Here is a 56,282-nt window from a genome sequence, read left to right on the forward strand (position 1 = left end):
CTCGGCCAGGGCCGACGCCACGCCGTGCAGCCGGTCGGTCGCCTCGGTCAGCCGGGAGGCCGCCTGGTGCTCGGTGCTGGGGCGGGCGTCCTCGGCGACGTAGCCGGCCGCCGCCGCTACCAGCCCCTCGTACGCGGCCACCCCGCTGTCGAGCTGGCCGATCAGCGTCCGGTGCGCCTCGGCGAGGCGGGGTCGGGCCTCGGCCGGGGCCAGCTTGAGGGCACGTTCCACGCTGGCCGCCCGGCCGGCCAGGTCCCGCAGCGAGCGGTCGGCCGCGGCGGCCTCCTGCACCGCCGGCTCGGCCAGCCCGGTCAGCCGGGGCGCCATCCCGGCGAGGGTGAGCGCCGCCCGGTCCAGCCGGGCCCACGCCTGCGCGGCGGTGGTGCCGCGCAGCGCCAACCGGGACCGGACCCGGCGCACCTCGGCCAGCACCCCCGGGCCGACGGGAAGGCGCTCCACGGCGGCGACCAGCCGGGCCCGGGACCGGGCGGCGGCCTCGGCCGGGTCGAGGGCGGGCGGCGCCGGCCGGGCGCCGAGGGCCCGCAGGTCGACCCAGCGCCAGGCGGCCAGCGCCACCGCGCTGCCCGCGGCGCCGGCCCAGGCCGCGTCGGGCAGCCCGAGCCCCGCGTACGGGGTCAGCACCGCCGCCGCGCCGCCGAGCCCACCGGCCAGGACGCTCCACCGTCGGGCCGAACGCCGCAACCGGCGCAGCCGACGGAAGTGTCGTGCTCGCTCGTCCGCCACCCGTACCTCCTCGTGCCGTCCGCTCAGCCGGCGGCGGTGGTGTCCCCGGTGCCGCGGTCGCGGGTCATGCTCGCCCGGATCTCGTCGAGCCGGGCGGCGGCGGCCGGGTCGGCCGCCGGGCCGGCCGGCTGGGTCTGCTGCTGCACGCCCGGTCGTTCTCGTTCCTGCCTGCCGAGCTGGTCACCGGCCATGCTGGCGCGGATCTGCTCCAGCCGGGACGAACCGGCGCTGTCCAGCGTCGACTTCTGGATCTCCAGCATCCGCCCCTCGACGGAGTTGCCGGCCAGCTCGGCACGGCCCATCGCGTTGGCGTAGCGGCGTTCGATGCGGTCGCGCACCTCGTCCAGCGAGGGGGTGTTGCCGGGGGCGGTGACCGCGGACATCGACTCCAGCGAGCGGGCCACGCTCTCCTGCATCTTGGCCTGCTCCAGCTGGCTGAGCAGCTTGGTGCGCTCGGCGAGCTTCTGCTGGAGGATCATCGAGTTGTTCTCGACGGCGCGGCGGGCCTGGGCGGCGGCGCCGAGCGCCTGGTCGTGCAGGGTCTTCAGGTCCTCGGTGGCCTGCTCGGCGGAGACCAGCTGGGTGGCCAGCACCTGGGCGGACTGCTCGTAGCGGCCGGCCTCGGTCTCGTCGCCCCGGGCGCGGGCCTGGTCGGCGAGGACCAGCGCCTGCCGGGCGTTGGCCTGGAGCCGTTCGACCTCGGACATCTGCCGGGAGAGCTTCATCTCCAGCTGGCGCTGGTTGCCGATCACCGCGGCCGCCTGCTGGACCAGCGCCTGGTGCTGGCGCTGCGCCTCCTCGATGGCCTGCTGGATCTGCACCTTCGGATCGGCGTGCTCGTCGATCTTGGCACCGAAGAGCGCCATCAGGTAGTGCCAGCCCTTGACGAACGGGTTCGCCATCTCCGCGGTATCCCCTCAGTAGCGTCGCTGCGCCTCGACCGGAGCCGGACCGGCCGACCGGCCACGCGGTTGCTCCCATCGTGGCAGCCGGACGCCAGTCGGGCATCCGCACCGCGGGAGTGCGCCGTACGGCCTGCGATCAACCCTACGCGGCGGGGGCGAACGCGGCCATGCGTCGCGGCGGGCGGGAGGTCAGGCGGCGCAGACCACGTCCCGCTCGGCGGGACGGACCCGGGTGCTGCGCAGGGTGGCCTTCAGCGGCGAGTCCTGACGGACCGAGACGGCCACCTTGCCGTCCGAGGTGAGCTGGCGGACGCCCCGGTTGGTGGCCTTGCCCACGGCCACCGGGGCCGGCGTCGGCTCGGCCGGCTCGTCCTGCATCGGCACCAGCACGCCCGGCAGCTGCTCGGCGAGGGCCACCGTGTCGCTGACCTCGCGCAGCAGCTCGGAGAGCCGGGCGCCGAGGGCGTCGCAGATCGCGGCCAGCAGCTCGCTGGAGGGCTCCTTCTGGCCGCGCTCGATCTCGGACAGGTAGCCGAGGCTGACGTTGGCGGCGGTCGAGACCTCACGCAGGGTGCGGTGCTGACCCTGTCGGCGCGCCCGCAGAGCGTCGCCGATCACGCGGCGTAGCAGGATCATCGCACCTCCCCCTGACGGGAATCCCTCTCGCCCGGGCATCCGCCCGCGCCGCACACGGTCGCCCGCGCCGTCGCCGGCGTCGCGCGCCGGAGCCTTCCCGCAACCGTACCCGTTGCCCGCCCCGCCGACATCCCACCCCGCCCGGCAAATCCGATCTCCGGTCACCGCCGGCCGGCCGCCGTGGCGGCGGCGTCGTCGTCCACGGCCGCCCCGGCCGGGTCGTCGGCGGCCTGGATCCGCTCGACCAGCAGCCGCAGCGCCTCGATCACCGCGGCGGAGCGGATGTGGTCCCGGCCACCGTCGAGGTCCAGTTGGCGGACGACCGTGCCGGCGGGCCCGGCCGCCGCGACGTAGACCAGCCCGACCGGTTTGCCGTCCTGCGGCTCCGGCCCGGCCACGCCGGTGGTGGCCAGCCCCCAGTCCGCCCCGCAGCGCCGCCGCCCGCCCTCGGCGAGCGCCCGCGCCACGTCCGGGTCGATCGGCCCGCGTTCCGCCAGCAGCTCCGCGGGTACGCCGGCGAGCTCCGACTTCAGCTCGGTGGCGTACGTGACCAGGCCGCCCCGGTAGACCCCGCTGACCCCGGCGATCTCCACGATCGAGGCGGAGAGCAGCCCACCGGTCAGGGACTCGACGGTGGCCAGCGTCTCGTGCCGCTCGTGCAGGCTGTGCACCACGGCCGCCGCCGGACTCCCGGCGAGCCGCTCGTTGTTCGCATCCGTCCCCATGTCCCGCATCCCTTCCCCGCCTGCCGACGCCTACTCATCCTGCGCCCGGCGGCGCCGGTCACGGCGCCGCTGCGGCGACCCGCCGGGGCGCGCCCCCTGCGGCCGCGGGGTCGACAGGGGTGCTCCTCAGCGGGCGGGGCGGCGCAGGCGCAGCGCCTGGGCGACGTAGTCGAAGCCGGTGACCACGGTGACCACCACGGCGGCGGCCATGATCCACGGGCCGACGGCGGCGAGGTCGGCCGGCAGCGGCCAGAGGTACCAGGTGATCGCGAGGATCTGGAGCGCCGTCTTGATCTTGCCGCCCCGGCTGGCCGCGATCACGCCGCGCCGGATCACCCAGAAGCGCAGCGCGGTGACGCCCCACTCCCGCACCAGGATCACCGCCGTCACCCACCAGGGCAGCCGGTCGTACCAGGAGAGCAGCACCAGGGCGGCGCCGGTGAGCGCCTTGTCGGCGATCGGGTCGGCGACCTTGCCGACCGAGGTGACGAGCTTGAACCGGCGGGCGATCCAGCCGTCGACCAGGTCGGTCGCCGAGGCGACCACGAAGATCAGACAGGCGGCCATCTGCCAGCCGGCGTTCGTCGTCCCGGAGACGATCACCGACGCCGCGAAGACCGGCACCAGCACCAGCCGCAGGGCGGTCAGCGCGTTGGCCGCGTTGAGCACCGGCACCCGGGCGACCACCGGCGCCGACTCCGTCGCCCCGGTCACGGCCGCACCCCGTTCGGGCCGCCGGGGCGTACCAGGCACCGCACCACGTGGCTCCCCCGCTTCCTCCGGACCCGCCGTCACCGTTCCGCGCCGGGCGCCGCCGAGATCATCTCATCCGGCACGGCGATCAGGTCGACACCCTCGGTCGCGGTGACCGTCGCCCGGACCAGGTCGCCGGGGCGCAGCGCGGCCAGGTCGACCCCGCCGTCGACCGGCGCGACCAGCGTGGTCGAGCCGTCGACCTCGGGAGCCTGGTGGGCGGCCCGCCCCTCGACCACGCCGCCGTCGACCGAGTCGATGAGCACCTCGACGGTCGAGGAGAGCCGATCCTCGGCCCGCTGCGAGCAGAGCTCATCGGCGAGCGCGCTGAGCTTGTCGTAGCGGCGCTTGACGGTGGCGGCGGAGACCTTGCCGGGCAGCCCGGCGGCCTCGGTGCCGTCCTCGTCGCTGTAGTCGAACATGCCGATCGCGTCGAGGCGCGCCTCGGTCAGGAACCGGACCAGCTCGTCGACGTCGGCGCGGGTCTCGCCGGGGAAGCCGACGATGAAGTTGCTCCGCGCGCCGGCCTCCGGCGCCAGGGCCCGGGCCCCCGCCAGCAGCTCCAGGAACCGGTCGGTGGAGCCGAAACGACGCATCCGGCGCAGCACCGGCTCGCTGGAGTGCTGGAAGGACAGGTCGAAGTAGGGCGCCACGCCGGGCGTGGTGGCGATCGCCTCGACCAGGCCGGGCCGGGTCTCGGCGGGCTGGAGGTAGCTCGCCCGCACCCGGACGATGCCGTCGATGGCGGCCAGCTGCGGCAGCAGCTTCTCCAGCGCCCGGGGATCGCCCAGGTCCTTGCCGTACGAGGTGGAGTTCTCGCTGACCAGCACCAGCTCACGGACGCCGGTCTTGGCCAGCCACTCCGCCTCGGCCAACAGCTCGTCCGGCGTACGCGAGACGAAGGCGCCGCGGAAGGCGGGGATGGCGCAGAACGCGCAGCGCCGGTCGCAGCCGCTGGCCAGCTTCAGCGAGGCGACCGGGCCGGTGTCGAGCCGGCGGCGCAGCACCTGGCGCAGGTGGGCCGGGGTGTGCTCGTCGGTCTCGGTGACGCCCCGGGCGGGGGTGCCGTGCCCGGGCAGCGAGACCGCGCTGTCCCGGCGGGAGACCGGGGTGAGCGGCAGCAGCTCGCGCCGGTCGCGCGGGGTGTGCGCGGCGACCGCCTCGCCGGCGACGACCGCGTTCAGCCGGGCGGAGATCTCCGGGTAGTCGTCGAAGCTGAGCACCGCCTGCGCCTCGGGGAGGCTGTCGGCCAGCTCACGCCCGTACCGCTCGGCCATGCAGCCGGCCGCGACCACCTTGGCGCCGGTGTCGGCGGCGGCGAGCAGGGTCTGGATGGAGTCCTGCTTCGCCTTCTCCACGAAGCCGCAGGTGTTGACGACCACCACGTCGGCGCCCTCGCCGTCGGTGGTGACCTGCCAGCCGTCGGCGTGCAGCCGGGCGGCCAGCTCCTCCGAGTCGACCTCGTTGCGGGCACAGCCCAGGGTCAGCAGGGCGACACGGCGGCCGTCAGGGGCGGAGGAGGTGGCAGACACCATCCGAGGGTACCGGGCGGCGGGGCGGGGGCCGGCAACGGCGGGCCGCCGCATCGGCCGGCTCACATCCGCGACCGGTCAGACCGCCGCCGCGCCCACCCGCACCAGCCGGTCGAGGAGGAAGACCTCCGTGCCGGCCAGGCCGGTGGAGCAGAAGAGGGAGACCTGGTCCGCGCCGGTCCGGCCGGGGACCGCGGCGGCCAGCACCGCGCCCAGGTCGCGCAGCCGGCCCGCGTACGGCTCGACGGCGGCGAGCATCGGCGGGGAGTAGGCGTCCGCCTGGGCCGGCGAGTCGGTCACCAGCAGATCGGCGCGGTCCAGCAGGTCGCAGCCGAACTCGTGCCGGTCGGCCTGCTTGAAGCCGACGGCGTTGACATGGGTGCCCGGGGCGAGGTCGGTGGCGTCCAGCACCGGCGTGGTGCTGGTGGTGGCGAGCACCACCACGTCCCGGTCCCGGACCGCCGACCGGGGCGAGTCGACCGCACGGGCCGGCACCCCCAGTTCGACGCGGACCCGGGCCGCGAACGCCTCCCGGCGGGCGGCCGAGCGGCTGTGCACCGTCACCTCGCGCAGCGGGCGTACCGCCGCGGCGGCCCAGACCTGGGTCCACGCCTGCCGGCCGGAGCCGATCACCCCGAGGGTGGCCGCGTCCGGGCGCGCCAGCGCGTCCACCGCGACCCCGCCCAATCCCCCGGTACGCCGGGAGCCCAGCTCCTCGCCGACCGCCACCGCCCGCACCGCCCCGGTACGCCCGTCGTGCAGCACGACCAGCTGCTCGGACTCCGGCAACCCGAAGGTGTCGTACGACCGGAAGCCGTACCACTCGCCGGTGAGGTGGCCGGCGGTGAGCACCATCCGCCCACCGTCCAGCGGGGCAGCCGCCCGGGGCGGGGCGACGAGCCGGCCGGCGTGGGCGGCCAGCAGCGCGTCCCGCATCGCCGCGACGGTCGCCGAAGCGTCCAGGGCGGCGGCGACCTCCCGGTCGGTGAAGATCAGCCTCATGCTTGCCATCCTGCAACCTGAAGTCAGGTTCAGCTCAACCGGTGGTGCGCGAGATCACCACCCGCCCGGACGGGGCGGTGTTAGCGTCGGCGGTGGCGGCCCCGGCCGTCCCGGACGAGTGGTGGGCGTACCCGGTCAGGCCAAGACGCCCCACGGCAGGCAGACCGACTCGTCCCGGGCCGCGAGGGTCCGGGCCCGCTTCCCGAGGTGATGACCCGTGGCCTGGATCGTGCTGGTGCTCTCCGGCCTGCTGGAGACCGCGTGGGCGGTGTCGCTCGACCGCAGCGCCGGCTTCAGCCGCCCCCTCCCCTCCGTCGTCTTCCTGATCACCCTGGTGCTCAGCATGCTCGGGCTGGCGTACGCGCTGCGCGAGATCCCGGTCGGCACCGGCTACGCGGTCTGGGTCGGCATCGGCGCGGTCGGCACCGCCGCGTACGGGATGGCGGCGCTCGGCGAGTCGGCCAGCCTCGCCCGGATCGCCTGCCTGCTGCTGGTGGTCGCCGGCGTGGTCGGGCTCAAGCTCTTCCACTGAACCCCCGAGGGGCGCGCCGGGACGAGCGGTATCGGCGCTGATGAGTAGTCCGAGGCCGGAGTGGGTAGACAGCGGCCGGACACCCAAGAGGCTCTCACCACGGAGGACGTCATGGCCGACATGCACGCTACCGCCCGCCCGCGCAGCAACGCCGCCCGGATCTGCACGATCCTGGCCTTCGTCTTCGCCGTCGTCGCCATCTTCGTGGCGCCGGTGATCTTCGGTATCGCCGGCCTGGTGCTCGGCATCGTCGGCGCGGTGCTCGGCGACAAGCCACTCGGCTGGTACGCCGCCGCCGCCAGCGTCGTGGGCGCCATCATCGGTGTCGCCCTCGTCGCCGCGATCATCAACAACTGACCTCACGGATTCCCCGACGAGGCCCGCCGGCCCACCGGCGGGCCTCCTCGCGTCCCGGCCCGCGTGCCGTCGCCATGACGCGGACGGTGGCGGTCTCCCGGCCCGCGTGCCGCCGCAATGACGCCGACGTGGCGGTGTCCCGGGCCGGAAAGCACCGCCACATCGCCGGAACGGAGTCGATCAGCCTGAGGCGGGGGGTCAGTCCTCGGCGCCGCGCAGGCCGGCCAGGACCTCTTCCAGCTCGTCCGGCTTGACCAGCACGTCGCGGGCCTTGGAACCCTCGGACGGGCCGACCACGCCCCGGGTCTCCATCAGGTCCATCAGCCGGCCCGCCTTGGCGAAGCCGACCCGCAGCTTGCGCTGGAGCATCGAGGTCGAGCCGAACTGCGAGGTGACCACCAGCTCGACCGCCTGCACCAGCAGGCCCAGGTCGTCGCCGATGTCCTCGTCGATCTTCTTCTTGCTGTCCTGCGCGGGGGCCAGCACGTCCGGGCGGAACTCCGGCTCGCGCTGGTCCTTGCAGAACTTCACCACGTCGGCGATCTCGCGCTCGGTCACCCAGGCGCCCTGGATCCGCACCGGCTTGGAGGCGCCCATCGGCAGGAAGAGCCCGTCGCCCCGGCCGAGCAGCTTCTCCGCGCCCGGCTGGTCGAGGATGACCCGCGAGTCGGCCAGCGAGGAGGTGGCGAACGCCAGCCGGGACGGGACGTTCGCCTTGATCAGGCCGGTGACCACGTCGACCGAGGGGCGCTGGGTGGCCAGCACCAGGTGGATGCCGGCCGCGCGGGCGAGCTGGGTGATCCGGACGACCGAGTCCTCCACGTCGCGCGGGGCGACCATCATCAGGTCGGCCAGCTCGTCGACGATCACCAGCAGGTACGGGTACGGGCGCATCTCCCGCTCGCTGCCCGGCGGGGCCTTGATCTCGCCGTTGCGCACCTTGCGGTTGAAGTCGTCGATGTGCCGGACCCCGTTGGCGGCAAGGTCGTCGTAGCGCATGTCCATCTCGCGGACGACCCAGTCCAGCGAGTCGGCCGCCTTCTTCGCGTTGGTCACGATCGGCGTGACCAGGTGCGGGATGCCCTCGTAGCCGGTCATCTCGACCCGCTTCGGGTCGATCAAGAGCAGCCGCACCTCGTCCGGCGTGGCCCGGGTGAGGATCGAGACCAGCAACGTATTGAGGCAGCTCGATTTCCCGGCGCCGGTGGCACCGGCGATCAAAATGTGCGGCATCTTGGCCAGGTTGGCCACCACGTAGCCGCCCTCGATGTCCTTGCCGAGCGCCACCACCATCGGGTGGTGGTCGCTGGTGGCGGCCCGCGAGCGCAGCACGTCGCCGAGGGCGACGTTCTCCGGGTCGGTGTTCGGGATCTCCACGCCGACCGCGCTCTTGCCCGGGATCGGGCTGAGGATCCGCACGTCCGGCGACTTCACCGCGTACGCGATGTTGCGGGAGAGCTGGGTGATCCGCTCGACCTTGACCCCGTGCCCGAGTTCCACCTCGTAGCGGGTGACCGTCGGGCCCCGGGTGAAGCCGGTGACCGCGGCGTCCACGTCGAACTGCTCGAAGACGCCGGTCAGCGCCGCGATCACCTCGTCGTTGGCCTTGCTGCGGGTCTTCGGCGCGGCGCCGCCGCTGAGCATGTTCGCCGGCGGCAGCGTGTAGTCGCCGGCCAGCCCGGTGAGCGCGAGCTGCTCGGCCCGGGTGGGCGCGGGCGAGTGCTCCGGCGGCTCGACCGGCTTCCGGCTGGCGGGCACCTTCGGCTTGCGCGGCAGCACCAGGGTGTCCTGGAGGTTGACCGCGTCCTCGTCGTCCAGGTCGTCCGGGTCCAGCGGCGGCGGCGCGGTCCGCTTCGCCGGCCGGCGGCGGGCCGGCTTCGCGGCCGGCTCCTCCTCCGCCTCCGGGTCGGCCGGCGGCGCGACCAGCGTGCCGGCGAGCAGGCCGAGTCGCTCGGGGATCTTGTTGATCGGGGTCGCGGTGACCACCAGCAGACCGAAGACGAGCAGCAGGATGAGCAGCGGCACCGCCACCCAGGCGGTGACCCCCGCCGCCAGCAGGTCGCCGACCCCGGCGCCGATCAGCCCGCCGGCGTAGTCGCGCTGCACCGGGTCGACCGGGTCCTGTCCGATGTGCAGCATCGCCGCTGTGGCCACCAGCATCGAACCCCAGCCCACCAGGCCACGGCCCCGGTGTTCCGGGTCGGCGGGCGTGCGCATCAGCCGCCAGGCGCCGATCATCAGCAGCACCGGCACCACGATCGCGATCGCGCCGAGGAAGAGCCGGACGGTGTCGGCCAGCCGGGCGCCGAGCGGGCCGGCGCCGGAGAACCAGATCCCCACCCCGCTCAGGATGGCCAGGCCGAACAGCAGCAGCCCGGCGCCGTCGCGGCGGTGCTCCGGGTCGAGGTCGCGGGCGGAGGCGGCCTGCCGGCCGGCGGCACGGACCGCCCAGCCCACGCCGTGCGCCAGCCCCATCCACAGTGCACCGACCGCGCGTCCGAGGTAGACCGCCGGGCCGGGCCGGGCCGCCGTTCGCCGCCGGGCGGTCGCCCGGGTGGCCTTCTTCGCCGGCTGGCGGGCACGGCTGTTCGTGGTACCGCGCGGCGACGCGCCGCGTCGCCGGCTCGCCTGAGAGGTACGGCCCGCCATACAGTCACCGTAACGGCGTGACCCGGGAGATCGCCGCTTTTCCGGGTCGTGTCCGCGCGTCGCAGCACGGACCACGCCCACAGACGTGTTATTTGCCTCAGGAAGGGATGCCCGATGGCGTCGCCTGCTTTCGAGGACGGTCCGGACGACCCCCTGGCCGGGCACCCGCAGGCTCTGCGGCCGCTGACCGGCGAACTGATCGCCGCGGTGCTCGGCCACCGCGGGTACGCCTTCTCCGCCGACGCCGACGGCGACCTGGTCGGCCGCTGGGACGACAACCTGATCTGGTTCCTGCGCCCCGGCGAGGCCGGCGAGCTGCTCCAGGTCCGCACGATGGCCGCCCCGGCCTTCGGCATCGAGTACGTCCCGACGCTCTACGCCTTCTGCAACTCCTGGAACCACGACCGGCTCTGGCCCAAGGCGTTCGTGCACGTCGACGACGAGGGGGTGGCCCGGGTCTGCGGCGAGGTGATCACCGACCTGGAACGGGGGGTGACCCCGCACCAGCTCGACCAGCTCCTCGACTGCGGCATCTCCACCGGCTGCCAACTGGCCGCCGCCGTCGCCCAGCTTCCCGGCGGGACGACCCGGTGACCGGCCGGGGCGAGCCCGTCGGGCGCGGACTGACCGGCCGCGTCCCGGAGCTGGTCGCGGCGCTGGCCGACGCCCGGGACATGCCCGACGGCGAGGCCCGCTTCACCGAGCTGGACCGGATCGCCGCCCGAGCCGACGCGCTGGGCGACGCGCACTCCGGGCTGGACGCCCGGTTCGCGCTGGTCGAGGCGTACCTGCTGCACGGGGAGCGGTGGCGGCTGGCCGAGCCGGTGCGGCGCTGCCTGGCCGCCGTCGACCGGTCCCCCGGCCTGCTGACCGAACGCCCCGGCGACGCCGAACTGCTGCGCCGGCACCAGCGCTACGCGGTCGAGGCGGCGATCGGCACCCCGCGGGTCGGCCTGGACCAGGCCCGGGCCCTCCTCGACGACCTGGCGCGGCGGGCCGGCGAGCGGACCGGGCTCGTCGCCCAGCTGCGCTGCCGGCTAGCCGACCACCTCGGCGACGAGCCCACCGCCCGCCGCCGGTACGACGACTGGGCCGCCGCCGAGCCCGACCCGACCGCCGGCTGCCCCGGCTGCCTGCCGGCCCGCCGCGCGGAGCTGCTCGCCGGGTGGGGCGACGACCAGGCGGCGCTGGCCACCTTGCGTCCCGTCCTCGACGGCGCGGTGGACTGCACCGACTCGCCCGAGCGGGCGCTGGCCGTGGCGCTGCTGCCGTGGCTGCGCACCGGCGAGGCGGAGCGGACCGGGCAGGCGCACCTGCGGGCGTACCGACGGCACCGGCGGGAGCGGGGGGCCTTCCCGTACCTCGCCGCGCACCTGCGGTTCTGCGCGCTGGCCGGGCACCCCGGCCGGGGGCTGGACATCCTCGCCGAGCAGCTGCCCCGGCTGGACCACCCGTACGACGACCTGTCCGCGATGGAGTTCGCCGCCGCCGGGGCGCTGGTCTGCGTCCTCGCCGCCGAGGCGGGACTGGCCGGGCGGCGGGTGCACCGCCCGGCGCACGGCAGCCGGCCGGCGGCCGAGGTGGATGTGGAGACCCTCGCCACCGACCTGCTGACGCTGGCCACCGGGCTGGCCGGCAGCTTCGACGCGCGCAACGGCACCGGGCACCAGTCCGGCCGGATCGCCTCCTGGCTGGCGGAGCGGCCGCTGGCCACGCCGGTGCCGCTGCCCGACGAGGAGACCGGCGACGACCCGGCGACGGACCCGCCGTTCGCCCCGGCAGCCGACGAGCTGGCCCCGCTGAGCCTGTCGATGATCATCGCGGTGCTGGACCGCCGGGGCGACGTCTACGCCGTGGACGCCGGCGGGGTGGTGGTCGGACGCTGGCACGAGGCGGTGATCCAGTTCCGGCAGGTCGGGCGGCGCGGCGAGATCCTGCACGCCCGGGTGGTGGCGGCCCGGCGACTCCCGGTGGCCCGGCTGACCGAGGCGTACGAGTTCTGCAACGCCTGGAACCACGACCGGCTGCTGCCGAAGGCGTACGTGCACGACCTGGGCGAGGGCGAGCTGGTGCTGGCCGGCGACGTGACCACCGACCTGGAGCACGGGGTGGCCCCGGCGCAGCTCGGCGTCCTGGTCGACGCGGCGGTCGCCACCGGCGTCGCGTACGCGGACGCGGTCGCCGCGCTGCCCTGACCGGCGCGGGTGGGGTCCGAAAGCCGCCGGACGCCGACGCGCCGCGCTGGTGGACTTGCGGCATGACGACCTCACAGCAGCGGGCCGCTCGCCTGCGCGCCCTGCACCGGCCCGGTACACCGCTCGTCCTGCCCAACGCGTGGGACGTGGCCAGCGCCCGCCTGGTCGAGGAGTGCGGGGCCGAGGCGTACGGCCTGGTCCGGCGGGCCGCCACCGAAACGCTGACCGGCGGCACCTACACCGCCCTCACCCCCGCCACCTCCTACGGCGACCTGAACGCCCTGCTCCGCTGACCACACGCCCCACCTCAGCGCGCACTTTCCGAGAAGGCGTGGCTGTTCCGCGCGCCATAGCCACCCTTTCTCGGAAAGAGCGGCCATCTCGGAGCACGGCGATACGCGCGGAGCCACCCGCCCGACCGCACCGTCCGGCCCCACCTCAGCGCGCTCTTTCCGAGAAAGCGTGGCTATTCCGCGCGCCATGGCCACTCTTTCTCGGAAAGAGCGGCCATGGGGGCGAGGGGTGGGGCGGGACGCGGAGCGGCCCCCGACCACCGGGCGGTGGGGGTCGGGGGCCGCGGTCGGGGTGGGTCAGCTCGCCGAGAAGGCGAGGGTGTAGCTGCCGGAGCCGCTCAGCGCGGTGACCCGGTAGCGGTAGGCGCCGGCCGAGCCCTCGGCCTCCAGGTTCGCCACGCCGTCGGCGGTGGCGGTGCGGGCCACGGTCCGGAAGCCGGTGCCGGTCCAGCGCTGGAGTTCCAGCACCAGCTGCGCGCCGTCGGGGGCGTCCAGGCAGGCGCTCTGCGCGCCGCCGTCGGCGACGAACCAGCGACCGTCGGGCTGCGCCTGGGAACGGCCGGCGGCGACGGCGCCGGAGCGGCTGACGTCGCCGGTGCAGACCGGGGAGTCGCCGGCCGGCGGGGCGATGGGGGCGTCGGTCGCCGGCGGGGCGGTGGCGTCGCCGCCGGCGGGCGGCTCGGCGGGGGCCGACCGGCTCTCCGCGGTGACCAGGGTCAGGTTGTTGCGCTGGAGGATCTCGTTGACCGGCTGGAAGAACGTGAGGCCGCCGGTGGTGCAGTCGCCCGACCCGCCGGAGGTGACGCCCTGCGCCTGGTCGCCGGAGAGCCACGCCCCGCCCGAGTCGCCGGGCTCGGCGCAGACGTTGGTCCGGGTGAGCCCGGTGACCGTGCCCTCCGGGTAGTTCACGGTGGCGTTCTTGGCCTGGACCACCCCGCAGCGGGTGCCGGTGGTGGAGCCGGAGCGGCAGATCGAGGCGCCGACCGGGGCCTCGGTGGAGCCGTTGACCGGCACGGTGCCGCCGTTGAAGTCGTTCACCACGCCCTGCGGCGTCCACTGGTTGTTGACCTCGACGAACGCCCAGTCGTCGCCGGGGAACGAGGACGCGGCGAAGGTGCCCTGGGCGACCCGGTTCGCGCCGGTGGTGCGGTCCCCCGGCTGGCCGCAGTGCCCGGCGGTGACGAAGCCGCCGACCACGGAGAAGCCGACCGAGCAGCGGCCGGCGTTGTTGATGAAGTACGCGTCACCGCCCCGCACGTCGAACAGCGGCCGGGGCGACTCGGTGGAGGCGTTCACCCGTACCGCCCCGGCCGGCGCGCCGGTCGCCGCGGCGAACCGCCGTCCGGCCTCCTCCGCGCCCGGCCGGGCGAGCACCACCACCGAGTTGGTGGCGACGTCGACGTACCAGCCGGCGATGTCCGGGGTGGCCCGGCCACCGGCCGAGTCGAGCCGGCCCTTGACCGCGTCCAGCTCCCGCACGCCCCGGTCGACCTCCTTCGGCACCGCACCGGCGGCGCGGACCCGGTCCGCCTGCGCCGGGTCGGCGACCGCCACGGTCAGCGTGGCACCGTCGGCGCTGAGCCAGCTGCCGCCGTACGCCGCGCCCAGCTCGGCGCGCAGCCGGTTGAGGGTGCCGGTGGCCCGCCGCTCGGCCGCCAACCGCCGTACCGCCTGCTCCCGGCTGAGCGAGAGGTCGCGGCTCATCGCGTCCAGCACCTCGGGGGCCACCCCGCTGGTGGCGCTCGCCCCGGCCGGTCCACCGGCTCGCGGGGCGTTCTCACCGGCGAACGACGGCAGGGTCACCGCCGCCGTCAATCCCGCCGCCGCCACCACGACACCGATGGCTGTCATCCGTCTGCGGTCCATCCGCCAAGCTCCTCCCGGCCGGCGCGGGGTACGCCTGCCGGAACGGAGTACGGAGACGACGGCCGATCGGTTGACCCGGAGCCGGACCTTTCAGCGCAGCGTGTCCAGGCGGTCACTCGCCGGGGCGTACCCGGACACGACGACGCCGGCCCACCGCGGACGGTGGACCGGCGTGCGGAGCCGGTGGGTCAGACCTCGACGACCGTCGGGACGATCATCGGGCGGCGCCGGTACTTGTCGTTGACCCAGCGCCCGACGGTGCGCCGGACGATCTGCTGAAGCTGGTGCGGGTCGGTGATGCCGTCCGCCGCGGCCCGGTTGAGCGCCTCGGTGACCAGCGGGACGACCGGGTTGAACGCCTCCGGGTCCTCGGAGAAGCCCTTCGCGGAGAGGGTGGGGCCGCCGACCACCTTGCCGGTGACCGAGTCGACCACCACGGTGGTGGCGATGAAGCCGCCGTCGCCGAGGATCCGCCGCTCGGTGAGCAGCGACTCGCTGACGTCGCCGACGGCGAGCCCGTCGACGTAGACGTAGCGGCTCTTCACGTGCCCGACCAGGCTGGCCCGGCCCTCGACCAGGTCGACCACGTCGCCGTCCTCGCAGAGCACCACCCGGTCGGGGGCGACGCCGGACTCGACGCCGAGGCGGGCGTGCGCCCGCAGGTGCCGCCACTCGCCGTGTACCGGCATCAGGTTGCTCGGGCGCACCATGTTGAGCAGGTAGAGCAGCTCGCCGGCGGGGGCGTGGCCGGAGACGTGCACCTTGGCCACGTCCTTGTGCACGACCACCGCGCCGGCGCGGGCCAGCCGGTTGATCACCCGGTAGACGGAGGTCTCGTTGCCCGGCACCAGCGAGCTGGCCAGCACCACCGTGTCGCCGGGGGCGATGGTGATGTGCCGGTGGTCGCCGCTGGCCATCCGGCCGAGCGCGCTCATCGGCTCGCCCTGGGAGCCGGTGGACATCAGCAGGATCTGCTCGGGTGGCAGCGTGGTGGCCTCCTCCAGCCCGACCACCAGGCCGGGCGGGATGTTGAGCAGGCCGAGGTCGCGGGCGATGCCCATGTTGCGCACCATCGACCGGCCGATCAGCGCCACCTTGCGGCCATGCTCGATCGCCGAGTCGAAGACCTGCTGCACCCGGTGCACGTGCGAGGCGAACGAGGCGACGATGATCCGCCCCCGCGCCTTGGCGAAGATCGAGTCGAGCACCGGCCCGATCTCGCGCTCGGGGGTGACGAAGCCGGGGATCTCCGCGTTGGTGGAGTCCGACAGCAGCAGGTCGACGCCCTCCGCGCCGAGCCGGGCGAAGCCGGCCAGGTCGGTGATCCGGCCGTCCAGCGGGAGCTGGTCCATCTTGAAGTCGCCGGTGTGCAGCACCAGCCCGGCCGGGGTGCGGATGGCCACGGCGAGGGCGTCCGGGATCGAGTGGTTGACCGCGAAGAACTCGCACTCGAACGGGCCCAGCCGCTCCCGGCCGCCCTCCCGCACGGTCAGCGTGTACGGCTGGATCCGCCGCTCGGCCAGCTTCGCCTCGACCAGGGCCAGGGTGAACTGGGAACCGACCAGCGGGATGTCCGGCTTGTGGGCGAGCAGGTACGGCACCGCGCCGATGTGGTCCTCGTGACCGTGGGTGAGCACGATCGCCTGGACGTCGTCCAGCCGGTCCAGGATCGGGCCGAAGTCCGGCAGGATCAGGTCGACGCCCGGCTGCTCGACGTCGGGGAAGAGCACCCCGCAGTCGACGATGAGCAGCTTGCCGTCGTACTCGAAAACGGTCATGTTCCGACCGATGGCGCCGAGCCCGCCGAGCGGGATGATCCGCAGGCCGCCCTCCGGCAGCGGCGGGGGCAGCTCACCCTCGATGTGCGCCTCGGTCACGCGTCCACCTCAATCTGCGACGCCGTTACCCGGCGTCCGTCGTGTCGTTCGATCATTCGGGCAGTTCCAGGCCCGCCGCGGCGCAGTCGGCGCGCAGCTGGGCGAGTTCGTCGGCGGTGGCGTCCGCCAGTGGCGGCCGCACCGGGCCGGCCGGCAGGCCCTTGGCCGCGAGGCCGGCCTTCACCAGGATCACGCCCTGGGTACGGAAGATTCCGGTGAACAGCGGCAGCAGCCGCCGGTGCAGAGCGAGCGCGGTCGCCGTGTCCCCCGCGTCGTACGCCTCGATCATCTGCTTGGCGGGTGCGCCGATGAAGTGCGTCGACGTGCCCACCAGGCCGACCCCGCCGACGGCCAGCGTCGGCAGGGTGAGCGCGTCCTCGCCGCTGTAGAAGGCGAGGTCGCTGCGGCTGAGCACCCAACTGGTGGCGGTCAGGTCGCCCTTGGCGTCCTTGACCGCGACGATCCGGCCGTGCTCGGCGAGGCGCACCAGCGTGTCGGTGGCGATGGCCACCCCGGCCCGGTGCGGGATGTCGTAGAGCATGATCGGCAGCCCGGTGGCGTCGGCGACCGCGGTGAAGTGGCGCAACAGCCCGCTCTGCGGCGGCTTGTTGTAGTACGGGGTCACCACCAGCAGGCCGTGCGCGCCCGCCTTCTCGGCCGACGCGGCCAGCTCGATGGTGTGCCGGGTGTCGTTGGTGCCCACCCCGGCGACGATCCTGGCCCGGTCGCCGACCGCCTCCACCACCGCCCGGATCAGGGTCTCCTTCTCCGCGTCCGTGGTGGTCGGCGACTCACCCGTGGTGCCGTTGAGCACCAGCGCGTCGTTGCCCTGCTCGTCGACGAGATGGGCGGCGAGCCGTACGGCGCCGTCCAGGTCCAGCGAGCCGTCGTCGGTGAACGGGGTCACCATGGCCGTGAGCAGTCGCCCGAATGGGCGGGACGCGCCCCGATCGGGGGCGGCAAGGTGGTCGTGCGTCATGTTCACAACCTAGCGGACGACCACCGGAGAGCCGGTGGGGAAGGGCTCAGGACAGCTCGGCGTGCGGGCTGGTCGCCACCTCGGTGCCGTCGGGCAGGGTGGCGATGACGAAGTCGGCGAAGACGTTCGGGGCGACCTGCTGGAGCTGGCGCAGGCACTGCACCGCCAGCTCGCGGATCTCCACGTCGGCGTGCTCGGTGGCGCGCATGGCGATGAAGTGCCGCCAGGCCCGGTAGTTGCCGGTGACCACGATCCGGGTCTCGGTGGCGTTGGGCAGCACCGCGCGGGCCGCCTGCCGGGCCTGCTTGCGCCGCAGCGTCGGGTTGGGCTCGTCGACGAAGCGCTGCTCCAGCCCCTCCAGCAGTTCGGTGTACGCCCGGACGCTCGCCTCGGCGGCCTCGACGAACTTCTTGTGCAGCTCCGGGTCCTCGGCGATCACCCGGGGCTCGACCATCGCCGCGTCCCGCTCCGGGACGTAGCGCTGGGACAGCTGGGAGTACGAGAAGTGCCGGTGCCGGATCAGCTCGTGGGTGAAGGAGCGGGAGACCCCGGTGAAGTAGAAGCTCACCGAGCCGTGCTCCAGCACGCTCAGGTGGCCCACCTCGAGAATGTGCGCCAGGTAGCCGGCGTTGGTGGCGGTCGCCGGGTTCGGCTTCTTCCAGCTCTGGTAGCAGGCCCGGCCGGCGAACTCCGCCAGGGCCTGACCGCCGTCGGCGTCGGTCGACCACGGCACGTCGTCCGGGGCCTGGAACTGGGTCCATGCGATCAGCTTGACCTGGGGCTGCACCATCTCCGGCATTCCTGGGACTGTAGTTGCCCCGCACCGGTGCGCGAAAGTTGACCTCCCGGCTTCGACACCGGCCGCGAGCTGCGAATCTTGGACAGTTTCCGTTCCGGGGGAACGACAAGTGTCCAAGATCTCGCAGATGGCACCGTGCGGCGGGGGCCGTCGGGTGCGGGGTGGTCAGACGTAGAGCGCGGTGAACGGGGCCCAGGGCAGGTTTCTCGCCACCGAGAAGGCCAGCCAGACGGCGAGGAACCCGGCGATCACCGGCGAGCTGATCCGCAGCTCGGGCAGGCGCCAGCCGAAGGCCTGCTTCCCGGCCCACGCCACGAAGAGGTACGCCAGGAAGGGCAGTGCGAACACGAAGACGAAGTGGTGCCGGGCGGCGGCGGGCAGGTCGCCGTGCAGGACGTACCAGAGGGCGCGGGTGCCGCCGCAGCCCGGGCAGTCCAGGCCGGTGGTCAGCTTGAGCAGGCAGCTCGGGGCGGCGTCCGGGTCGCTGCGGGTGGGGTCGCTGACCAGCGCGTACGCCATCCCGATGCCGACGCAGCCGAGCGCGGCCAGCGGCGCCGCCCAGCGCGGGGAGCGCGCGTGCACCCGGAGCACGAACCGGGTGAGCCGGTCCGGCTCGACCTGCTGGTAGGCGCCGGGCGGCCAGGCGCCTTCGGCGTGCCCGTGCGGGTTGCCGTCATCGTGCGCGGCACCCTCGCCGTCAAGTGGCTGGCCGTAAGGCGCGGCGCCGAGGTGCGGGGCGGCCACCGCGCCGGGCGGTGCGGCCTGCGGCGCGCTGATGTCGGGCACCTGCTGACCCGGCTGACCCGCCGAACCGTTCACGCTCGTCACGCGCTCACGGTACACCGGCCACGCCCTTCAACGCGGCGGCCAGCGGATCGGCGAGATCCCCGGCGACCGGCGGGGCCACCGCGTCCAGGCCGAGCCAGCCGGCGAGCCGGTACAGCTCGGCCGCCAGCGCGACGGCGGTCTCCCCCGGGTCGGCGCCCGGCTCGATCCAGGCGGCCGGCACCAGCAGCACGCCGGCCCGCCGGTCGGCCTTGAGGTCCACCCGCGCGGTGAACCGCTCCCCCTGCAGGAACGGCAGCACGTAGTAGCCGTACACCCGCTGCGGCGCGGGCACGTAGATCTCGATCCGGTAGCTGAAGTCGAAGAGCCGCTCGGTGCGGGCCCGCTCCCAGACCAGCGGGTCGAAGGGGCTGACCAGGGTGTTGCCGCGCACCCACCGGGGCAGCCGGGCGGTCGTGTGCAGCCACGCCGGCTGCCGCCAGCCCTGCACCGTCACCGGCCGCAGCTCACCGGCCTCGACCAGCTCGGCGATCGCCTGCCGGGCACCGGCCAGCGGGAGCCGGAAGTAGTCGCGCAGCTCCGGCTCGGCAGCCACCCCGAGCGACCGCGCGGCCAGCGACACCAGCGTGCGGTACGCCTCGGCGTCGGTCGGGGTGGGCGCGGCCAGGGAAGCCGCCGGCAGCACCCGCTCGGGCAGGTCGTAGCGGCGGGCGAAGGAGGTCGTCCGGTCGGCGGCGCTCACCTCGCCGGCCCAGAACAGGAACTCCAGGGCCCGCTTCACCGCCGACCAGTTCCACCCCCAGTTGCCGGTCTCCCGGGGCGCGTCGTGCTCGATCTCGGCCGCGGTCAGCGGCCCCCGGGCGGCCACCTCGTCGCGGACCCAGGCGACGAGTTCGGGCTGCTCCTGGGCGATGCGCCGCATGCCGCCCCAGGCGTCGGAGTGGGCCTTGGCCATCCGCCAGCGCAGCGCCGCGTGCAGCCCCACCGGCACCAGCGACGCCTCGTGGCCCCAGTATTCGAAGAGCTCGCGGGGGCGGCGGTAGGCGGCGGTGTCGAGCAGCGTCGTCGGGTAGGGCCCGAGCCGGCTGTAGAGCGGCAGGTAGTGCGCCCGTTGCAGCACGTTGACCGAGTCCATCTGGATCAACCCGACCCGGTCCAGCACCCGGCGCAGGTGTCGCCGGGTGGGCACACCGGTGGGCGCCGGGTCGGCGAAGCCCTGGGCGGCCAGCGCCACCCGACGGGCCTGGGCGAGGGAGAGTGCTTCCGGTGCGGCCATCGTCGGGCACCCTAAACCAGCGGTACGACGCCGGAGCGGACGCTGGACCGGACGCCCGGCGAGGAATAGAACGGACACATGCTCTCCATCCGCCGCGAAGAGCCCGAGGACGCCGAGGCGATCGCCCGGGTGCACATCCACGGCTGGCAGGCCGGGTACGCCGGGATCATGCCCGACGAGGTGCTGCGCCGACTCAACCCGGTGGCCTGGGCGCAACGGCGTCGGGACCTCGGCACCGCCGACCCGGAGCACCCGTTCACCACGCTGCTCGCCGAGGTCGACGGGGTGCCCGCCGGGTTCGTCACCTTCGGGCCGTACCGCAACAACCAGGACCGGGGCGACCTGGACCCGGCCTACGGCGAGGTGTTGGCGACGTACGTGGAGCCGGCGCACTGGGGTGACGGCACCGCGTGGGCGCTGCTGGCCGCGGCCCGCGACGGCCTGGCGGGCCGGGGCCGGCGGGAGTACCGGCTCTGGGTGCTGGCCGAGAACGTCCGGGCCCGCCGCTTCTACGAGCGGGCCGGGTTGTCAGCGGACGGCGAGCGGTCCACCTACCCGGTGCCGCTCGCCGGTGGGCGTCCCCCGGTCCGGCTCGACGAGCTGCGGTACGCCGGCCGGCTCGACGGCTGACCCGGCGGGTTCCGGACGCCCGGCGGCCGGACCGGTGGTGGCCGGGACGGCCCAGCGCCGGATCGGCAGCAGCACCAGCAGCGCCAGGCTGATCCAGACGTAGGTGTTGCTGCCCAGGAAGCCGTCCAGGCCGGTGAAGTCCTTCTCCCAGGCCCAGACGATCCGGCTGATCAGCAGCCCGTACGCGACGACCGCGAAGGCCAGCAGGGTGCGCCGCCGCGGACCGTGCGCGGGCGCCGCCATCGCGTTGTCGACCAGCAGGATCAGCGCCGGGATCAGCCAGACCAGGTGGTGCACCCAGGTGACCGGGCTGACCAGGCACATCAGCGCGCCGGTCAGCGCCAGCCCGGTGGCCTCGTCGCCGACGGCCACCGCCGCCCGGGACCGCCAGGCCCAGATCCCGAGGGTGGCCAGGACCAGCAGCAGCCAGGCCAGGGTGCTCGGGTGGTCGGGGTCCAGCCGGGCCACCACCCCGCGCAACGACTGGTTGGAGACGAACGCCAGCTCCCCCACCCGGCTGGTGTTCCACAGCGACGAGGTCCAGAACTCCCGGGAGGCGTCCGGGAAGAGCGCGGCGGCGAGCAGGGTCGCCACCGCCGCGGCGGCCATCGAGGTGAACGCGGCCCGCCAGCGCTGGGTGATCAACAGGTAGACGATGAAGACGCCCGGGGTCAGCTTGATCGCGGTGGCCAGCCCGATGCCCACGCCGGCCCACCGGTTGCCGGCCGGCAGCAGCCGCAGCAGGTCCAGTCCGACCAGGAAGAGCAGCAGCATGTTGACCTGGCCGAAGTTGATCGTCTCGCGCATCGGCTCGTACGCGGCGGCCAGGCAGAGCGCGACGGCCAGGGTGAACCAGCGGGACCAGCCGGCCCGGCGGGAGACCGGGTCGAGCAGCCACCAGATGAGCACCGCGCTGACCACCACGCTGGCGGCCACGCTGACGGTGATCGCCGCCGGCCAGGGCAGGTACGCCATCGGCAGCATCACCAGGGCGGCGAACGGCGGGTAGGTGAAGCCGTACTGGGTGCCGGGCTTGAGGTAGTCGTAGATCTCGCCGTGGTCGTGCACCCAGAAGGTGAGCGCGCCGTAGTAGACCTTGAGGTCGAAGAAGCCGTGCCGGACGGCCGCCACGGAGAGGAAGGCCGTCACCGCGACGGCGAGCGCGACCACCCCGGCGACCTGCGCGGCCGTCCGCCTGGCACCCTGCGCCACCATCGTCACTCCCGCCCTGCGTAGGCTTCCGTCCCATGGCCATGGGGTACGTCCGCCCGGCGCGTCCCGAGGACGCCGGCGAGATCGCACGCATCCAGCTCGCGACCTGGCGGGTCGCCTATCGCCGGATCCTGCCCCGGCACGTGCTCGACAACCTGGACGAGGCATGGCTCGCCCGGCGGTGGAGCGCGGCGGTGCAGGAGCCGCCCTCCGGCGCGCACCGCGTGCTGGTCGCCGTCGAACAGGCCGAGCAATCCTATCTGGTGGGGTTCGCCGCCTCCGGTCCGGCGGACGCCGAGGCGCTCGCCCCCGGTGAGCCGGCCGAGGCGCTGGCCGAGGGCGTGGCCGCGGTGACGGACCTGCTGGTCGAGCCCCGCTGGGGCCGGCGCGGGCACGGCAGCCGGCTGCTCGCGGCCACCGTGGACCTGTGGCGCACCGACGGCTTCGACCGGGCGGTGGCCTGGGCGTTCGACGGCGACGAGGCGACCCGGAAGTTCCTCACCTCCACCGGCTGGGAGCCGGACGGCGCGGCGCGGGCGCTGGACGTCGACGACATGCTCGTCCCCCAGGTCCGGCTGCACGTCGCGGTCCCGGCCGAGCCGGTCGCCACCGACTGAGCGGCGGCCGGCGCGCGCCGTCGGCCGCCGGTGTCGGGGGTCTCGCCTACGGTGGCCGCATGACCGCTGCGACGGCGGGACCCGACTCGGGCCCGAACCCGGCCGCCCCCGGCGCGCGCCCGGCGGCCGACCCCGCCGGCCTGGAGGGGTTCCGCGTCGAGCTGACCGGCTACGCCTACCGGATGCTCGGTTCGGTCTTCGACGCCGAGGACGCGGTGCAGGAGACGATGCTGCGGGCCTGGCGCGGCCTCGACCGCTTCGACGGGCGGTCCAGCCTGCGCACCTGGCTCTACCGGATCGCCACCAACGTCTGCCTGGACCTGCTGCGGGGCCGGGGCCGGCGGGCCCTGCCGATGGATCTCGGGGTGCCGTCCGCCCCGGTGGCGACGTCGCTCGGCGCGCCCGGGTCGGGCCGGGAGTGGCTGGAGCCGGCGCCGGACGCCGTCGTCCTTCCCGAGGACCCGGCCGAGCTGGCGGTGACCCGCGAGTCGGTCCGGCTGGCCTTCGTCGCGGCGTTGCAGCACCTGCCGCCGCGGCAGCGCGCGGTGCTGATCCTGCGGGACGTGCTGCGCTGGCGGGCCGGCGAGGTCGCCGAGCTGCTCGACACCACCGTCGCCGCGGTGACCAGCGCGGTGCAGCGGGCCCGGGCCACGCTGGCCGACCGGGAGGCGGCCGCGCCGCCCCCCGCGCTGGACCGGGAGCACCGGGAGCTGCTCGACCGCTACGTCCAGGTCTTCGAGCGGTACGACATCGACGCCCTGGTGGCGCTGCTACGCGAGGACGCGGTGCACGCCATGCCGCCGTATCCGGTGTGGCTGCGGGGGGCGGCCGACATCGGCCGGTGGCTGACCGGGCCGGGCGCCGGTTGCCGGGGTTCCCGGCTGCTGCCGGTGGCCGCCAACGGCGGGCCGGCCCTCGCGCAGTTCCGGCCCGACCCGGCCGGTGGCCACCGCGCGTTCTCGATCCAGCTGGTGGAGTCCGCCGGCGGCCGGATCACCCGGCTCACCCATTTCCTCCAGCCGCGGCTCTTCCCGCTGTTCGGCCTGCCCGACCGGCTGCCCTGAGCGGTACGGCGTGGCCCGGGTCCGAACCGATGAGTTCCGGCCGACGCCGGAGTCCATCCCAGGACAGCGCCCGGTCGGCGGAGGACCATGACCGGGACGGCAGCCATCCGGCGACGGTCATGCCGCCGGCCACGCAGGAACGGAGACCAGCATGTTCACGGACACCCAGGCGTTCAGTTCGTTCTCGGTGGACGACATCGGACGCGCCCAGCAGTTCTACGCCGACACCCTCGGTCTGCGGGTGTCGCGCGACGACAGGATGGGCGGCTTGCTGACCCTGCACCTCGCCGGGGACCGGCCGGTGCTGGTGTACCCGAAGGCGGACCACGAGCCGGCCCGGTACACCGTGCTGAACTTCCCGGTGCCGGACGTCGACCGGGCCGTGGACGAGCTGACCGCGCGGGGCGTGCGCTTCGCCCGCTACAAGGGGATGGGCCAGGACGAGAAGGGCGTGCTGCGCGGCAGAGGGCCGACGATCGCCTGGTTCACCGACCCGGCCGGCAACATCCTGTCGGTGCTCGCGCAGGACTGACCCGGTGTGGCGGCTCCCGGCGTCGGCCGGGAACCGCCGCCGGTGGTCAGCCCTTCTCGGCGCCCTCGTTGGCACCCCGCACGAAGTACCGCTGGAAGATCACGAAGAGGACCGCGACCGGGATGGTGGCCAGCAGCGCCGCCCCCAGCTTCAACGGATACTGGGTGCCCTTGCCGAGCGAGCCGCTGACCAGGTCGGCCAGGCCGCGTGGCAGGGTGAACAGGTCCGGGTCCTGCACCGAGACCAGGCTGTGTGGGAACTCGTTCCAGGACCCCTGGAAGGACAGGATGGTGAGGGTGATCAGCGCCGGCCTGGCCATCGGCAGCACCACCGACCAGTAGGTGCGGAAGACGCCGGCCCCGTCGATGCGGGCCGCCTCCTCCATGCTGACCGGGATCGACTCGAAGAACTGCTTCATGATGAACACGCCGGCCGCGTCGGCGAGCAGCGGCACCACCAGCCCGGCGTAGCTGTTGTAGATGCCGAGCTGGTTGAGCACCAGGAACTTCGGGATGAGCAGCACCACGCCGGGCACCGCCATCACCGCGATGACCGCGGCGAACAGCCCGGACCGTCCCCGGAACCGCAGCCGGGCCAGCGCGTACCCGGCGAGCGAGTCGAAGAAGACCCGGCCCAGGGTGACCAGGACGGTGACCAGCAACGAGTTGCCGAGCCAGAGCGGAAAGTTGGTGCCGGCGAAGATCCGCTCGAAGCCGCCGACGGTCAGCGGGTCCGGGATCGGCGAGAGCGGGTTCGCCGCCGCGTCCGGCTCGGTCTTGAACGAGTTGCCGAGCTGGATGACGAACGGGTAGAGGAAGACCAGCCCGAAGAAGACCAGCGTGGCGTACCCGAGGATCCGGGTGGCCAGGGTGCGGGCGACGCGGCGGTCGTGGTGGACGGGCGCCGCCGCGACCGGCGGGCGGTCGGTGAGTGCGGTCATGACGGCGACCCTTCCGGTACGCGCCGACGCCACCACCGGGCCCGCCGCGGCCGGTCGGTGTCCCGGTCGGCCATCACCCGGCGCTGCACCAGGGTGAGCACGATGATGATCAGGAACAGCACGAACGAGATGGCCGCGCCGGAGCCGTAGTCGAAGTCCCGGAACGCGGTCCGGTACGACAGGTAGGCCGGGGTGAGGGTGGTCTTGGCCGGGTCGCCCTGGCTCATCACGTACACCTGGTCGAAGACCTGCCAGGAGCCGATCAGGCCGAGGGTGAGCACCAGGAACATGGTCGGCTTGATCATCGGCAGGGTGACGTACCGGAACCGTTGCCAGCGGCTCGCGCCGTCCAGCGTGCTCGCCTCGTCCAGCGCCACCGGGACGCTCTGCAGCGCGGCCAGGAACATCAGCATGAACGTGCCGGAGGTGGTCCACACCACCAGCGTGATGATCGACATCATCGCGACGCTCGGCCCGGACAGCCACTCCCACCAGCTCAGCCCGAACGGGCCGCCGCCGGCCAGCGCGGCCGGCGCGCTGTCCATCCCGACGGCCCCGAGCAGCAGGTGCAGCACGCCGCGCGAGTCGGCGAACCACTGCGGCCCGTCGACGCCGAAGAGGCGCAGCAGCGCGTTGACCGCGCCGGAGTTGGCGAACAGGAACAGGAAGACCACGCTGATCGCCACCGAGCTGGTCACTGACGGGAAGTAGAAGGCGCTGCGGAAGAAGGCCTTGCCCCGGAGCATCCGGTTGTTGACGACCAGCGCGAGCCCGAGGGCGAGCGCGGTCTGCGCGGGCACCACGATCGCCACGTAGTAGCCGTTGTTGCGGATGCTGGTCATGAAGTCCCGGCGGGCCAGCCCGTCCTCGGTGAACAGCCGGGTGTAGTTGTCGGTGCCGACGAACGGCACCTTCGACGTGAACGGGCTGCCCTGACCGTTCCAGTCGGTGAGGCTGACCCAGAGCGCCATCAGGATCGGCAGCAGCAGGAACAGGCCGAGGATCACGATGACCGGGGCGACGAAGAGCCAGCCGGCGAGGTTCTCGTCACCGCGGACGCCCCGGCCGCGTCGGCGCTCCGGGCCGCCGGTCGCGGTGGCCGGCGCGGCGATTGCTTCGGTTGCCATCCACCCTCCTTCGACTCGCCGTGGGGCGCCACCGGTGCGGCGGCGCCCCCGGGCCCGTCAGCTGCCGCCGAGCGCCGCCTTGGCGTTCTTGTCGAAGTTGCTGAGGATGGTCTTCGGGTCGCCGTTGGCCAGCCCCTGCAGGCTGGCCTCCAGGTCCCGCAGGACGCTGTCCATCTTCGGCGCGTTCACCGGGCCCTGGCCGTACGCGGCGCCGTCGATGAACGGCTTGTCCGCGGGAAAGGCGCTGGTGTACTGGTCGCGGACCGACTGGCGGGACGGCATCACGCCGAACGCCGTCGCGAAGGCCATCTGCTGCTCGCCCGCGGTCATCGCCTCGACGAACTTGATCGCCTGCTCCTTGTGCTTCGACTTCGCCGCGATTCCCCAGCACTGGGTGAAGGAGAGCGTGCCCTTGCCCTTCGGGCCGGCCGGCAGCTCGACAACCTTGTACTTGACGTTCGGGAAGTCGTTCTTGAGGGCACCCTTGATCCAGTTGCCCTCGATCGTCATCACGGCCTTGCCCTTGCCGAACGCCTCACCGGACCAGCCCGCGTCGAGCTGCTTCGGGAAGCGGGCCAGTCCCTCGGTGACCAGCGACTTCACGTAGGTCAGCGCGGCCAGGTTCTCCGCCGTGTCCGCGGTGGGCTGCTTGCCGTCCTCGCTGAGCAGCCAGCCGCCGTTCTGCACCAGGAACGCGCCCATCCGGTCCCGGGTGTCGCCGAGGGCCAGCGGCACCTGGCCCTTCGCCTTGATCTTGCGGGCGGTGGCGGTGAGCTGGTCCCAGTTGGTGGGTACGTCGGCGTCGGTCAGGCCGGCCTTCGTCCACAGGTCGGTGTTGATCTGGAGGGCGAGGGTGGAGAAGTCCTTCGGCGCGCAGTACAGCTTGCCGTCGTAGGTGAACGTGGTGCGCAGGCTCTCGTAGAAGTCGTCCCTGTTGCTGATCTTGTCGCCGTACGGCTCCAGGGCGCCGACGCTGGCGTAGTCGGCGAACCGCGCCGCGTCGACGTAGAAGACGTCCGGCGGGGTGCCGCCGGCCAGGGCCTGGCCGAGCTGCTGGGTGAGGTCCTGGGCCGGGGTGACGGTGGCCTGGTTACCCGACGACGAGGCCCACTTCGCGGCGGCGTCCTGCACCGCCTTGGTCTCCGCGTCGCCGGAGGAGCCGATCAGGATCTGGAGGTTGGCCGGCCCGCTGGACTGCGCGGTGCCGGACTCGTCGTCGTCGAAGCCGCTGCCGCAGGCGGCGGAGCCGAGGAGCGCGACGGCGGCGAGGCCGGCCATCGCCGCGCGGGTGAGGGTTCGAGGTGCCATCGGTTCTCCTGGGTGGGGGACGGTGTCAGGCGGTGTGCCGCAGCACCAGCGAGGGCTGGAGCAGCACGGGGGCAGGGGTCCGCGGGGGCCCGTCGAGGACCGCGGTGAGCAGGTCGACGCAGCGGGCGGCGGCGTCGCCCAGGGGTTGGCTGACGCTGGTCAGGCCGACCGCCGCGGCGACCGGGGTGTCGTCGAAGCCGATCACCGGCACGGCCGGCGCGCCGGTGTGGGCGGCCGTTCCGGTGGTCGGCGCGGCGGCGCGGGCGGCCTGGAGTACGCCCAGGGCGAGCGAGTCGCTGGCGCAGACCAGGGCGGTCGGCGGCGACGTGGCGGCGAGCCGGTCGGCGGCGAGCCGCTCGCCCGCGGCGTTGCCGTCCACCGCCTCCCGGTCCAGCCCGGTCGGGTCCACGCCCGCCGCCCGCAGGGCCTCCCGCCAGCCCGCGCGGCGGTCGTCGCCGACGCCGGAGCCGGCGGGCCAGCCGATGAAGCCAATCCGGCGGTGACCGGCGGCGAGCAGATGGCCGGTGGCCTGGGCCGTGCCGGCGGCGCCGTCGACGTCCACCCAGGGGTGGGCGTCGGGGTCGTCCCAGGGCCGGCCGAAGGTCACGAACGGCACGCCCCGCTCGGCGAGCCAGGCGGTACGCGGGTCGCCGTGGTCGGTGCCGGTGAGCACGAAACCGTCCAGGTCGTACGCGCTGAGCAGGTCGTCGAAGGTGGCGATCTCGGCGGCGGCGTCGACGGCGGTGTAGAGCATCGCGCGGTAGCCGGCCGCCTCGGCGGTCTCGGTGAGGCCGTGCAGGAAGCGGTCGAGCACCGAGCCGTTGATCCCGTCGCGGGTGGGCTCGATCCGGACGGCGATCAGCCGGGACCGGCCGGTACGCATCTGCCGGGCGGCCTGGCTGGCCCGGTAACCGAGGCTGTCGATGGCCTCCTGCACGCGCCGGCGGGTCTCCTCCCGCACGACGTGCGGCGAGTTGAGCACATTGGACACCGTCTGCCGGCTGACCTGCGCGTGCCGGGCCACCGTCGCGATGGTCACCTTCTCAGACACTTCATGCCTCTCGCCGTCTTGAACGATCCAATTCGGATACGGCAGGATTAGATCGTTCAAGTTTCTGGAATGTTTCGCACTTTGCACCGCCCCGGACGGCTTGTCAAGAGTTCGTCCACCCCCTCAGGACCTGGAGCCGCAACCGTGACCGAACGCCAGCTGCAACCCCTGCTGCACGAGCTGGTCGGGGTGGTCCTCGCCCCGACCAGCGCGCTGGGCGACCGGGCCGGGCAGATCCGCCCGGCCGGCGTCCAGGGGGTCTTCCACGCCGACGCCCGGGTGCTGTCCCGGGCGGAGCTGCGGATCGACGACCAGGAACCGGAGGCGCTGGCCCACGGCCCCGACGGCCCGCACGGCGCGCGCTTCGTCGGCCTCGCCCGCTGGCTCGGCGACCCCGGCGCGGACCCCACCGTGCGGGTGGAACGGGCCCGCCGGGCCGGCCCGCACGGCGTCGACGAGGAGATCCACCTCGTCTCGACGGCCGCCGTGCCGGTGCGGGCCACGGTCAGCGTCGACCTCGGCTGCGACCTGGCCCCGATCGAGGTGGTCAAGTCCGGCGGCGCGGCCACGCCGATCGAGGCCCGGACCGGGCAGCCGGGTGGCGTGCGCTGGGCCGCCGACGGCATCACGGTGACCGTCACCGGCGAGGGCGCCCGGGTGGACACCGGCCGGGCCACCACGCCCCGGTTGTCCTGGCCGGTCGACCTCGGCCCCGGCGGGACCGCGACGCTGCGCTGGCGGCTGCGGGTCGCCGATCCCCGGGCCGTGGTGACCGCCCCGACCGGGGAGCCGAACTGGTCCCGGCCGGTGGTCCGGGCCGACGACCGGCGGCTGGTCCGCCTGCTCGACCGGTCCCTGGACGACCTGCGTGGGCTGCGCCTGGCCGAACCCGCCGCGCCCGCCGACGTCTTCCTCGGCGCCGGGGTGCCCTGGTTCCTCACCCTGTTCGGCCGGGACAGTCTCTGGGCGGCGCGGATGATGCTGCCGCTCGGCACCGAACTGGCCGCCGGGACGCTGCGGGTGCTCGCCCGCCGGCAGGGCGCCCGGCTCGACCCGGCCACCGGCGAGGCGCCCGGCAAGATCCTGCACGAGCTGCGCCGGCACGAGTTCGCCATGCTCGGCGAGGGGCTGCGGCTGCCGCCGGCCTACTACGGGACGGTCGACGCCACCATGCTCTGGGTGGCGCTGCTGCACGACGCCTGGCGCTGGGGACTGCCCGCCGACCAGATCGAGCCGCTGCTGCCGCACCTGGAGGCGGCGCTCGGCTGGCTCGACGGGCACGCCGACGCCGACGGCGACGGCCTGGTCGAGTACGTCGACACCACCGGGCACGGCCTGACCAACCAGGGTTGGAAGGACTCCGGGGACGCCGTCCGGTTCCGCGACGGCCGGCTCGCCACGCCGCCGATCGTGCTGGCCGAGGTGCAGGGGTACGCGTACCAGGCGGCCGTCGGCGGGGCGGACCTGCTCGACGCGTTCGGCCGCCCGGGCGCCGACCGCTGGCGCGGGTACGCCGACGCACTCGCCACCCGGTTCCGCGCCGCCTTCTGGGTGGACGGCCCGCACGGCCCGCACCCGGCGCTGGCGCTGGACCGGGACAAGCGCCCCGTCGACTCGCTGACCAGCAACATCGGCCACCTGCTCGGCACCGGCCTGCTCTCCGGCGAGGAGGAGGCGCAGGTCGCCCGCCTGCTCACCGGGGACGCGCTGGCCGGCGGGTTCGGGCTGCGCACCATGTCCACCGGCGACGCCGGGTTCAGCCCGCTGTCGTACCACTGCGGGTCGATCTGGGCGCACGACACAGCGATCGTGCTCGCCGGGCTGGCCCGGGCCGGTTTCCGGGAGGCCGCGCTGGGCCTGGCGGAAGGGCTGCTCGGTGCGGCGGAGGCGTTCGACCAAAGGCTGCCCGAGCTCTACGGCGGCGACGACCGTACGCTGCTCGGCCGGCCGGTCCCCTACCCGGCGGCCTGCCGCCCGCAGGCCTGGTCGGCGGCGGCCGCGGTGCTGCTGCTGCACGCCGCGACCGGGCTGCACCCGGACGTGCCGAACGGTCGGGTCGCCCTCCGCCCCCTGGCCGGCCCGGAGCTGGGCGCCGTCTCCGTCCAGGGCCTGCGCGTCGCCGGCGCCCGCGTCGACGTCCACGTCGACGCCACCGGCCAGGCCACCCTCGCCAACCTCCCGCCGACCCTCACCCTGACCCCCACCGTCCCGTCCCCCCGTCACGCGCCCGACTCCGCCGTCCAGGCGTGACCGGACCGGTCCTGAGGTCGGCGGCGCGCGCCGCCGACCTCGTGGCCGACGGGGTCAGGAGGTGAGCTCGGCGACCAGTTCGTCATCCTCCACCGCACCGGTCGGGGCGAAGCCGAGGGCGGTGTAGAGGCGGGCCGCCGGGGTGTTGTCGGGGTGGTACGAGAGGCGGACCACGCTGCCGCCGTCCTGCGCGGCGAGCCAGTCGGCCAGGGTGCGGACGGTGGCCCGCCCGACGCCCCGGTCCTGTTCGCCGGCGGCGATCACCATGCCGCCGATCCAGCGGGAGCCGTCGTCGTCGACACCCCACATGGCGTGTCCGACCACCGTCTCGTCGGCGTAGACGGCCAGCGAGGTCCACACGTCGGAGCGCATGGTCAGCACCAGGTAACGGGCGGCCAGGGCGGGTACCCAGGCGCGCTGGTCGTCGCGGGGCGCCACGTCGGCGACATCCCGCCAGTTGTGGTCGTCGACCGGCCGCAGCGTGATGTGACGTCCGGCCCGGTCGCGCAGCCCTGAATCGATCATGACGGTCAGCCTAGGTCCCGGCCGGACCCGGTGACGAGCCGTTTCGCCCCGTGCCGCACCAGCCGGTCGTGCTCACCCGGCCCGTCGCCCAGGCCACGGCCGGGCGAGCCTCGACCGGCATTCGAGGGTGGCCGGCGCGCTTGACCGCCGTTGCGCACCTGCCGGCGCGACGGCCGGCCCGCGGCGCGGGCCGGCCGGGAGGACGCTCAGTCGAGCAGCGAGTCCAGGCCGATGGTCAGGCCCGGGCGGGTACGCACCGCGCGGACGGCCAGCAGCACGCCGGGCATGAACGAGGCCCGGTCGTACGAGTCGTGCCGGATGGTCAGCGTCTCACCGGTGGTGCCGAAGAGCACCTCCTGGTGGGCGACCAGCCCGGTGGCCCGCACGGCGTGCACGCGTACCCCGTCGATGTCGGCGCCGCGCGCACCCGGCACCTCGTCGGAGGTGGCGTCCGGCGACGGGCCGAGGCCGGCGTCGGCGCGCGCCTGGGCGATCCGGCGGGCGGTGTGGGTGGCGGTGCCGCTGGGGGCGTCGAGCTTGCGCGGGTGGTGCTGCTCGATGATCTCGACGGACTCGAAGTGCCGGGCGGCCCGCGCGGCGAACTGCATCATCAGCACCGCGCCGATCCCGAAGTTCGGGGCGATCACCACGCCGACGCCCGGCTTGCGCTCCAGCCAACCGCGCACCCGCTCGATCCGCTGCTCGGTGAAGCCGGTGGTGCCGACCACCGCGCTGATGCCCTGGTCGATGCACCAGTGCAGGTTGTCCATGACGACGTCCGGCGTGGTGAAGTCGACGACCACCTCGGCGCCCGCGTCGGAGGCGTTGAACAGCCAGTCGCCCTGGTCGACCATCGCCACCAGGTCCATGTCGGAGGCCGCGTCGACCGCCTTGCACACCTCGACGCCCATCCGGCCCCGGGCACCCAGCACGCCGACCCGGATCGGCTCGTCCAGGCCCTTCTCCTGCTCGTCAGTCACGGGGCACAACCTATCCCAATCGGGACGCGGTCACCCGCCGGGACCACCCACGTCCCACGGGACGACGGTGACCCACGCGCGGCGGACCCGGCGCGCACGCCGGCACCGCCGGCCAGGCGGGTCAGGCGGAGAAGTCGTGCTCGCCGAACGGGCCGACCACAGCCAGGGACATCGGCCGGCTCAGCAGCTCGGCGGCGAGCGCGTTCACGTCCGCCAGGGTGACCGCGTCGACCCGGGTGAGCAGCTCGTCCACCGGCATCAGGTCGCCGTAGAGCAGCTCCCCCTTGGCCAGCCGGCTCATCCGCGAGCCGGTGTCCTCCAGGCCCAGCACGAACGATCCCTTGCTCATGCCCTTGCCCCGGGCCAGCTCGGCCTCGCTGATCCCCTCGGCGGCCACCCGGGCCAGCTCGGCGCGGGTCAGCGCCAGCACCTCGTCCACCTTGCCCGGCGCGCAGCCGGCGTAGACGGCGAAGAGGCCGCTGTCGGCGTACTGGCTGGCGTACGAGTAGACCGAGTAGGCCAGGCCACGCTGCTCGCGGATCTCCTGGAACAGCCGGCTGGACATGCCGCCGCCGAGGACGTTGTTGAGCACGCCGAGGGCGAAGCGCCGCTCGTCGAGGCGGTCGATGCCGGGGCAGCCGAGGATGACGTGCGCCTGCTCGGACTCCTTCGGCTCCACCAGGGTGGCGGCCGGCCTGGTGCGTACCGCCGGGGTGGCCGGCCGGTGCGGAGCCGGGGTCGCCGGGTCGGTGTCCAGCGGGGTGCCGCGCAGGGCCTGGCGGACCAGCTTGACCACGGTGGCGTGGTCCAGGTTGCCGGCGGCGGCGATGACGATCTGCGGCGCGGTGTACCGGCGCCGGTAGAAGCTGTGGATCTGCCGCCGGGTCATCGGGGTGACCGTCTCCTCGGTGCCGGAGATGAGCCGGCCCAGGGGGTGGTCGCCGTAGACGGCGCGGGCGAAGAGGTCGTGCACCTCGTCGCCGGGCTCGTCGTCGTGCATGGCGATCTCTTCGAGGATGACGCCGCGCTCGGTCTCCACGTCGGCCGCCTCGAGCACCGAGTCGGCCACCAGGTCGCACATGACGTCGATCGCCAGCGGCAGGTCCTCGTCCAGCACGCGGGCGTAGTAGCAGGTGTATTCCTTGGTGGTGAAGGCGTTGGTCTCGCCGCCCACCGCCTCGATCGCCGAGGAGATCTCCAGCGCGCCGCGCTTGTGGGTGCCCTTGAAGAGCAGGTGCTCCAGGAAGTGCGCCGCGCCGGCCTGCGGGCCGGTCTCGTCCCGCGAGCCGACCGCCACCCAGATGCCGAACGAGACGCTGCGCATCGCCGGGATCGCCTCGGTGAGCACACGCAACCCGCTGGGCAGCACGGTACGGCGTACCGTGCCGCCCAGCGGGTCGTCACTCAGCGTGCGGGTGACCGCCCGGCCCGACCCCGCGCGACCGGGTTGCGTCCCGGTGGCGTGCCGGACGGCTCCGGACTGCCCCACCCCCCGTCGAGCCGCAGGAAAAGACGAACGCTGGGCCCGACTCACGGAAACCTGCTCTCAGTTGACGAGGGGTGGGTGGTGCTGTGGCGCGGTGGGTCAGCTGTGCCGGGTCCGGCGACGCGGGCGCTCGCCGCCCTCGCCGCCCTCGCCACCCTCGCCGCCGCCCTGGGGCCGGTCGCCGCGCTCCGGGGCACGACCACCCCGGTCGCCACCCCGGTCGCCACGGTCGCGCGGGCCACGGTCACCGCCGCGGTCGCCGCCCCGGCCGGCCGGACGCTCGCCACCGGCGGCCTGGCCGGCGGCCGGCGCCTCGGCGCCCTCCGGGCGGACCTTGTCCAGGTAGATCTTGCCGCGGGCGTCGATGTCCGCGATCTCGACCTCGACCCTGTCGCCGACGTTGAGGAAGTCCTCGACCTTCTCGACCCGCTTGCCGTCGCCCACCTTGGAGATGTGCAGCAGGCCGTCGCGGCCCGGCAGCAGCGAGACGAACGCGCCGAACGCGGCCGTCTTGACCACCGTGCCGAGGAACCGCTCCCCCACCTTCGGCAGGGTCGGGTTGGCGATGCCGTTGATCCGGTCCACCGCGGCCTGGGCCGACGGGCCGTTGGTCGCGCCGACGTAGATCGTGCCGTCGTCCTCGATGGAGATCTCGGCGCCGGTCTCGTCCTGGATGGCGTTGATGGTCTGGCCCTTCGGGCCGATCACCATGCCGATCTTGTCGACCGGGATCTTGACCGTGGTGACCCGCGGCGCGTAGTCCGACATCTCGGCCGGAGCCTCGATCGCCGCCTGCATGACGTCGAGGATCGTCTGTCGGGCCTCGTGCGCCTGCTGGAGCGCGGCGGCCAGCACGTCCGACGGGATGCCGTCGAGCTTGGTGTCGAGCTGCAGCGCGGTGACGAAGTCCCGGGTGCCGGCGACCTTGAAGTCCATGTCACCGAACGCGTCCTCGGCGCCGAGGATGTCGGTCAGCGTCACGTACTGGGTCTTGCCCTCGACCTCGTCGGAGATGAGGCCCATGGCGATGCCGGCGACCGGCGCCTTCAGCGGCACACCGGCCGACAGCAGGCCCAGCGTCGAGGCGCAGACCGAACCCATCGAGGTGGAGCCGTTGGAGCCGAGCGCCTCGGAGACCTGCCGGATGGCGTACGGGAACTCCTCGCGCGCCGGCAGCACCGGGATCAGCGCCCGCTCGGCGAGCGCGCCGTGGCCGATCTCGCGCCGCTTCGGCGAACCGACCCGGCCGGTCTCACCGGTCGAGTACGGCGGGAAGTTGTAGTTGTGCATGTAGCGCTTGGACTTCTCCGGGGAGAGGGTGTCCAGCGACTGCTCCATGCGCAGCATGTTCAGCGTGGTGACGCCCAGGATCTGGGTCTCGCCCCGCTCGAACAGCGCCGAGCCGTGCACCCGGGGCAGCACGCCGACCTCGGCGGTCAGCGGGCGGATGTCGCGCGGGCCGCGGCCGTCGATGCGGATCTGCTCGCGCAGCACCCGGTTGCGGACCTCGGACTTGGTCAGCGACCGGAAGGCGGCGCTGAGCTCCTTCTCCCGGCCCTCGAAGCGACCGCCGAGCTCCTCGGCGACCCGGGCCTTGACCCGGTCCAGGGCCTCCTCACGGGCGGCCTTGCCGGCGATGGTGAGCGCCTCCGCCACGTCGGCGCGGGCCACCTCGGCCACCGCCGCGTACACGTCGTCCTGGTAGTCCAGGAAGACCGGGAACTCGGCGACCGGCTTGGCGGCCACCTCGGCCAGCTCGCTCTGCGCCCGGCACAGCTCGCGGATGGCCGGCTTGGCGGCCTCCAGGCCGCTGGCCACGACCTCCTCGGTCGGGGCCGGGGCACCGCCGGCGACCAGCGCCACGGTGTGCTCGGTGGCCTCGGCCTCGACCATCATGATCGCGACGTCGCCGTCGGGCAGCGCGCGGCCGGCCACCACCATGTCGAAGGTGGCCCGGGCCAGCTCGTCGATGGTCGGGAAGGCGACCCACTGGCCGTCGACGTGCGCCATCCGGGTGGCCCCGATCGGGCCGGAGAACGGCAGGCCGGAGAGCTTGGTCGACATCGAGGCGGCGTTGATCGCCACGACGTCGTACGGGTGCTGCGGGTCGAGCGCGAGGACGGTCTCGACGACCTGGACCTCGTTGCGCAGGCCCTTGACGAACGACGGGCGCAGCGGCCGGTCGATCAGCCGGCAGGTGAGGATCGCGTCCTCGCTGGGGCGTCCCTCGCGACGGAAGAACGAGCCGGGGATCCGGCCCGCGGCGTACATCCGCTCTTCGACGTCGACGGTCAGCGGGAAGAAGTCGAACTGCTCCTTCGGCTGCTTGCCGGCCGTGGTGGCGGAGAGGACCACGGTCTCGCCCAGCTGGGCGACGACCGAACCGGCGGCCTGACGGGCCAGCCGGCCGGTGGAGAAGGTGATCTCACGGGTGCCGAAGGACCCGTTGTCGATCACAGCGGTACGGGATTCGGTGCCGAGGTTGGTCTCGGTCATGGTGCTGTCGTGCTCCTTCGCGTCGGGGGCCCACGACACGGGAGCTGCTCAGACGGCCGGTCTTCGATCGAAGCGCCCGGGTGACCGGCGTGATGCCGGGATGCCCGGAGGCCACTACCGGAGACCGGTACGCTGACCGGCTCCCTCTCGGGTGGTCGCGCGGCCCTGTTCTTCAGTGGTACCGGAACGGGGGAGCGGCCTCAGGCCACTCCCCCGTCACGTCACCGGCGCAGACCGAGTCGCTCGATGAGCGACCGGTAGCGGTTGATGTCCTTCTTCTGGACGTAGTTGAGCAGCCGACGGCGCCGGCCGACCAGCAGCAGCAGCCCGCGGCGGCTGTGGTGGTCGTGCTTGTGCACCTTCAGGTGCTCGGTCAGCTCGGCGATCCGCTTGGTGAGGACCGCGACCTGCACCTCCGGCGAACCGGTGTCGCCCTCGGCGGTCGCGTACTCCGCACGGATCGTGGCCTTGGCTTCCTGGTCGAGCGCCATGTTCTCCCTGTTTCGGTGGGTTGATCACTGGTGTCCGTCGAACCGGTCAGGAGACCGGAACGGACCGGTACCTCGCACCCGCGGCGTCGTGCAGGCACGCGAGGCCCCACGTCGGTCAGCCGACGTCCCCGCCAGACTACCAGTCCGGCCCGGTCCCATCCGGTCAAGGTCGGCAAAGCCGCCCGCGGCGCGCTCAGCCGATCGCCCGGCGGGTCCGCTCGACGTCCTCGGCGATCTGCGCCACGAGGGGCTCGATGCCGTCGTACCGGCGCTGCTCCCGCAGGTGCGCGACGAAGTCCAGGGCCAGCCGCTCGCCGTACAGGTCGCCGGAGAAGTCCAGCGCGTACGCCTCCACCCGCCGCTCCCGGCCGGAGAAGGTCGGGTTGGTGCCGATCGACACCGCCGCCGCCAGGGGCTCCCGCTGTCCCCGACGCACCAGCCGGGCGGCGTACACCCCGTCGGCGGGGACCGCCGCGTACCGGTGGCGGAGCAGGTTGGCGGTGGGGTAACCCAGCTCACGTCCGCGCTGGTCGCCCCGGACCACCACCCCCTCCAGCCGGTGCGGGCGGCCCAGCGCGGCGGCCGCGGCGGCCACGTCGCCCGCGTCGACGCAGGAGCGGATGTACGTCGAGGAGAAGACGGTGCCCGCCTCGGCCACCAGCGGCGCGCCCTCCACCCCGAAGCCGAAGGTGCGGCCGAGCCGGGTCAGCAGCGCCACGTCGCCGGCCGCCCGGTGCCCGAACCGGAAGTTGTCCCCCACCACCACCAGCGCGGCGTGCAGGTGCTCGACCAGGACGTCGTGCACGAACGCCTCCGCCGGCAGCCGGGAGAACTCCGGGGTGAACGGCACCACGCAGAGCACGTCGACGCCGAGGGCCTCGATCAGTTCCGCCTTGCGGGCGGGCTCGGTGAGCACGGCGGGGTGCGAGCCCGGGCGGACCACCTCCGCCGGGTGCGGGTCGAAGGTGACCACCACCGACTTCAGGCCCAGCTCCCGGGCCCGGGCAACGGCGTGTCCGATGGTCGCCTGGTGCCCCTTGTGCACGCCGTCGAAGACGCCGATGGTGACGACCGAACGCCCCCAGCCACCGGGCGCCGCGTCGTACCCCCGCCACCGCTGCATGCCATTCCTGCTTCCTTTTCATAGCTCACCCGTGTGCAGGGGTGAGTGTGGTCGGATGGTTCGCTCTCCGCCGTTGACAGCCCGGCTGGAGTCCTGGATCGGCAGTCTGATCCGGTGGCGATCGGTCCGCGCCTGCAAGATCTCCTTCACCCGTTTGTGGGTGGTGTGGAGGGTGATGTCGGGGTCACCGTGTCTGCGCAGGACGTTGATCGCGGCGGCATGGTCCGCCTGCCACACGACCCCGCACCGGGTGCAGTGAAGCCGATCCCCGTCACGGCGGCCGAGGCCACCGCACCGGGGACAGGCTTGTGACGTGTAGGCGGCATTGACCAGCACGAGCGCAGAACCTCTGCGCTCCGACACGTTCTGCAGCGCCTCGGCGGTGACACCTTTCGTCCACGCGGCGAGGCGCCGGTTCATGTTCTTACCGAGCTTCCTGCGCCCGGCGAAGGTTGTGGTGAGATCTTCAGCCACGACGGCCTTGGCCTTGTCAAGCACGGCGTGGACGGCGGTGAAGATCTCCGTCCGGATCTGGGCACGGTGCCGGGCGGCCTGCCGGTCCCGCTTGCGGTTGCCGAGGTTGTTCGCCTTGATCCGGGCGGCTTTGGCGTGGTCGGCGCGTAGGGCGGCGTTGTTCGCGATCGAGCGAAGTTTCGCTCGACGCCGGTTGCGCTCCTTCAGTCGGTCCGACTCGGCGGTCAGGAACGCGCCGAGGTTGCTGCCGTGGCGGTCGCCGTCGGAATCGGTCAGCGCTTCGGTGTAGCCCTTGTCGACACCGATCTCCCGGTCACCGCACGGCCGCTGCGACGACGGCAGGTCCGCGGCGTCGACCTGGTAGTGGGCCTCGACCCGGCCGCCACGCAGGATCAGCCGCAGCGTTCCCGACGGGGCGATGGTCGTGGACAGCGGCACCATGATCGGCTTACGCGGTTCAAGGCCGGGGACGGCAAGCCACACCTTCCTACCGTCGACAAAGGTATGGGTACGGACTTTGTCGGCGCGGACGATGATCTGATCACGGGTGTGGTTCTTGCCCCGCCGCCAGTGCCTGCGCATCAGTCGGGACAGGTAGGGGTCCTCGGCCCACCGGTCGGCCTTCAACAGGCTGAACAACCGCTTCCGGTCGACCGGATCGGCAGTGCGTCGGGCGACCGCACGACGGACCTGGACCTTCGCGGCCTCCCGGTTCGCGGCGATGTCGGCCATCGCATCGCGGAGGGTTTCCTTCCACGCGTTCGCCGGCACCCCGAACCGCCGTGCGTCACCGTCGGCCAGCCACTGATCGCGGACCTGCCGGTCCCGCAGCCCCGCCCCGGCGACGGAGCCGAACCGCTGCCACACCTCGGACCTGACCCGACCAAGACGCCGCGCCTGCTCCAACAGAGCGACATACTTGCCCGGATTGAGGCGAGCCGAGTACGCGATCCGGGTAACCTTCACCGGCCACCGCCCGACAACTCGTCCCTGAGGGTCTTCTCGTAGCGGCGCAGGCCGTCAACGCGGCACGAGAACGTGCGCACAATCGCCAGTAGATCCTCAACAAGCTCCTGCCGCGGCGACAGCGACTCCTGGTTCGCCACGACGATCTCGCAGCCGTTGCGGTTCGCGACATGCTCCAGGAAGTCGAACCCGAACCTGGCCAGCCGGTCCCAGTGCGCCACCACGATCGTGCCGATTTCACCGCGGTCCACCGCGTCCATCAGCGCGACGAGCTTCTCGCGACGCAGGTTCATGCCGCCGCCGATCTCCGACACCCACTCATCCACCGCCAATCCACGGGCAAGGCAGAACTGCTCCATGGCCGCGACCTGCGAAGCGAGGTCGTTCTTCTGACCCGGTGACGACACCCGGCAATAGACGACGATCCGCCGGGCATGTTCAACAACGCCAGGTCGCAGGACCTTCCGAACGTCGCAGTCGTCGAAGTACCGCTGCCCAGACGGGCTGCGCTTGGCCACCAGGCGCCCCTCGGACTCCCAGCGGCGGACAGTGCTGACGGACCGCCCGATACGCTCCGCGAACTCACCAATCCGATACAGCCTGCCCATATCAGCTAGCTATACACAACTCTAGACAGGAAGTCACGCACTAGTCGGCCCCTCCCCTGCATTCCCGCCGCTCTGCCCGACCACCGCCGGCCGGCGGACCCACGCCCCGCCGTCAGGCCGGGGCGAGCACGATCTCCGCGCGGGCCCGGCCGTCCCGCTCGCTGACGATAGCGATCAGGCCGCCGTCGGGACCGAAGACCGCGTACGGCCCGACGATGCCGGCCGCGTCGAGCGGCCCGCCGTGGGAGAGCACCTTCGCCTCGTCGGCGCTGGCCTCCCGACGCGGGAAGAACCGGTCGGCGGCCGCGTCGAGCGGCAGGTTGACCACCTCGGGCGCGCGCTGCTCCAACTCTTCGAGGGTGGCGGCCTCGGTCAGGCGGAAGCCGCCCACCGCGGTACGCCGCAGCGCGGTGAGGTGCCCACCCACCCGGAGCGCCAGGCCCGCGTCCCGCGCGATGGCCCGGATGTACGTCCCGGACGAGCAGGTCACGTCGATGTCCACGTCCAGCACGTCGGGGGCGTCCCGGCGGACGGCCAGCACGTCGAGGCGGGAGATGGTGACCCGCCGGGCGGGCAGCTCGACGCTCTCGCCCTCGCGGACCCGCTTGTAGGCGCGCTGGCCGTTGACCTTGATGGCGCTGACCGCGCTGGGCACCTGGTCGACCTCGCCGGCGAGCGCGGCGAACGCCGCCCGGACCGCCTCGTCGGTGAGCTGGCCGGCCGGGGTGGTGGCGATCACGTCACCCTCGGCGTCGTCGGTGACGGTGGCCTGCCCGAGCCGCACCGTGGCGGTGTAGCTCTTGCCGGCGCCGATCACGTACGTCAGCAGCCGGGTCGCCCGGCCCACCCCGATCACCAGCACGCCGGTGGCCATCGGGTCGAGCGTGCCGCCGTGCCCCACCCGCCGGGTCCGCGCCAGCCGGCGGATCCGCGCCACCACGTCGTGCGACGTCATGCCGCCCGGCTTGTCCACCACGATCAGCCCGTCACCGCTCACGACCGCCAAGCCTGCCAGACGGGGTCACCGGCGCCGTCACCGCACGGCACAATGCCCCTCGCATCCCTACCGTCTCCGGAGTCCCGATAGCAACCCGCCCTCCCACGAGCACCGCGCCCGGGTCGACCTGCCGGAGTGGATGCGCAACCCCGAGCCGCCCCGCCGCACCCCGGGCCGGCTGCTCTCCGAGCTGGTCGACCGGACGCCGGTGCTGCGCGAGCTGCGGCGCGCGGTGTGGCGGTGGCGGGAGCACACCCGGTTCAGCGAGCGGCACCCGGTGCTCTCGGCGGTCGTGTCGTTCGTGTTCGTCGCGGCCGTCGCCACGGTGCTCGTCGCGGGCGCCGCCTACCTGTTCGGCAGGATGCGCGAGGGCATCCTCTGAGCCGACCTCGTCCGCCCCGCGGGTCGCGAGGCCGGCCGTTCGATCGGCGTCCCGCCGCGCGGCACCGCATCCGGGCCCGCCGGGTCAGCGGACCGCGCCGGTCACCGCCCACCCACCCGAGCGCAGCCGCAGCAGCAGCGCGACCAGCCGGATCACGATGAACAGGGTCAGCCCGGCCCAGATCCCGCCGAGCCCCAGGTCGAGCCCGTGGGCGAGCCAGATCGCCGGCAGGAAGCCGCCGAGCGCCGCGACGATGGTCAGGTTGCGCAGGTAGCGCACGTCCCCGGCGCCGATGAGCACGCCGTCGAGGGCGAAGACCACGCCGGCCAGCGGCTGCATCGCCACGAACCAGGGCCAGGCCACCATGGCCTGCTCGCGTACCTGCGGATCGGAGCTGAACCAGGACGGCACCACGCCGGCCCCGGCGGCGATCAGCACCGCGAAGCCGATGCCGGCAACGCCGCCGAGCAGCGCGAACCGGCGGGCGAGGGCCCGCGCCCCGGCGGCGTCGCCGGCCCCGAGCGCGGCGCCGATCAGCGCCTGGGCCGCGATGGCGAGGGCGTCGAGCACCAGCGCGGTGAAGAACCACAGTTGCAGGGCGATCTGGTGGGCGCCGACGGCGGCGGCGCCGAACCGTGCGGCGACCGCGGTGGCGGAGAGGAAGCTGGCCTGGAACGCGACGCCCCGGACCAGCAGGTCGCGGCTGAGCGCCAGCTGCTGCCGGATCAGCCGGGGCTGGGGCCGCAGGGAGACCCGCTCGCGGACCAGCGCCGCGGCGAAGAGCGCGCCGGAGACGGTCTGGGCGACGGCGTTGGCCACCGCCGAGCCGGCCAACCCGAGCCCGGCCGGGTACACCAGCAGCGGGCAGAGCAGCGCGGAGAGCAGGTTGGGCGCGAGCACGAAGACCAGCGGGCGGCGGGTGTCCTGGATGCCGCGCAACCAGCCGTTGCCGGCGGCGGCGAGGAGCAGCCCGGGCGCGCCGAGCGCCGCGATCCGCAGCCACTGCGCGGCCGCGCCGGCCACGTCGTCACCACCCCCGGCGAGGGTACGCGCCAGCGCCCCGCCGCCGACCTGCATGACGAGCGCGACGAGCACGCCCACCCCGAGGGCGAGCCAGGACGCCTGCACGCCCTCGGCCACCGCCGCCGCCCGGTCGCCCGAACCGAACCGCCGGGCCGCCCGTCCGGTGATCCCGTACGCGAGCACGGTGCCCAGCCAGGCGGTGAGGGTCATCACGGTGCCGCCGACGGCCAGCGCGGCGAGCGGCACCCGGCCGAGGTGCCCGACCACGGCCGTGTCGACCAGCACGTAGAGCGGTTCGGCGGCGAGCACCACCAGCGCGGGCAGGGCGAGGGCGGCGATCCGGCGCGGCGGCGCGATGGCGGTGGCGGTCTGACTCATCGCCGCCGATCCTGGCACGGCGGAGGTAAGGATCGCAAGACCTATCAGCGCTTACGCCTACGGCGGCTTCGGGTCGCTCCTTTCCGGCCTGGCGGCCCGCCGCGGCACGGGCAGCTCGACTGACGCGGACAGCTCGGCCGGTGGACATCGCGGGGAGGGCAGACCCGGTGGGCCGGACGCCACGGAGGTCGAGGGGGCTCGCGACCAGCAGGCCGACCGCCGCCGGCCGGCGGCGGTCCCTCGGCTTCGGCCCTGGGCACGGCCGAGTGATCCACTCCAGATGCGGCGTGTCGCGGTGTCACCGCTCAAGAACACCGCGACACGCCGCATTCGTGCCGATCAACGCACCGGAGCCGACCCGCCGGACGGACGGGCGGAAGGGCACGGGGTGGCTCAGCGGGAGGGGAGGGCGTCGAGCCAGCGGCGAACCTGGCGGCGGCTGGGCAGCCGGACGACCGGCAATTCCGGTGCGTGGGCGGCGACCGCGGCAAACACCCGGGGCCGGGAGCGGCCGGGATAGCGCCAGACGTAGCGCAGGAAGCCCAGGTCGAGCCGTTCGGGGCAGCCGGCGGGCAGGTCGGGGCGGTCGGCGGCGCGGCGGTCCCAGCGGCGGCGGACGACCCGGGCGAGGCAGAGCGGCCAGGGCAGGTCGACCAGCACCAACAGGTCGGCGCGGGGCAGGCGGAGATCCAGCGTGCTGCCGTAGTTGCCGTCCATCACCCAGCGCTCGCCGGCGGCGAGCGCGGCGACCTGGGCGCGGAAGGCCGCGTCGTCGGCGGGAATCCAGCCGGGTCGCCAGTAGTGCCGGTCGAGGTGGATCAGCGGCAGGTCGAGCCGGCCGGCGACCGCCCGGGCGAGAGTGCTCTTGCCGGCACCCGAACTGCCGACGATCAGGATGCGACGCACCGGGCGACGGTACCGGTCAGGGGCCGGGACGGCGGGGACCCCGACCGCTCGGATGCGGGAGGCTGCGGCCTTCGCCAGGCGGGCGGACGGCGGGCCGGGCAGAACAGGCCGGGCGTACCCGACAGCGTCGAGCCGGGCGGGGCGGACCCGATGGGCCAGGTGGCGGCCGGGCCGGAGAACAGGGTCGAGAGGCGGTGACGGCGGCGACGCGGGACGTCGGCGGCGTCACCGCCGGTCGGGCTGCGTCACTGACGGGTGTCCATCGAGGTCTGCAGGGCGCGCCGCATCTGCTCGCGCGCCTCGTCGGTGGTCTCGGGCTTGGGCTTGGTCGGCATGGGAGTTCCCTTCCAGGGTTCGGACCACCGGGGGACGGCGGCCCTACGGGCGGTTCTGCTGAGCGCCCGGCGGCGGTCCGGGATCACCGGAGCGGCTCGCCTGGCAGCGTGAGCCCGGGTCGGTCTGACCCTGGAAGGAGGCGGCGCCGGGTGTGGCACCACCGCCCACGACCTGCGTCGCGGCGCGGCGCCCGGTCGTTTCCCAAATTAACGTTCAGTTCCACATGCTGCCCACAGTTCCCGCCATTCGGACGAGATCGCAAACGGGGAGCTCACCGGGCCAGGAAGTGCCAACCCAGCCACCACCAGAAGCCGAACACGCCGATCCGGCCCACCGGGACCGGCCCGACCTCGTACCGCATCACGTACGCGCAGACGTCGCCGAGCGACGGCACCCGGGAGCCCGGGCGGCGGGAGGCCCACTCGACGGCGGCGAAGAGCAGCAGGGCGGTCAGGAAGCCGGTGACGGCCAGGGTGCGCATCATCGCCGGACCAGCCCCCAGAACGCGGCCAGCCAGCCGAACCACGCGGCGGAGCGGACCAGCTCGTCGGCGAGCAGCGGGTCCGCGAGCCGGGAGAAGGTGGGGAACTCGTTGCCGACCGACAGCACGAAGGTGGCGGCCTCGAGGACGCCGAAGACGGCTGCCGGCAGTATCCACCAGAGCGCGCCCCGCCCGAGCCGGTGCGGCGCCGGCCGGCGGGGCACCCGGTTGCCCAGGCCGAGCCAGATCAGCGCGCCGCCGGTGCCCAGGGTCCACAGGTTGGCCTGGGTCGAGAAGGACGCCAGCTGCCCACCGACCAGGGAGAGGCAGGCCAGCACCGGAACCGTGACCACCGGACGGTCCCAGGCGCGCGGCAGGTCGACGGTGAGCTCGGGGGGCTGCTCCATCCTCCGATTCTCCCCGCGCTCACACAGCGCGGGAAGACCAACACACTTCGGGGCGCGCCGAGATCAGCGGGCGATCAGCGCGCCGTCCAGCTCGGCCCGGATGGAGCCCACCACGTCCTCAACGCTGCCCGCCCCGGTGAACCCGGCGGCGAACCGGTGGCCGCCGCCGCCCAGCGCCACCGCCACGGCGCTCACGTCCACCGCGCCCTTGCTGCGCATCGACACGGCCCACTCGGCCGGGCCGACCTGCTTGAGCACGCAGGCCACGTCGGCCTCGGCGGTGCACCGCACGGAGTCGATCAGCGCCTCCAGCACGTACGGGCGCTGGTCGTGCCGGGCCAGGTCGTCCTGGGTCGCGTACGTCCAGACCAGTCCGTAGCCGGCGGCGGCCGACGGCTCCAGGCGGGCCCGGCCCAGCACCTCGCCGAAGAGCCGGACGGCGCCGAACGGCCGGGTGTCGAAGACCTGGCGGGAGATGTCCCCCGGGCGGATGCCGGTGGCCAGCAGCCGGGCCGCGAACTGGTGCACGGCGGGGGTCGTGGCCTCGAACCGGAACGACCCGGTGTCGGTGGTCAACGCGACGTAGAGGCACTGGGCGATCTCCGCGTCCAGCGGCACGTCGAGCCGGGTGAGCAGCTCGTCGACGACGACCGAGGTGGCCGCGGCCGCCGGATCGACCAGGTGCACCCGGCCGAACCGGGTGTTGGAGGCGTGGTGATCGAGGACCAGCGCCTCGCCGGCGGTGTCGAGGCGGTCGACCAGCTCACCCAGCCGGGACTCGCTCGCCGCGTCGAAGCAGACCACCAGGTCCGGATCCCGGTACGCCCCGGTCGACGGCACCAGCAGGTCGAGCCCCGGCAGCCAGCGGAACGGCTCGGGCACCTCGGGCGGCCCGGGGAAGGTCGCCTGGAGGTGCCGTACGCCGAGCCGGCGCAGCCCGAGCCCGAAGCCGAGCATGCTGCCCAGCGCGTCGCCGTCCGGGTTGACGTGACAGATCAGCAGCACCCGGGCGTCGGCCGGCAGCCGGCGTACCGCCGCGACGGCAGCGGCCCAGTCGGACTCGTCCGGGCCGGTGCGGGCCGGCCCGGTGAGCAGATCGCCGGCCGCGCCCGGGGTGCCGCTCACCGCCGATCCGTGGCCGACGGGGTGCCCTCGTCGTCGTCCCGGTCGCCCTCGGCGTCCTCGTCCTCGTCGAGCCGGTAGGGCTGGGGCTCGCCCGCGTACTTGGCCTGGGCCGCCATCCGCTGCACCTCGGCGTCGGACTGGCGGGCCGCGGCGAGCAGGTCGTCGATGTGCTTGACCTGATCCTGCACGTCGTCGAGGACGAAGGTCAGGGTCGGCGAGTGGCGCAGCCCGAGCGCCTTGCCGACGGTGCTGCGCAGCATGCCCTTGGCGCTCTCCAGGGCGGCGGCGGTGCTGGCCTGGGCGGCCGCGTCACCGAGCACGGTGTAGAAGACGGTGGCGTCGCGCAGGTCGGCGGTGATCCGGGCGTCGGTGATGGTGATCATCCCGAGCCGGGGGTCCTTGATCTGGCTCCGCACCACCGACGCGACCAGTTCGCGAATGCGCTCCGCGTGCCGGCGTACCTTGGCCGGATCCGTCATGTCCCCCACCTCCAGGCGTTCTGCTCCCGGCCGGCACGACGGCGCAGGGCACCGCCGGGACCGACCGCCCAACATGTCGAACACTACCCGCGCGGCCGGGCCGGTCGCGCGGCACCGCCGGTGGCGCCGGCCACCCGGGCGTCAGTCGTCCTCGCCGTGCAACCGGCGGCGCACCGACAGCAGTTCGGCCTCGGGGCGCCCGGCCACCAGGCGCTCACAGGAGTCGAGCACCTCGCGCACGTGGGCCGCCTCGGCGGCCACCACGGCCACGCCGATCTCGGCTCGGCCGTGCAGGTCCAACGCGCCCACCTCGGCGGCCGACACCTCGAATCGGCGCAGCGCCGCCACGATGGGGCGTACATATGATCTCTTGGCCTTGAGCGACCGTGAGTCGCCCGGCAGCAGCAGGTCGAAGACCGCGGTTCCCGTGTACATCGCTCCGGACGATACGGACATCCCCGGACATGATCAAGGGGTTTACGCCGAGTTGGCGTAAACCCCTTGATCACTGTGTCAGCACCGGATCAGGCGCGCGGCTTCTCCCGCATCTCGAAGGTCTCGATGATGTCGCCGGCCTGGACGTTGTTGAAACCGCCCAGCGTCAGACCACACTCGAAGCCCTCGCGGACCTCCGTCGCGTCGTCCTTGAACCGCTTGAGGGAGCTGATCGTGAGGTTGTCCGCCACGACCGCCCCGTCCCGCAGCAGCCGCGCCTTGGCGTTGCGGCGGATGATGCCGGACCGGACGATACAACCGGAGATGTTGCCGATCTTGGACGAGCGGAAGACGTCGCGGATCTCCGCGCTGCCCAGCTCGACCTCCTCGTACTCCGGCTTGAGCAGACCCTTGAGCGCGGCGTCGATCTCCTCGATGGCCTGGTAGATGACCGTGTAGTACCGGATCTCCACGCCCTCGCGGTCGGCGATCTCGCGGACCTTGTTGGCGGCCCGCACGTTGAAGCCGATGATCGTGACCGCCTCGGACGAGGCGCTCGCGAGCATGACGTCGCTCTCGGTGATCGCACCCACGCCCCGGTGGATGATCCTGAGCTGGACCTCCTCCGGGATGTCGAGGTTGAACAGCGCGTCCTCGAGGGCCTCCACGGAACCGGAGACGTCGCCCTTGAGCACCAGGTTGAGCGAGGTCTTCTCGCCCTCCTTGAGCTGCTCCATGAGCGTCTCGAGGGTGGCCCGACCGCGGGAGTTGGCGAAGGACGCCGCCCGCCGCCGTGCCTGCCGCTGCTCGGCGATCTGCCGCACCGTACGGTCGTCGGCCGCCGCGAGGAAGGTGTCGCCGGCGCCCGGCACCGCGGTCAGACCGAGGACGAGCACCGGACGAGCCGGCCCTGCCTCGGCGACCTGGTTGCCGTTCTCGTCGAGCATCGCCCGAACCCGGCCGTGCGCCCCGCCGGCGACGATGGAGTCGCCCGCCCGCAGGGTGCCCTTCTGCACCAGCACCGTCGCCACCGCACCGCGGCCCTTGTCCAGGTGCGCCTCGATGGCCACACCCTGCGCCGGCCCGTCGATCGGAGCGGTCAGCTCCAGCGACGCGTCGGCGGTGAGCAGGACCGCCTCGAGCAGTTCGTCGATGCCGATACCCGGCTTGGCGGCCACGTTGACGAACATGGTGTCGCCGCCGTACTCCTCGGCGACCAGCCCGTACTCGGTCAGCTGCTGGCGGACCTTGTCCGGGTTGGCCTCGGGCTTGTCGACCTTGTTGACCGCCACCACGATCGGCACCTCGGCCGCCTTGGCGTGGTTCAACGCCTCGATCGTCTGCGGCATCACGCCGTCGTCGGCCGCGACCACCAGCACCACGATGTCCGTCACCTGGGCACCACGGGCACGCATGGCGGTGAACGCCTCGTGACCCGGGGTGTCGATGAAGGTGACCGCCCGGTCCTCGCCCTCGTGCGGGACGTGGACCTGGTAGGCACCGATGTGCTGGGTGATGCCACCCGCCTCACCGGCCACGACGTTCGCCTTGCGGATCGCGTCGAGCAGCTTGGTCTTACCGTGGTCGACGTGACCCATGACGGTCACCACCGGCGCCCGGCTGACCAGCCGCTCCTCCGCGACCTCGGCGTCGAGGTCGATGTTGAACTGCGCGAGCAGCTCGCGGTCCTCGTCCTCCGGGCTGACGATCTGCACGTCGAAGCCGAGGTGCTCACCCAGCAGCAGCAGGGTCTCGTCAGAGCAGGACTGGGTCGCGGTGACCATCTCGCCCAGGTTGAACATCTCCTGGACCAGCGACCCCGGGTTGGCGTTGATCTTGTCGGCGAAGTCCGACAGCGAGGCGCCACGGGAGAGCCGGACGACCTGACCCTGACCCCGGGGGGCACCCGAGCTCATGGTCGGGGCCGACAGGTTGTCGAACTCCTGTCTGCGCTGCTTCTTGGACTTGCGACCGCGGGTCGGCCGGCCACCCGGACGCCCGAAGGCACCCGCGGCACCGCCGCCACGGCCACGACCGCCGCCACCGGGACGACCACCGCCGCCGGCCGGGGCACCCGGACGGAAACCGCCGCCCGGAGCACCGCCACCGCCACCGGGACCGCCGCGGAAGCCACCGCCACCGCCACCGCCACCGGGACCGCCGCGGAAGCCACCGCCAGCGCCGCCGCCACCGCCACCGGGGCGGAAGCCACCGCCGGCGCCGCCGCCGGGACGACCTGCGCCGCCACCGGGGCCGCCACGACCGCCGCCGGGACCGCCGGGGCGACCGGTGGTCGGACGCTGGCTCGGCATGGAGGCCGGGCTCGGCCGCGGCGGCATGGAGGCCGGGCGCGGCCGCGGCGGCATGCCCGCCGGGCTCGGCCGGGGGCCACCGGCGGCCGGCGGCCGCTGCGGGCCGCCCTGGATACCGAACGGGTTGTTACCGGCGCCGCGCGCCGGCGGACGACCGCCCGGACGGGCACCCGGACCCGGGGCCGGCGCGCCGGGACGACCGGCGGCCGGGGTCCCCGGACGCGGGGGCACGGCGTTGGGACCCGGGCGGGGACCCGGACGGGGGCCGCCCTCGGTCGGGGGCTCCCGTCGGACGTTCTCGCGCTGCTGCTGGCGGGCGGCCTGCGCGTCCTTGACCGCGGCCTCCTGCTCAGCCTTCAGCGCGGCGGCACGCGCCTCGGCGGCCGCCACCTCGATGTCGTGGGCGCTCGCCGGCTTGGCGACCGGGGCCGCCGGCTGCGGCGGACCGGGAACGGGGCCCTTGGGCTTCGGCCCAGGGGTCGGCGCGGCCGGCCGCCGGGGCGGCATCGGCTTGGCCGACACCCGGGGGGCGCCCGGGGCCGGGGACGGCGTCGGGGTCGGGGCCGGAGTCGGTGCGGCCGCCGGCGGGGCGGCCTGCGCCGAGGCGCCTCCGGCGGACGCGACGAATGCGCCACGCAGCCGTCGGGCGACGGGCGCCTCGACGGTGCTGGACGCGGACTTCACGAACTCGCCCATTTCCTTCAGCTTGGCGAGAACGGTCTTGCTTTCGACCCCGAGCTCTTTTGCCAGCTCGTGTACGCGGGCCTTACCTGCCACTGCACTCCTCACTCCGAGGTCGTGCGGGCAGTACCCGCAACAACCTCACTCGTGCACTTGAAGCCTGGTCATTTCAGGGACTTCATCGTGTGCTCATGTCGGTCGTCCTACCCTGCTAGCGACCCTCGCCCGGTCGGGTTGACCGGACGTAGTGGTTGGCGCATCGACGTGCTCCGCCAGCTCGCCGTGGTCGAGGACCCCGGTGATGCGCAGCGCACGCCCGAAGGCGCGCCGCCGCACCGCCTGCGCGAAGCAGGCCGGATCCGGGTGCATGTGCGCTCCCCGACCCGGCAGCCTGCGGGCCGGATCAGGCCGGAGGCTGTGACCAGCCTCGTCGCCGATCGCGACGATCCGCAGCAATTCGCTGGCCGGCGCACGTCTCCGGCAACCCACACAGGTGCGCTCCGGCTGCGCGCGTCGTACCACTGGAGGAAGTCTACCCCTAGCTGCTCGAGATCGCGCCGCCCGGCTCCGGCACGTGATCGGCCCCGCCCCGTCCCGCCGGGCTGGTCTGCTCCGCGTCCGACCTGATGTCGATTCGCCAACCGGTCAGTCGGGCGGCAAGCCGGGCGTTCTGCCCCTCGCGCCCGATCGCCAGCGAGAGCTGGAAGTCCGGCACGGTGACCCGGGCCGTCCGGCTGGCCAGGTCGACCACCTCGACCCGCAGCGCCTTGGCCGGCGACAACGCGTTGCCGACGAAGGTCGCCGGGTCGTCGGACCAGTCGATGATGTCGATCTTCTCACCGTGCAGCTCGCTCATCACCGCGCGAACCCGCTGGCCCATCGGGCCGATGCAGGCGCCCTTGGCGTTCACGCCCTGCGTGGTGGAGCGCACCGCGATCTTCGTACGGTGACCTGCCTCACGCGCGATCGCGCCGATCTCCACCGTGCCGTCGGCGATCTCCGGCACCTCCAGCGCGAAGAGCTTCTTGACCAGCGCGGGGTGCGAGCGGGAGAGGGTGATCTGCGGGCCGCGCATCCCCTTGGCCACGTGCACCACGACGCAGCGGACCCGCTCGCCGTGGACGTACCGCTCGCCGGGCACCTGCTCGGACTGCGGCAGGACGCCCTCCAGCTTGCCCAGGTCGACGCTGACGATGCCCTTCTCGACCCGCGCCTCGTGCGCCTGCACCACCCCGGTCACCAGGTCACCCTCGCGGCCGACGTACTCGCCGAAGTGCACCTCGTCGGTGGCCTCCCGCAGTCGCTGGAGGATCACCTGCTTGGCGGTCATGGCGGCGATCCGCCCGAAGTCGTGCGGGGTGTCGTCCCACTCCCGCACCACGGTGCCGTCGGAGTCGACCTCCTGGGCGTAGACCAGGGCCGCCCCGGTCTTGCGGTCGATCTCCACCCGGGCGTGCGGCTCGGCCCCGTCGGTGTGCCGGTAGGCGGTCAGCAGCGCGGTCTCGATCGCCGCGAGGATCGTGTCGAACGGGATCTCCCGCTCGCGCTCGAGTGCGCGCAGCGCCGCGAGGTCGATGTTCACCTCTCCTCGTCCTCCACATCATCTTCGTCGTCGGTGTCGTCAATGTCGTCAATGTCGTCAATGTCGCCGGTGTCCTCGCCGGCCTCGTCGATCTCGTCGAGGCGGCTGAACTCGACCTGCACCCGGCCGGGGCCGAGCTCGGCGTACGGGTGCTCGGCGCGGCCGGAGTCGGTCTCCAGCACCACGCGCTCGTCGTCGGCCGCCACCACCCGGCCGGTGACCTGGCGATCCCCGACGGGCTGCTCGCCGCGCTGCCCGGGCAGGCCCGCGCCGGGCCGGGTGGTCACCTTGACCAGCCGACCCACGTTGCGCCGCCAGTGCCGGGGCAGGGTGAGCGGCCGGTCCACGCCGGGTGAGCTGACCTCGAGCTGGTACTCGCCCGCCACGAGGTCACCGCCGGCCTCCTCGGCCGCGTCCAGCGCAGCCGAGACCGCCCGGGAGACGTCCGCGACGGCGTCCAGGTTGATCCCGCCGTCGGCGTCCACGATCACGCGTACGACGTGCCGCCGGCCGGCCCGGGACACCGACAGGTCCTCCAGGTCGTACCCGGCACCCTGCACGACGGGCTCGATCACCTCGCGCAGCCGGTTGCGCCGGGCGGCGAGGTCACCGCCCCGGGGTGCGCCCGCACGGTCCCCGCCCCGGGGGCCGTCGGTACGACGGGGTCGCCCCGTCGGGCCCGTCGGCCTGGTGGCACGGCCACGCTGCGTCATCTGGCGCACCCTTCTCCTGTTGTGCGGCGGCCCGGTGGCCCGCATGCCCACACGCCACCGGGGCGAACGCGCCGGTGGCTGCGCAGAGCGTAACGCGCCGGGCGGGTGCCGGGCCGGGCGGCGCACCGACGCCGGTCGCCCACCTGACGGCGGAGATGGTGTTGACTTGACCGGTGGCGACGGGAAGAACGACTACGCAGCGCGGTGGACCGGGGCAAACCCGGCGGGCGGTGCTGCGCGCGGGGGCACTCCTGACGGCCGGCAGCGCGACCCTGCCGCTGACTGGCTGTGATCTTTTCGACCGGAACGAACCGCCCCCGCCGCCCGACCCGCTGGAGCCGCTGGCCGCCGAGTCACGCGAGCTGGCCGCCCGGCACCGGGCCGCCGTCGCGGCCGATCCGACGCTGGCCGACCGGCTCACCCCGATCGCCGACGCGCACGCCGCGCACGCCGAGGAGATCCAGCGGCTGATCGGGCGCCCCGCGCCCGCCGGCTCCCCTGCCGCCGGCGCCACCCCGCCGGGAACGGAGCGGGACGGACTGCTCGCCGAGCTGCGGGCGGCGGAACAGCGCGGCCGGGAGTCGGCCGCGAAGGCGTGCGGGGCGGCGCCGGCGGAGCGGGCCGCCGTGCTCGGCTCGATCGCCGCCGCCCGGGCCACCCACGTGGAGGTGCTGCGGTGACCCGGCGACAGGCACCCACCGACCCGGCCCAGGCGCTGGCGGACGCGCTGGCCGCCGAGTACGCGGCGATCTTCGCGTACGGCCCGATCGGGGTACGGCTCACCGACGCCGCCCGCCGCGACGCCCGGTCGGCCGAGGCGGCGCACCGGGCCCGACGCGACGCGCTGGTGCTCCAGCTCAGCGCCGGGGGTGGCCAGGTCCCGGCGGACCGGGCCGGCTACGCGCTGCCGTTTCCCGTCACCGACCGCGCCGCCGCGCTGCGGCTGGCGGTGAAGATCGAGGAGCGGACGGCGGCGTTCTGGCGCGCGGCGCTGCCGGTGACCACCGGCGCGGACCGCACCCGGGCGTTGAACGCGCTGACCGACTGCGCCGTGCGCGCCACCCGGTGGCGGCGGACCGCCAAGGTGTCGCCGGTCACCGTGGCGTTCCCCGGCCGGCCCACCTGAGCGCGCCGACCCGCGCTCCGGTTGCGGAGCGCATACCAGGTATGCATACTCCGTTGCCATGTCCATCCGTCACGGCCTGCTCGCCCTGCTCGAGCGTGGCCAGATGTACGGCTACCAGCTGCGCGCCGCGTTCGAGGAGTCGACCGGCTCGACCTGGCCGCTGAACATCGGGCAGGTCTACACCACCCTCAACCGGCTGGAACGCGACGGCCTGGTCCGATCGCTGCCCGAGCACGAGGGCGGGCAGCGGCCGTACGAGATCACCGACGCCGGGCGGGCGGACCTGACGCTCTGGTTCGCCACCCCGATCAGCCGCGCCGACCGGCCCCGGGACGAACTTTCCATCAAGCTGGCCCTGGCGCTGACCACCCCCGGCGTCGACGTCCGGTCCGTGGTGCAGACCCAGCGCAGCGCGACCATGCGCACGTTGCAGGAGTTGACCCGGTTGAAGTTCGCCAGCGACCGGCCGGAAGACCTGCCCTGGCGGCTGGTGCTGGACGCGATGGTGTTCCAGGCCGAGGCGGAGATCCGCTGGCTGGACCACTGCGAGACGAGCCTGGTCCGGTACCGCCCGGCCCCGCCCACGAGCCCCGCCGGGCGGTCCGGGGCGGTGTGGCACGCCGACGAGGAGGCCCACCGGTGAGCGACGGCGACCACGAGCGGGCGGGCGTGCGGTGAACGCGGCCGGCGGTCCGGTGCTCGAGCTGCGGGAGGTGCAGCGCACCCACGGCGGGGGCGCGGCCGCCGTGCACGCGCTGCGCGGGGTGAGCCTCACCGTCGAGCCGGGCGAGCTGGTCGCCGTGATGGGCCCCTCCGGCTCCGGCAAGTCGACCCTGCTGACCCTGGCCGGCGGGCTGGACAGCCCCACCGCCGGTGAGGTGCGGGTCGAGGGCCAGTCCCTGGGCGCGCTCGACCGCCGCGAGCTGGCCCGGCTGCGCCGCCGCCGGATCGGCTACGTCTTCCAGGACCTCAACCTGCTCGGCAGCCTCACCGCAGCGGAGAACGTGGCGCTCCCCCTCGAACTCGACGGCGTCGGCGTTCGCCCGGCGCGCCGGGCGGCGCTGGCCGCGCTGGACGAGGTGGGGCTGACCGGGCTCGGCGGGCGCTTCCCCGACCAGATGTCCGGCGGCCAGCAGCAGCGGGTGGCGATCGCCCGGGCGCTGGTGGGCGAGCGCCGGCTGGTGCTGGCCGACGAGCCGACCGGGGCGCTGGACTCGCAGACCGGGGAGGCGGTGCTGCAGCTGCTGCGCCGCCGGGTCGACGCGGGGGCGGCCGGCGTGCTGGTCACCCACGAGGCCCGGCACGCCGGCTGGGCCGACCGGGTGGTCTTCCTGCGCGACGGGGTGATGGTCGACTCGACCGCGCCGCTGGGCGGTGTCGAGCAACTGCTCTCCGGCAGCGGTCGGTGAGGCGGTCGCCGGTGCGGCGCGGCAACGGGCGCTTCGCCGGGGCGGTCGGGTCGTGGCGGGCCGCGCTGCGGATCGCCCGCCGGGAGGCGCGGCGGGCGCGCGGGCGTACCGCGCTGGTACTGGCGATGATCACGCTGCCGGTGCTGGCGCTGACCTTCGTCGCGGTCAGCTACGACATGGCCGCGCTCACCCGCGGTGAACGCGCCGCGCAGCGGCTCGGCGCCGCCGACGCCGAGCTGCGCTGGACCGCCGACACCGCGGTGACGCAGGACCCGTGGGGCGACAACACCTACCCGATCGGGGACGACGAGCCGCGCAGCCGCCAGGTCACCGCCGAGGAGGTCGTCGCGCTGCTGCCGGCCGGCAGCCGGGTCGCCCGGGTGCGCTGGTGGGTGCCGTTCGAGGTACGCGTCGACGACGACCTCGTGGCTTTCCACGGCCGGTCGCTCGACCTGGCCGACCCGCTCGCCCGGTCGACGGCCCGGCTGCGCGCCGGCCGGACGCCCACCGGCCCCGACGAGATCGCGGTCAGCGCCCGGGCGTTGCGCCGCCTCGGCGCCGAGATGGGCGAACGGGTGAGCCTGGCCGACGGCTCCCGAAGCTACGCGGTGGTCGGCGTGGTGGAGTTCCCCGACGACCTGACCGAGGTGGTCGCGCTGCACCCGGGGGCGGCGCTTCCGCCGGAGAGCGCGGCGGAGGAGAGCTGGCTGGTCGACCTGCCGGGACCGGTGGACGCGACGCTGACCGACCGGCTCAACGCGCACGGCATCACGATCAGCGCGCGGACACCGGTCCCGGGCGCGGCCGTCGTCGAGGCCGACCCGACCCGTACGCCGGTCCCGGGCGACGCCGAGGAGACCGGCACGGTGGTGCTGGTCGGCGGGCTCGGCCTGCTGGAGGTCGTGCTGATGGTCGGGCCGGCCTTCGCGGTCGGCGTCCGCCGGCGACGCCGGGACCTCGCCCTGGTGGCGGTGGCCGGCGGCGACGCGGCCCACCTGCGCCGGATCGTGCTCGCCGACGGGGTGGTGCTGGGCGTCGGCGGGGCGGCGCTCGGGCTCGCGCTCGGCATCGCCGCCGCGTTCGCCGGTCGGCCGCTGGTCGAGCAGTACCTCTTCGGTGCCCGCGCCGGCGGCTACCGGGTCTTCCCGGCGGCGCTGGCCCTGATCGCGGCGGTGGCCGTGCTGGCCGGGGTGCTGGCCGCGCTCGCCCCGGCCTGGACCGCGGCCCGGCAGGACGTGGTGGCGGGCCTGGCCGGACGGCGCACCGTTCCGCCGCACCGCCGCCGCTGGCTCGTGCTCGGCGCGGCGCTGACCGTCGTCGGGTCCGGGATCGCCGCGTTCGGGGCGCAGCGGAGCGGGCCGACGGTGATCCTCGCCGGGCTGACCCTCGGCGAGCTGGGGCTGGTCTTCGCCACTCCCACGCTGATCGGGCTGCTCGCCCGGGCCGGCCGGGCGCTGCCGCTGGCGCCGCGGATCGCGCTGCGCGACGCCAGCCGCAACCGCTCCTCGGCGGGCCCGGCCATCTCCGCGGTGATGGCCGCGGTCGCCGGCAGCGTCGCCCTCGGCGTCTACGTCGCCAGTGACGACGCCCGCACCCGCGCCGACTGGCAGCCCGGCCTCCCGCCCGGTCACGTGCTGCTGCTGCCGTCCGGGCCGGCGAACGGGGTGGGCCTGCCGCCGGTGCCCGCCGTCGCCGAACGGGTGCGGGCCGTGCTCCCCGCCGGC

General features: G+C 74.1%; 55 protein-coding genes and 1 riboswitch (1 of these 56 running past the window's edge). Of the genes, 16 read left to right on the plus strand and 39 right to left on the minus strand.

The window, feature by feature from the left end; all coding sequences use genetic code 11:
* The 7 genes from KBX37_RS11060 to KBX37_RS11090 form a co-directional block, all read right to left on the minus strand.
* Positions 1–744, minus strand: a 744-nt coding sequence (locus tag KBX37_RS11060; RefSeq protein ID WP_210775810.1) for a hypothetical protein, incomplete at its 3' end; no start/stop codon positions are given.
* A 23-nt stretch (positions 745–767) separates the two neighbouring features.
* Entirely contained in the window at positions 768–1,646 is an 879-nt protein-coding gene (locus tag KBX37_RS11065) for a PspA/IM30 family protein (protein WP_210775811.1), read from the minus strand.
* 192 nt (positions 1,647–1,838) lie between these two features.
* Positions 1,839–2,285: a helix-turn-helix domain-containing protein gene (locus KBX37_RS11070; RefSeq protein ID WP_210775812.1), complete on the minus strand. Its 447-nt coding sequence runs from the start codon at positions 2,283–2,285 to the stop codon at positions 1,839–1,841.
* Between the two features lie 161 nt (positions 2,286–2,446).
* Positions 2,447–3,010 (minus strand): CinA family protein, encoded by a 564-nt coding sequence (locus KBX37_RS11075; RefSeq protein ID WP_210775813.1) that lies wholly within the window; start codon positions 3,008–3,010, stop codon positions 2,447–2,449.
* A 126-nt stretch (positions 3,011–3,136) separates the two neighbouring features.
* Positions 3,137–3,724 (minus strand): CDP-diacylglycerol--glycerol-3-phosphate 3-phosphatidyltransferase, encoded by a 588-nt coding sequence (gene pgsA / locus KBX37_RS11080; protein ID WP_210775814.1) that lies wholly within the window; start codon positions 3,722–3,724, stop codon positions 3,137–3,139.
* Positions 3,725–3,801: 77 nt separating this feature from the next.
* Positions 3,802–5,298 (minus strand): 30S ribosomal protein S12 methylthiotransferase RimO, encoded by a 1,497-nt coding sequence (gene rimO / locus KBX37_RS11085; protein WP_210775815.1) that lies wholly within the window; start codon positions 5,296–5,298, stop codon positions 3,802–3,804.
* 75 nt (positions 5,299–5,373) lie between these two features.
* Positions 5,374–6,297 carry an ornithine cyclodeaminase family protein gene (locus KBX37_RS11090; RefSeq protein ID WP_210775816.1) on the minus strand — a complete coding sequence of 308 codons (924 nt, stop codon included), beginning with the start codon at positions 6,295–6,297 and terminating at the stop codon, positions 5,374–5,376.
* 91 nt (positions 6,298–6,388) lie between these two features.
* Positions 6,389–6,452, plus strand: a riboswitch (guanidine-III (ykkC-III) riboswitch).
* Between the two features lie 62 nt (positions 6,453–6,514).
* Between KBX37_RS11090 and KBX37_RS11095 the strand changes: the two genes are divergently transcribed.
* Both KBX37_RS11095 and KBX37_RS11100 read left to right on the plus strand, forming a co-directional pair.
* The gene (locus KBX37_RS11095) at positions 6,515–6,829 is read left to right on the plus strand and encodes a multidrug efflux SMR transporter (protein WP_210775817.1); all 315 of its coding nucleotides are present in this window, start codon (positions 6,515–6,517) and stop codon (positions 6,827–6,829) included.
* Between the two features lie 111 nt (positions 6,830–6,940).
* Positions 6,941–7,186 (plus strand): hypothetical protein, encoded by a 246-nt coding sequence (locus KBX37_RS11100; RefSeq protein WP_154942785.1) that lies wholly within the window; start codon positions 6,941–6,943, stop codon positions 7,184–7,186.
* A 198-nt stretch (positions 7,187–7,384) separates the two neighbouring features.
* Here the strand turns inward: KBX37_RS11100 and KBX37_RS11105 are convergent, their stop codons facing one another.
* A complete protein-coding gene (locus KBX37_RS11105) occupies positions 7,385–9,835 on the minus strand; it encodes a DNA translocase FtsK (RefSeq protein ID WP_210775818.1) in 2,451 nt (816 codons plus the stop codon).
* A gap of 114 nt (positions 9,836–9,949) precedes the next feature.
* Here KBX37_RS11105 and KBX37_RS11110 point away from each other — a divergent pair, with 114 nt between their 5' ends.
* The 3 genes from KBX37_RS11110 to KBX37_RS34400 all read left to right on the plus strand — a co-directional run bounded on the left by KBX37_RS11110 (position 9,950) and on the right by KBX37_RS34400 (position 12,323).
* Positions 9,950–10,429, plus strand: coding sequence for a YbjN domain-containing protein (locus KBX37_RS11110; RefSeq protein ID WP_210775819.1), 480 nt, complete (start codon positions 9,950–9,952; stop codon positions 10,427–10,429).
* Positions 10,430–10,509: 80 nt separating this feature from the next.
* Positions 10,510–12,030 (plus strand): YbjN domain-containing protein, encoded by a 1,521-nt coding sequence (locus KBX37_RS11115; protein ID WP_210775852.1) that lies wholly within the window; start codon positions 10,510–10,512, stop codon positions 12,028–12,030.
* Positions 12,031–12,092: 62 nt separating this feature from the next.
* The gene (locus KBX37_RS34400; protein ID WP_247657618.1) at positions 12,093–12,323 is read left to right on the plus strand and encodes an isocitrate lyase/phosphoenolpyruvate mutase family protein; all 231 of its coding nucleotides are present in this window, start codon (positions 12,093–12,095) and stop codon (positions 12,321–12,323) included.
* Between the two features lie 297 nt (positions 12,324–12,620).
* Here KBX37_RS34400 and KBX37_RS11125 read toward each other — a convergent pair whose 3' ends face one another.
* The 6 genes from KBX37_RS11125 to KBX37_RS11150 all read right to left on the minus strand — a co-directional run bounded on the left by KBX37_RS11125 (position 12,621) and on the right by KBX37_RS11150 (position 19,906).
* Positions 12,621–14,189: a S1 family peptidase gene (locus KBX37_RS11125; protein WP_210775820.1), complete on the minus strand. Its 1,569-nt coding sequence runs from the start codon at positions 14,187–14,189 to the stop codon at positions 12,621–12,623.
* A 188-nt stretch (positions 14,190–14,377) separates the two neighbouring features.
* Positions 14,378–16,066 carry a ribonuclease J gene (locus KBX37_RS11130; protein WP_154942780.1) on the minus strand — a complete coding sequence of 563 codons (1,689 nt, stop codon included), beginning with the start codon at positions 16,064–16,066 and terminating at the stop codon, positions 14,378–14,380.
* Between the two features lie 52 nt (positions 16,067–16,118).
* A complete protein-coding gene (gene dapA, locus KBX37_RS11135) occupies positions 16,119–17,045 on the minus strand; it encodes a 4-hydroxy-tetrahydrodipicolinate synthase (protein ID WP_210775821.1) in 927 nt (308 codons plus the stop codon).
* Between the two features lie 46 nt (positions 17,046–17,091).
* A complete protein-coding gene (gene thyX, locus KBX37_RS11140) occupies positions 17,092–17,835 on the minus strand; it encodes an FAD-dependent thymidylate synthase (protein ID WP_210775853.1) in 744 nt (247 codons plus the stop codon).
* Positions 17,836–18,009: 174 nt separating this feature from the next.
* On the minus strand, positions 18,010–18,672 hold the full coding sequence (locus tag KBX37_RS11145; RefSeq protein ID WP_307849029.1) for a DUF2752 domain-containing protein: 663 nt from the start codon (positions 18,670–18,672) through the stop codon (positions 18,010–18,012).
* 4 nt (positions 18,673–18,676) lie between these two features.
* Positions 18,677–19,906, minus strand: coding sequence for a winged helix-turn-helix domain-containing protein (locus KBX37_RS11150; protein ID WP_210775822.1), 1,230 nt, complete (start codon positions 19,904–19,906; stop codon positions 18,677–18,679).
* Between the two features lie 78 nt (positions 19,907–19,984).
* Between KBX37_RS11150 and KBX37_RS11155 the strand changes: the two genes are divergently transcribed.
* Entirely contained in the window at positions 19,985–20,536 is a 552-nt protein-coding gene (locus KBX37_RS11155) for a GNAT family N-acetyltransferase (RefSeq protein WP_210775823.1), read from the plus strand.
* Here the strand turns inward: KBX37_RS11155 and KBX37_RS11160 are convergent.
* Positions 20,435–21,748 (minus strand): glycosyltransferase 87 family protein, encoded by a 1,314-nt coding sequence (locus KBX37_RS11160; RefSeq protein WP_210775855.1) that lies wholly within the window; start codon positions 21,746–21,748, stop codon positions 20,435–20,437. The two genes, KBX37_RS11155 and KBX37_RS11160, sit on opposite strands and share 102 nt — an antisense overlap.
* 35 nt (positions 21,749–21,783) lie before the next feature.
* Here KBX37_RS11160 and KBX37_RS11165 point away from each other — a divergent pair, with 35 nt between their 5' ends.
* The 3 genes from KBX37_RS11165 to KBX37_RS11175 all read left to right on the plus strand — a co-directional run bounded on the left by KBX37_RS11165 (position 21,784) and on the right by KBX37_RS11175 (position 23,961).
* Positions 21,784–22,365: a GNAT family N-acetyltransferase gene (locus KBX37_RS11165; protein WP_210775824.1), complete on the plus strand. Its 582-nt coding sequence runs from the start codon at positions 21,784–21,786 to the stop codon at positions 22,363–22,365.
* Between the two features lie 59 nt (positions 22,366–22,424).
* Positions 22,425–23,429 (plus strand): sigma-70 family RNA polymerase sigma factor, encoded by a 1,005-nt coding sequence (locus tag KBX37_RS11170; RefSeq protein WP_210775825.1) that lies wholly within the window; start codon positions 22,425–22,427, stop codon positions 23,427–23,429.
* A gap of 151 nt (positions 23,430–23,580) precedes the next feature.
* A complete protein-coding gene (locus tag KBX37_RS11175; RefSeq protein ID WP_210775826.1) occupies positions 23,581–23,961 on the plus strand; it encodes a VOC family protein in 381 nt (126 codons plus the stop codon).
* 46 nt (positions 23,962–24,007) lie between these two features.
* Here the strand turns inward: KBX37_RS11175 and KBX37_RS11180 are convergent, their stop codons facing one another.
* The 4 genes from KBX37_RS11180 to KBX37_RS11195 are packed head-to-tail and all read right to left on the minus strand — an operon-like array spanning position 24,008 to position 28,387.
* The gene (locus KBX37_RS11180; protein ID WP_210775827.1) at positions 24,008–24,901 is read right to left on the minus strand and encodes a carbohydrate ABC transporter permease; all 894 of its coding nucleotides are present in this window, start codon (positions 24,899–24,901) and stop codon (positions 24,008–24,010) included.
* Positions 24,898–26,028, minus strand: coding sequence for a carbohydrate ABC transporter permease (locus KBX37_RS11185; RefSeq protein WP_210775828.1), 1,131 nt, complete (start codon positions 26,026–26,028; stop codon positions 24,898–24,900). The genes KBX37_RS11180 and KBX37_RS11185 overlap by 4 nt, the downstream gene beginning before the upstream one ends.
* Positions 26,029–26,085: 57 nt before the next feature.
* The gene (locus KBX37_RS11190) at positions 26,086–27,336 is read right to left on the minus strand and encodes an extracellular solute-binding protein (RefSeq protein ID WP_210775829.1); all 1,251 of its coding nucleotides are present in this window, start codon (positions 27,334–27,336) and stop codon (positions 26,086–26,088) included.
* A 25-nt stretch (positions 27,337–27,361) separates the two neighbouring features.
* Positions 27,362–28,387, minus strand: coding sequence for a LacI family DNA-binding transcriptional regulator (locus KBX37_RS11195; protein ID WP_210775830.1), 1,026 nt, complete (start codon positions 28,385–28,387; stop codon positions 27,362–27,364).
* 144 nt (positions 28,388–28,531) lie between these two features.
* Between KBX37_RS11195 and KBX37_RS11200 the strand changes: the two genes are divergently transcribed.
* Complete coding sequence (locus KBX37_RS11200; protein ID WP_210775831.1) at positions 28,532–30,637, plus strand: glycogen debranching N-terminal domain-containing protein; 2,106 nt, start codon at positions 28,532–28,534, stop codon at positions 30,635–30,637.
* A 54-nt stretch (positions 30,638–30,691) separates the two neighbouring features.
* Here the strand turns inward: KBX37_RS11200 and KBX37_RS11205 are convergent, their stop codons facing one another.
* The 9 genes from KBX37_RS11205 to truB form a co-directional block, all read right to left on the minus strand.
* Positions 30,692–31,162: a GNAT family N-acetyltransferase gene (locus KBX37_RS11205; RefSeq protein ID WP_154942768.1), complete on the minus strand. Its 471-nt coding sequence runs from the start codon at positions 31,160–31,162 to the stop codon at positions 30,692–30,694.
* A gap of 206 nt (positions 31,163–31,368) precedes the next feature.
* Positions 31,369–32,142: a 4-hydroxy-tetrahydrodipicolinate reductase gene (dapB, locus tag KBX37_RS11210; protein ID WP_179803649.1), complete on the minus strand. Its 774-nt coding sequence runs from the start codon at positions 32,140–32,142 to the stop codon at positions 31,369–31,371.
* Between the two features lie 121 nt (positions 32,143–32,263).
* Positions 32,264–33,676, minus strand: coding sequence for a M16 family metallopeptidase (locus KBX37_RS11215; protein ID WP_374103724.1), 1,413 nt, complete (start codon positions 33,674–33,676; stop codon positions 32,264–32,266).
* A 51-nt stretch (positions 33,677–33,727) separates the two neighbouring features.
* Positions 33,728–36,124, minus strand: a complete 2,397-nt coding sequence (locus KBX37_RS11220) for a polyribonucleotide nucleotidyltransferase (protein WP_210775857.1) — start codon at positions 36,122–36,124, stop codon at positions 33,728–33,730.
* Between the two features lie 221 nt (positions 36,125–36,345).
* A complete protein-coding gene (rpsO, locus tag KBX37_RS11225) occupies positions 36,346–36,615 on the minus strand; it encodes a 30S ribosomal protein S15 (RefSeq protein WP_088963411.1) in 270 nt (89 codons plus the stop codon).
* A gap of 193 nt (positions 36,616–36,808) precedes the next feature.
* Positions 36,809–37,738 carry a bifunctional riboflavin kinase/FAD synthetase gene (locus tag KBX37_RS11230; protein ID WP_210775832.1) on the minus strand — a complete coding sequence of 310 codons (930 nt, stop codon included), beginning with the start codon at positions 37,736–37,738 and terminating at the stop codon, positions 36,809–36,811.
* An 18-nt stretch (positions 37,739–37,756) separates the two neighbouring features.
* Positions 37,757–39,178, minus strand: coding sequence for an RNA-guided endonuclease TnpB family protein (locus KBX37_RS11235; RefSeq protein ID WP_210775833.1), 1,422 nt, complete (start codon positions 39,176–39,178; stop codon positions 37,757–37,759).
* Positions 39,175–39,786, minus strand: coding sequence for an IS607 family transposase (locus KBX37_RS11240; protein WP_210775834.1), 612 nt, complete (start codon positions 39,784–39,786; stop codon positions 39,175–39,177). Before KBX37_RS11240 ends, KBX37_RS11235 begins: the two co-directional genes overlap by 4 nt.
* Positions 39,787–39,898: 112 nt before the next feature.
* Positions 39,899–40,783, minus strand: a complete 885-nt coding sequence (gene truB, locus KBX37_RS11245; RefSeq protein ID WP_210775835.1) for a tRNA pseudouridine(55) synthase TruB — start codon at positions 40,781–40,783, stop codon at positions 39,899–39,901.
* A 139-nt stretch (positions 40,784–40,922) separates the two neighbouring features.
* Between truB and KBX37_RS11250 the strand changes: the two genes are divergently transcribed.
* On the plus strand, positions 40,923–41,165 hold the full coding sequence (locus KBX37_RS11250; RefSeq protein WP_210775836.1) for a hypothetical protein: 243 nt from the start codon (positions 40,923–40,925) through the stop codon (positions 41,163–41,165).
* Between the two features lie 84 nt (positions 41,166–41,249).
* Here KBX37_RS11250 and KBX37_RS11255 read toward each other — a convergent pair whose 3' ends face one another.
* From KBX37_RS11255 to rimP, 11 genes are all read right to left on the minus strand, one after another.
* A complete protein-coding gene (locus tag KBX37_RS11255; RefSeq protein ID WP_210775837.1) occupies positions 41,250–42,566 on the minus strand; it encodes an MATE family efflux transporter in 1,317 nt (438 codons plus the stop codon).
* Between the two features lie 393 nt (positions 42,567–42,959).
* Positions 42,960–43,472 carry an AAA family ATPase gene (locus KBX37_RS11260; RefSeq protein WP_307849031.1) on the minus strand — a complete coding sequence of 171 codons (513 nt, stop codon included), beginning with the start codon at positions 43,470–43,472 and terminating at the stop codon, positions 42,960–42,962.
* Between the two features lie 607 nt (positions 43,473–44,079).
* Complete coding sequence (locus KBX37_RS11265) at positions 44,080–44,289, minus strand: DUF6186 family protein (RefSeq protein ID WP_179806287.1); 210 nt, start codon at positions 44,287–44,289, stop codon at positions 44,080–44,082.
* Positions 44,289–44,696, minus strand: coding sequence for a hypothetical protein (locus KBX37_RS11270; RefSeq protein ID WP_210775838.1), 408 nt, complete (start codon positions 44,694–44,696; stop codon positions 44,289–44,291). The genes KBX37_RS11265 and KBX37_RS11270 overlap by 1 nt, the downstream gene beginning before the upstream one ends.
* Positions 44,697–44,759: 63 nt before the next feature.
* On the minus strand, positions 44,760–45,821 hold the full coding sequence (locus KBX37_RS11275; protein WP_307849032.1) for a bifunctional oligoribonuclease/PAP phosphatase NrnA: 1,062 nt from the start codon (positions 45,819–45,821) through the stop codon (positions 44,760–44,762).
* The gene (gene rbfA, locus KBX37_RS11280) at positions 45,818–46,300 is read right to left on the minus strand and encodes a 30S ribosome-binding factor RbfA (RefSeq protein ID WP_210775839.1); all 483 of its coding nucleotides are present in this window, start codon (positions 46,298–46,300) and stop codon (positions 45,818–45,820) included. Before rbfA ends, KBX37_RS11275 begins: the two co-directional genes overlap by 4 nt.
* Positions 46,301–46,441: 141 nt before the next feature.
* Positions 46,442–46,735, minus strand: a complete 294-nt coding sequence (locus KBX37_RS11285; RefSeq protein ID WP_088963418.1) for a DUF503 domain-containing protein — start codon at positions 46,733–46,735, stop codon at positions 46,442–46,444.
* A gap of 89 nt (positions 46,736–46,824) precedes the next feature.
* Positions 46,825–49,824, minus strand: a complete 3,000-nt coding sequence (gene infB, locus KBX37_RS11290) for a translation initiation factor IF-2 (RefSeq protein WP_210775840.1) — start codon at positions 49,822–49,824, stop codon at positions 46,825–46,827.
* A gap of 93 nt (positions 49,825–49,917) precedes the next feature.
* Positions 49,918–50,250: a YlxR family protein gene (locus tag KBX37_RS11295; RefSeq protein ID WP_210775841.1), complete on the minus strand. Its 333-nt coding sequence runs from the start codon at positions 50,248–50,250 to the stop codon at positions 49,918–49,920.
* A 16-nt stretch (positions 50,251–50,266) separates the two neighbouring features.
* Positions 50,267–51,310, minus strand: a complete 1,044-nt coding sequence (gene nusA / locus KBX37_RS11300; RefSeq protein ID WP_210775842.1) for a transcription termination factor NusA — start codon at positions 51,308–51,310, stop codon at positions 50,267–50,269.
* Complete coding sequence (gene rimP / locus KBX37_RS11305; RefSeq protein WP_210775843.1) at positions 51,307–52,023, minus strand: ribosome maturation factor RimP; 717 nt, start codon at positions 52,021–52,023, stop codon at positions 51,307–51,309. Before rimP ends, nusA begins: the two co-directional genes overlap by 4 nt.
* A gap of 230 nt (positions 52,024–52,253) precedes the next feature.
* Here rimP and KBX37_RS11310 point away from each other — a divergent pair, with 230 nt between their 5' ends.
* The 5 genes in view from KBX37_RS11310 to KBX37_RS11330 are tightly spaced (at most 58 nt apart) and all read left to right on the plus strand, a layout consistent with a single transcriptional unit that may run on beyond the window.
* The gene (locus KBX37_RS11310) at positions 52,254–52,703 is read left to right on the plus strand and encodes a hypothetical protein (protein WP_210775844.1); all 450 of its coding nucleotides are present in this window, start codon (positions 52,254–52,256) and stop codon (positions 52,701–52,703) included.
* Positions 52,700–53,149, plus strand: coding sequence for a ferritin-like domain-containing protein (locus KBX37_RS11315; RefSeq protein ID WP_210775845.1), 450 nt, complete (start codon positions 52,700–52,702; stop codon positions 53,147–53,149). The genes KBX37_RS11310 and KBX37_RS11315 overlap by 4 nt, the downstream gene beginning before the upstream one ends.
* Positions 53,150–53,207: 58 nt before the next feature.
* Positions 53,208–53,792, plus strand: a complete 585-nt coding sequence (locus KBX37_RS11320; protein ID WP_210775846.1) for a PadR family transcriptional regulator — start codon at positions 53,208–53,210, stop codon at positions 53,790–53,792.
* Positions 53,793–53,823: 31 nt separating this feature from the next.
* Positions 53,824–54,558 carry an ABC transporter ATP-binding protein gene (locus tag KBX37_RS11325; RefSeq protein WP_307849033.1) on the plus strand — a complete coding sequence of 245 codons (735 nt, stop codon included), beginning with the start codon at positions 53,824–53,826 and terminating at the stop codon, positions 54,556–54,558.
* Positions 54,555–56,282 carry the 5' portion of an FtsX-like permease family protein gene (locus tag KBX37_RS11330; protein WP_307849034.1) on the plus strand. 1,017 nt of this gene lie beyond the right edge of the window, so the window shows 1,728 of its 2,745 coding nt (coding positions 1–1,728); its start codon is at positions 54,555–54,557; its stop codon lies beyond the right edge, outside the window. Before KBX37_RS11325 ends, KBX37_RS11330 begins: the two co-directional genes overlap by 4 nt.

Source organism: Micromonospora sp. U56 (assembly GCF_018070095.1).
Taxonomy (GTDB): Bacteria; Actinomycetota; Actinomycetes; order Mycobacteriales; family Micromonosporaceae; genus Micromonospora; species Micromonospora purpureochromogenes.

Coding starts and splice junctions, on each gene's coding strand:
- rbfA (WP_210775839.1), bottom strand. CDS start 46,300: ATGACGGATCCGGCCAAGGTACGCCGGCACGCGGAGCGCATTCGCGAA.
- KBX37_RS11090 (WP_210775816.1), bottom strand. CDS start 6,297: ATGAGGCTGATCTTCACCGACCGGGAGGTCGCCGCCGCCCTGGACGCT.
- KBX37_RS11175 (WP_210775826.1), top strand. CDS start 23,581: ATGTTCACGGACACCCAGGCGTTCAGTTCGTTCTCGGTGGACGACATC.
- KBX37_RS11205 (WP_154942768.1), bottom strand. CDS start 31,162: ATGATCGATTCAGGGCTGCGCGACCGGGCCGGACGTCACATCACGCTG.
- thyX (WP_210775853.1), bottom strand. CDS start 17,835: ATGGTGCAGCCCCAGGTCAAGCTGATCGCATGGACCCAGTTCCAGGCC.
- rpsO (WP_088963411.1), bottom strand. CDS start 36,615: ATGGCGCTCGACCAGGAAGCCAAGGCCACGATCCGTGCGGAGTACGCG.
- KBX37_RS11170 (WP_210775825.1), top strand. CDS start 22,425: ATGACCGCTGCGACGGCGGGACCCGACTCGGGCCCGAACCCGGCCGCC.
- KBX37_RS11320 (WP_210775846.1), top strand. CDS start 53,208: ATGTCCATCCGTCACGGCCTGCTCGCCCTGCTCGAGCGTGGCCAGATG.
- KBX37_RS11115 (WP_210775852.1), top strand. CDS start 10,510: ATGCCCGACGGCGAGGCCCGCTTCACCGAGCTGGACCGGATCGCCGCC.
- KBX37_RS11105 (WP_210775818.1), bottom strand. CDS start 9,835: ATGGCGGGCCGTACCTCTCAGGCGAGCCGGCGACGCGGCGCGTCGCCG.
- KBX37_RS11180 (WP_210775827.1), bottom strand. CDS start 24,901: ATGACCGCACTCACCGACCGCCCGCCGGTCGCGGCGGCGCCCGTCCAC.
- rimO (WP_210775815.1), bottom strand. CDS start 5,298: ATGGTGTCTGCCACCTCCTCCGCCCCTGACGGCCGCCGTGTCGCCCTG.
- KBX37_RS11270 (WP_210775838.1), bottom strand. CDS start 44,696: ATGGAGCAGCCCCCCGAGCTCACCGTCGACCTGCCGCGCGCCTGGGAC.
- KBX37_RS11075 (WP_210775813.1), bottom strand. CDS start 3,010: ATGGGGACGGATGCGAACAACGAGCGGCTCGCCGGGAGTCCGGCGGCG.
- KBX37_RS11220 (WP_210775857.1), bottom strand. CDS start 36,124: ATGACCGAGACCAACCTCGGCACCGAATCCCGTACCGCTGTGATCGAC.
- KBX37_RS11155 (WP_210775823.1), top strand. CDS start 19,985: ATGCTCTCCATCCGCCGCGAAGAGCCCGAGGACGCCGAGGCGATCGCC.
- KBX37_RS11190 (WP_210775829.1), bottom strand. CDS start 27,336: ATGGCACCTCGAACCCTCACCCGCGCGGCGATGGCCGGCCTCGCCGCC.
- KBX37_RS11125 (WP_210775820.1), bottom strand. CDS start 14,189: ATGGACCGCAGACGGATGACAGCCATCGGTGTCGTGGTGGCGGCGGCG.
- KBX37_RS11185 (WP_210775828.1), bottom strand. CDS start 26,028: ATGGCAACCGAAGCAATCGCCGCGCCGGCCACCGCGACCGGCGGCCCG.
- KBX37_RS11240 (WP_210775834.1), bottom strand. CDS start 39,786: ATGGGCAGGCTGTATCGGATTGGTGAGTTCGCGGAGCGTATCGGGCGG.
- KBX37_RS11150 (WP_210775822.1), bottom strand. CDS start 19,906: ATGGCCGCACCGGAAGCACTCTCCCTCGCCCAGGCCCGTCGGGTGGCG.
- KBX37_RS11165 (WP_210775824.1), top strand. CDS start 21,784: ATGGCCATGGGGTACGTCCGCCCGGCGCGTCCCGAGGACGCCGGCGAG.
- KBX37_RS11265 (WP_179806287.1), bottom strand. CDS start 44,289: ATGCGCACCCTGGCCGTCACCGGCTTCCTGACCGCCCTGCTGCTCTTC.
- KBX37_RS11110 (WP_210775819.1), top strand. CDS start 9,950: ATGGCGTCGCCTGCTTTCGAGGACGGTCCGGACGACCCCCTGGCCGGG.
- KBX37_RS11070 (WP_210775812.1), bottom strand. CDS start 2,285: ATGATCCTGCTACGCCGCGTGATCGGCGACGCTCTGCGGGCGCGCCGA.
- KBX37_RS11250 (WP_210775836.1), top strand. CDS start 40,923: ATGCGCAACCCCGAGCCGCCCCGCCGCACCCCGGGCCGGCTGCTCTCC.
- dapA (WP_210775821.1), bottom strand. CDS start 17,045: ATGACGCACGACCACCTTGCCGCCCCCGATCGGGGCGCGTCCCGCCCA.
- KBX37_RS11285 (WP_088963418.1), bottom strand. CDS start 46,735: ATGTACACGGGAACCGCGGTCTTCGACCTGCTGCTGCCGGGCGACTCA.
- KBX37_RS11230 (WP_210775832.1), bottom strand. CDS start 37,738: ATGCAGCGGTGGCGGGGGTACGACGCGGCGCCCGGTGGCTGGGGGCGT.
- KBX37_RS11100 (WP_154942785.1), top strand. CDS start 6,941: ATGGCCGACATGCACGCTACCGCCCGCCCGCGCAGCAACGCCGCCCGG.
- KBX37_RS11255 (WP_210775837.1), bottom strand. CDS start 42,566: ATGAGTCAGACCGCCACCGCCATCGCGCCGCCGCGCCGGATCGCCGCC.
- KBX37_RS11065 (WP_210775811.1), bottom strand. CDS start 1,646: ATGGCGAACCCGTTCGTCAAGGGCTGGCACTACCTGATGGCGCTCTTC.
- rimP (WP_210775843.1), bottom strand. CDS start 52,023: ATGACGCAGCGTGGCCGTGCCACCAGGCCGACGGGCCCGACGGGGCGA.
- KBX37_RS34400 (WP_247657618.1), top strand. CDS start 12,093: ATGACGACCTCACAGCAGCGGGCCGCTCGCCTGCGCGCCCTGCACCGG.